The sequence below is a fragment of the Sphingomonas sp. genome (genome assembly GCF_048595155.1).
GTDB lineage: Bacteria > Pseudomonadota > Alphaproteobacteria > Sphingomonadales > Sphingomonadaceae > Sphingomonas_I.
Window position 1 is genome coordinate 1 of the sequence record NZ_JBMDXN010000105.1, and the last position, 57,671, is coordinate 57,671.

48 protein-coding genes (1 of these 48 running past the window's edge) are annotated in these 57,671 nt (G+C 65.6%); 21 read left to right on the forward strand and 27 right to left on the reverse strand.

From position 1 onward, the window contains the following. Positions 1-52 precede the first annotated feature (52 nt). The 5 genes from ACOJSI_RS16380 to ACOJSI_RS16400 form a co-directional block, all read right to left on the reverse strand. Entirely contained in the window at positions 53-829 is a 777-nt protein-coding gene (locus ACOJSI_RS16380; RefSeq protein ID WP_420139376.1) for an enoyl-CoA hydratase-related protein, read from the reverse strand. Between the two features lie 45 nt (positions 830-874). Continuing rightward, the gene (locus tag ACOJSI_RS16385) at positions 875-1,957 is read right to left on the reverse strand and encodes an enoyl-CoA hydratase/isomerase family protein (protein ID WP_420139377.1); all 1,083 of its coding nucleotides are present in this window, start codon (positions 1,955-1,957) and stop codon (positions 875-877) included. 79 nt (positions 1,958-2,036) lie between these two features. Continuing rightward, positions 2,037-3,179 (reverse strand): acyl-CoA dehydrogenase family protein, encoded by a 1,143-nt coding sequence (locus ACOJSI_RS16390; RefSeq protein WP_420139378.1) that lies wholly within the window; start codon positions 3,177-3,179, stop codon positions 2,037-2,039. Then, positions 3,179-4,114, reverse strand: coding sequence for a DMT family transporter (locus ACOJSI_RS16395; RefSeq protein WP_420139379.1), 936 nt, complete (start codon positions 4,112-4,114; stop codon positions 3,179-3,181). The genes ACOJSI_RS16390 and ACOJSI_RS16395 overlap by 1 nt, the downstream gene beginning before the upstream one ends. After that, complete coding sequence (locus tag ACOJSI_RS16400) at positions 4,111-5,112, reverse strand: threonine aldolase family protein (protein WP_420139380.1); 1,002 nt, start codon at positions 5,110-5,112, stop codon at positions 4,111-4,113. The genes ACOJSI_RS16395 and ACOJSI_RS16400 overlap by 4 nt, the downstream gene beginning before the upstream one ends. Before the next feature lie 69 nt (positions 5,113-5,181). Here ACOJSI_RS16400 and ACOJSI_RS16405 point away from each other — a divergent pair, with 69 nt between their 5' ends. Further along, complete coding sequence (locus tag ACOJSI_RS16405) at positions 5,182-6,924, forward strand: DUF885 domain-containing protein (protein WP_420139381.1); 1,743 nt, start codon at positions 5,182-5,184, stop codon at positions 6,922-6,924. A 153-nt stretch (positions 6,925-7,077) separates the two neighbouring features. Here the strand turns inward: ACOJSI_RS16405 and ACOJSI_RS16410 are convergent, their stop codons facing one another. Beyond that, the gene (locus tag ACOJSI_RS16410) at positions 7,078-9,957 is read right to left on the reverse strand and encodes a PAS domain S-box protein (protein ID WP_420139382.1); all 2,880 of its coding nucleotides are present in this window, start codon (positions 9,955-9,957) and stop codon (positions 7,078-7,080) included. A gap of 339 nt (positions 9,958-10,296) precedes the next feature. On the opposite strand from ACOJSI_RS16410, the gene ACOJSI_RS16415 reads away from it, so the two are divergent. Genes ACOJSI_RS16415 through ACOJSI_RS16425 form a run of 3 tightly spaced genes read left to right on the forward strand, consistent with a single transcriptional unit; the run spans position 10,297 to position 16,244 of the window. Beyond that, a complete protein-coding gene (locus tag ACOJSI_RS16415; protein ID WP_420139472.1) occupies positions 10,297-11,496 on the forward strand; it encodes an efflux RND transporter periplasmic adaptor subunit in 1,200 nt (399 codons plus the stop codon). A gap of 6 nt (positions 11,497-11,502) precedes the next feature. Next, positions 11,503-14,688 carry an efflux RND transporter permease subunit gene (locus ACOJSI_RS16420; protein WP_420139383.1) on the forward strand — a complete coding sequence of 1,062 codons (3,186 nt, stop codon included), beginning with the start codon at positions 11,503-11,505 and terminating at the stop codon, positions 14,686-14,688. Further along, positions 14,685-16,244, forward strand: coding sequence for an efflux transporter outer membrane subunit (locus ACOJSI_RS16425; protein ID WP_420139384.1), 1,560 nt, complete (start codon positions 14,685-14,687; stop codon positions 16,242-16,244). The genes ACOJSI_RS16420 and ACOJSI_RS16425 overlap by 4 nt, the downstream gene beginning before the upstream one ends. A 6-nt stretch (positions 16,245-16,250) precedes the next feature. Here the strand turns inward: ACOJSI_RS16425 and ppc are convergent, their stop codons facing one another. After that, on the reverse strand, positions 16,251-18,920 hold the full coding sequence (ppc, locus tag ACOJSI_RS16430) for a phosphoenolpyruvate carboxylase (RefSeq protein ID WP_420139385.1): 2,670 nt from the start codon (positions 18,918-18,920) through the stop codon (positions 16,251-16,253). A gap of 108 nt (positions 18,921-19,028) precedes the next feature. Here ppc and ACOJSI_RS16435 point away from each other — a divergent pair, with 108 nt between their 5' ends. Next, positions 19,029-19,475 (forward strand): type II 3-dehydroquinate dehydratase, encoded by a 447-nt coding sequence (locus ACOJSI_RS16435; RefSeq protein WP_420139386.1) that lies wholly within the window; start codon positions 19,029-19,031, stop codon positions 19,473-19,475. A 112-nt stretch (positions 19,476-19,587) separates the two neighbouring features. On the opposite strand, the gene ACOJSI_RS16440 is transcribed toward ACOJSI_RS16435, so the two are convergent. Continuing rightward, positions 19,588-22,560 carry a TonB-dependent receptor plug domain-containing protein gene (locus ACOJSI_RS16440; protein ID WP_420139387.1) on the reverse strand — a complete coding sequence of 991 codons (2,973 nt, stop codon included), beginning with the start codon at positions 22,558-22,560 and terminating at the stop codon, positions 19,588-19,590. 299 nt (positions 22,561-22,859) lie between these two features. Here ACOJSI_RS16440 and ACOJSI_RS16445 point away from each other — a divergent pair, with 299 nt between their 5' ends. Further along, on the forward strand, positions 22,860-23,426 hold the full coding sequence (locus tag ACOJSI_RS16445; RefSeq protein WP_420139388.1) for a gluconokinase: 567 nt from the start codon (positions 22,860-22,862) through the stop codon (positions 23,424-23,426). A gap of 178 nt (positions 23,427-23,604) precedes the next feature. Here ACOJSI_RS16445 and ACOJSI_RS16450 read toward each other — a convergent pair whose 3' ends face one another. Next, positions 23,605-24,300, reverse strand: a complete 696-nt coding sequence (locus ACOJSI_RS16450) for a FadR/GntR family transcriptional regulator (RefSeq protein ID WP_420139389.1) — start codon at positions 24,298-24,300, stop codon at positions 23,605-23,607. A 347-nt stretch (positions 24,301-24,647) separates the two neighbouring features. Here ACOJSI_RS16450 and ACOJSI_RS16455 point away from each other — a divergent pair, with 347 nt between their 5' ends. Next, on the forward strand, positions 24,648-24,914 hold the full coding sequence (locus tag ACOJSI_RS16455; protein WP_420139390.1) for a helix-turn-helix domain-containing protein: 267 nt from the start codon (positions 24,648-24,650) through the stop codon (positions 24,912-24,914). A 41-nt stretch (positions 24,915-24,955) separates the two neighbouring features. On the opposite strand, the gene ACOJSI_RS16460 is transcribed toward ACOJSI_RS16455, so the two are convergent. Continuing rightward, positions 24,956-27,994 (reverse strand): glycosyl hydrolase family 28-related protein, encoded by a 3,039-nt coding sequence (locus tag ACOJSI_RS16460; protein ID WP_420139391.1) that lies wholly within the window; start codon positions 27,992-27,994, stop codon positions 24,956-24,958. Between the two features lie 102 nt (positions 27,995-28,096). On the opposite strand from ACOJSI_RS16460, the gene ACOJSI_RS16465 reads away from it, so the two are divergent. The 4 genes from ACOJSI_RS16465 (at position 28,097) to ACOJSI_RS16480 (ending at position 30,797) form a co-directional block, all read left to right on the forward strand. After that, the gene (locus ACOJSI_RS16465; RefSeq protein ID WP_420139392.1) at positions 28,097-28,957 is read left to right on the forward strand and encodes an alpha/beta hydrolase; all 861 of its coding nucleotides are present in this window, start codon (positions 28,097-28,099) and stop codon (positions 28,955-28,957) included. A 49-nt stretch (positions 28,958-29,006) separates the two neighbouring features. After that, positions 29,007-29,993 carry an Mrp/NBP35 family ATP-binding protein gene (locus ACOJSI_RS16470; protein ID WP_420139393.1) on the forward strand — a complete coding sequence of 329 codons (987 nt, stop codon included), beginning with the start codon at positions 29,007-29,009 and terminating at the stop codon, positions 29,991-29,993. A 4-nt stretch (positions 29,994-29,997) separates the two neighbouring features. Continuing rightward, positions 29,998-30,432, forward strand: a complete 435-nt coding sequence (locus ACOJSI_RS16475) for a CoA-binding protein (protein WP_420139394.1) — start codon at positions 29,998-30,000, stop codon at positions 30,430-30,432. Positions 30,433-30,497: 65 nt separating this feature from the next. Further along, on the forward strand, positions 30,498-30,797 hold the full coding sequence (locus ACOJSI_RS16480) for a GFA family protein (protein ID WP_420139395.1): 300 nt from the start codon (positions 30,498-30,500) through the stop codon (positions 30,795-30,797). Between the two features lie 17 nt (positions 30,798-30,814). Here ACOJSI_RS16480 and ACOJSI_RS16485 read toward each other — a convergent pair whose 3' ends face one another. The 3 genes from ACOJSI_RS16485 to ACOJSI_RS16495 form a co-directional block, all read right to left on the reverse strand. Beyond that, entirely contained in the window at positions 30,815-31,339 is a 525-nt protein-coding gene (locus ACOJSI_RS16485) for a cupin domain-containing protein (RefSeq protein WP_420139396.1), read from the reverse strand. Between the two features lie 171 nt (positions 31,340-31,510). Beyond that, a complete protein-coding gene (locus ACOJSI_RS16490; RefSeq protein WP_420139397.1) occupies positions 31,511-33,817 on the reverse strand; it encodes a TonB-dependent receptor domain-containing protein in 2,307 nt (768 codons plus the stop codon). A gap of 32 nt (positions 33,818-33,849) precedes the next feature. Further along, a complete protein-coding gene (locus tag ACOJSI_RS16495) occupies positions 33,850-34,659 on the reverse strand; it encodes a helix-turn-helix domain-containing protein (protein ID WP_420139398.1) in 810 nt (269 codons plus the stop codon). A 169-nt stretch (positions 34,660-34,828) separates the two neighbouring features. Between ACOJSI_RS16495 and ACOJSI_RS16500 the strand changes: the two genes are divergently transcribed. After that, complete coding sequence (locus ACOJSI_RS16500) at positions 34,829-35,308, forward strand: nuclear transport factor 2 family protein (protein WP_420139399.1); 480 nt, start codon at positions 34,829-34,831, stop codon at positions 35,306-35,308. On the opposite strand, the gene ACOJSI_RS16505 is transcribed toward ACOJSI_RS16500, so the two are convergent. From ACOJSI_RS16505 to ACOJSI_RS16515, 3 genes are read right to left on the reverse strand one after another with little or no spacing between them, the layout of a single operon-like run. Then, complete coding sequence (locus ACOJSI_RS16505) at positions 35,305-36,090, reverse strand: 3'(2'),5'-bisphosphate nucleotidase CysQ (RefSeq protein ID WP_420139473.1); 786 nt, start codon at positions 36,088-36,090, stop codon at positions 35,305-35,307. The two genes, ACOJSI_RS16500 and ACOJSI_RS16505, sit on opposite strands and share 4 nt — an antisense overlap. Further along, a complete protein-coding gene (locus ACOJSI_RS16510) occupies positions 36,083-37,429 on the reverse strand; it encodes a TldD/PmbA family protein (RefSeq protein ID WP_420139400.1) in 1,347 nt (448 codons plus the stop codon). Before ACOJSI_RS16510 ends, ACOJSI_RS16505 begins: the two co-directional genes overlap by 8 nt. Positions 37,430-37,475: 46 nt before the next feature. After that, on the reverse strand, positions 37,476-37,901 hold the full coding sequence (locus tag ACOJSI_RS16515; RefSeq protein ID WP_420139401.1) for a winged helix-turn-helix transcriptional regulator: 426 nt from the start codon (positions 37,899-37,901) through the stop codon (positions 37,476-37,478). Positions 37,902-37,982: 81 nt separating this feature from the next. Here ACOJSI_RS16515 and ACOJSI_RS16520 point away from each other — a divergent pair, with 81 nt between their 5' ends. Further along, on the forward strand, positions 37,983-38,549 hold the full coding sequence (locus ACOJSI_RS16520; RefSeq protein WP_420139402.1) for an FMN-dependent NADH-azoreductase: 567 nt from the start codon (positions 37,983-37,985) through the stop codon (positions 38,547-38,549). Positions 38,550-38,562: 13 nt separating this feature from the next. Here the strand turns inward: ACOJSI_RS16520 and ubiA are convergent, their stop codons facing one another. Next, a complete protein-coding gene (ubiA, locus tag ACOJSI_RS16525) occupies positions 38,563-39,483 on the reverse strand; it encodes a 4-hydroxybenzoate octaprenyltransferase (RefSeq protein WP_420139403.1) in 921 nt (306 codons plus the stop codon). 97 nt (positions 39,484-39,580) lie between these two features. Between ubiA and ACOJSI_RS16530 the strand changes: the two genes are divergently transcribed. The 4 genes from ACOJSI_RS16530 (at position 39,581) to ACOJSI_RS16545 (ending at position 43,201) form a co-directional block, all read left to right on the forward strand. Beyond that, positions 39,581-40,000 (forward strand): EF-hand domain-containing protein, encoded by a 420-nt coding sequence (locus ACOJSI_RS16530; RefSeq protein WP_420139404.1) that lies wholly within the window; start codon positions 39,581-39,583, stop codon positions 39,998-40,000. A gap of 276 nt (positions 40,001-40,276) precedes the next feature. Beyond that, positions 40,277-41,017 carry a 16S rRNA (uracil(1498)-N(3))-methyltransferase gene (locus ACOJSI_RS16535; RefSeq protein ID WP_420139405.1) on the forward strand — a complete coding sequence of 247 codons (741 nt, stop codon included), beginning with the start codon at positions 40,277-40,279 and terminating at the stop codon, positions 41,015-41,017. A 158-nt stretch (positions 41,018-41,175) separates the two neighbouring features. Beyond that, positions 41,176-42,549, forward strand: coding sequence for a glutamate--cysteine ligase (locus ACOJSI_RS16540; RefSeq protein WP_420139406.1), 1,374 nt, complete (start codon positions 41,176-41,178; stop codon positions 42,547-42,549). Positions 42,550-42,562: 13 nt separating this feature from the next. After that, entirely contained in the window at positions 42,563-43,201 is a 639-nt protein-coding gene (locus ACOJSI_RS16545) for a dienelactone hydrolase family protein (protein WP_420139407.1), read from the forward strand. A gap of 504 nt (positions 43,202-43,705) precedes the next feature. Here the strand turns inward: ACOJSI_RS16545 and ACOJSI_RS16550 are convergent. Continuing rightward, complete coding sequence (locus ACOJSI_RS16550; RefSeq protein WP_420139408.1) at positions 43,706-44,446, reverse strand: Bax inhibitor-1/YccA family protein; 741 nt, start codon at positions 44,444-44,446, stop codon at positions 43,706-43,708. A gap of 113 nt (positions 44,447-44,559) precedes the next feature. On the opposite strand from ACOJSI_RS16550, the gene thpR reads away from it, so the two are divergent. Then, a complete protein-coding gene (gene thpR / locus ACOJSI_RS16555) occupies positions 44,560-45,093 on the forward strand; it encodes an RNA 2',3'-cyclic phosphodiesterase (protein WP_420139409.1) in 534 nt (177 codons plus the stop codon). A 616-nt stretch (positions 45,094-45,709) separates the two neighbouring features. Here the strand turns inward: thpR and ACOJSI_RS16560 are convergent. From ACOJSI_RS16560 to ACOJSI_RS16580, 5 genes are all read right to left on the reverse strand, one after another. Then, positions 45,710-46,828 carry an OmpA family protein gene (locus ACOJSI_RS16560; protein WP_420139410.1) on the reverse strand — a complete coding sequence of 373 codons (1,119 nt, stop codon included), beginning with the start codon at positions 46,826-46,828 and terminating at the stop codon, positions 45,710-45,712. A gap of 378 nt (positions 46,829-47,206) precedes the next feature. Then, complete coding sequence (locus ACOJSI_RS16565) at positions 47,207-47,983, reverse strand: TorF family putative porin (protein WP_420139411.1); 777 nt, start codon at positions 47,981-47,983, stop codon at positions 47,207-47,209. Positions 47,984-48,196: 213 nt separating this feature from the next. Then, a complete protein-coding gene (gene metC / locus ACOJSI_RS16570) occupies positions 48,197-49,384 on the reverse strand; it encodes a cystathionine beta-lyase (RefSeq protein WP_420139412.1) in 1,188 nt (395 codons plus the stop codon). A 9-nt stretch (positions 49,385-49,393) separates the two neighbouring features. Continuing rightward, a complete protein-coding gene (locus tag ACOJSI_RS16575; RefSeq protein ID WP_420139413.1) occupies positions 49,394-50,935 on the reverse strand; it encodes a cryptochrome/photolyase family protein in 1,542 nt (513 codons plus the stop codon). 32 nt (positions 50,936-50,967) lie between these two features. Next, positions 50,968-52,347 carry a methyltransferase domain-containing protein gene (locus ACOJSI_RS16580; protein ID WP_420139414.1) on the reverse strand — a complete coding sequence of 460 codons (1,380 nt, stop codon included), beginning with the start codon at positions 52,345-52,347 and terminating at the stop codon, positions 50,968-50,970. 98 nt (positions 52,348-52,445) lie between these two features. On the opposite strand from ACOJSI_RS16580, the gene queF reads away from it, so the two are divergent. Next, positions 52,446-52,892: a preQ(1) synthase gene (queF, locus tag ACOJSI_RS16585; RefSeq protein ID WP_420139415.1), complete on the forward strand. Its 447-nt coding sequence runs from the start codon at positions 52,446-52,448 to the stop codon at positions 52,890-52,892. A 20-nt stretch (positions 52,893-52,912) separates the two neighbouring features. Then, positions 52,913-53,281, forward strand: coding sequence for a hypothetical protein (locus ACOJSI_RS16590; protein WP_420139416.1), 369 nt, complete (start codon positions 52,913-52,915; stop codon positions 53,279-53,281). On the opposite strand, the gene ACOJSI_RS16595 is transcribed toward ACOJSI_RS16590, so the two are convergent. Together ACOJSI_RS16595 and ACOJSI_RS16600 are read right to left on the reverse strand one after the other, a co-directional pair. Beyond that, positions 53,256-53,705, reverse strand: a complete 450-nt coding sequence (locus ACOJSI_RS16595; RefSeq protein ID WP_420139417.1) for a hypothetical protein — start codon at positions 53,703-53,705, stop codon at positions 53,256-53,258. The genes ACOJSI_RS16590 and ACOJSI_RS16595 overlap by 26 nt on opposite strands. Next, positions 53,702-54,649: an isopenicillin N synthase family dioxygenase gene (locus ACOJSI_RS16600; RefSeq protein WP_420139418.1), complete on the reverse strand. Its 948-nt coding sequence runs from the start codon at positions 54,647-54,649 to the stop codon at positions 53,702-53,704. The genes ACOJSI_RS16595 and ACOJSI_RS16600 overlap by 4 nt, the downstream gene beginning before the upstream one ends. Positions 54,650-54,801: 152 nt before the next feature. Here ACOJSI_RS16600 and ACOJSI_RS16605 point away from each other — a divergent pair, with 152 nt between their 5' ends. Then, on the forward strand, positions 54,802-55,548 hold the full coding sequence (locus ACOJSI_RS16605; protein ID WP_420139419.1) for a hypothetical protein: 747 nt from the start codon (positions 54,802-54,804) through the stop codon (positions 55,546-55,548). Here the strand turns inward: ACOJSI_RS16605 and ACOJSI_RS16610 are convergent. Further along, positions 55,545-57,176 carry a helicase HerA-like domain-containing protein gene (locus ACOJSI_RS16610; protein WP_420139420.1) on the reverse strand — a complete coding sequence of 544 codons (1,632 nt, stop codon included), beginning with the start codon at positions 57,174-57,176 and terminating at the stop codon, positions 55,545-55,547. The two genes, ACOJSI_RS16605 and ACOJSI_RS16610, sit on opposite strands and share 4 nt — an antisense overlap. A 41-nt stretch (positions 57,177-57,217) precedes the next feature. Then, a protein-coding gene (locus tag ACOJSI_RS16615; protein ID WP_420139421.1) for a PQQ-dependent sugar dehydrogenase crosses the window boundary here: on the reverse strand, positions 57,218-57,671 show its 3' portion. It continues 767 nt past the right edge of the window; the window shows 454 of its 1,221 coding nt (coding positions 768-1,221); its start codon lies beyond the right edge, outside the window; its stop codon occupies positions 57,218-57,220.

Here is a 57,671-nt window from a genome sequence, read left to right on the forward strand (position 1 = left end):
GGGGCCGCGCACTGGCTGCGCGTGCGCTCCGCACTCACGGCGGGCGGATGATTTATCTCCCCGTCCACTTGCCCGCGCGCTTCTCGACAAAGGCGGCCATGCCTTCTTTCTGATCCTCGGACCCGAACAGGCCATGGAACAGGCGCCGTTCGAAATTGATCCCCTGGGCCAGTCCGCCTTCGAACGCGGCGTTGACCATTTCCTTGACCGCGATGGCGGCGAGCGGCGGCATGGCGGCAATCTCCGCACCCAGTTTCAGCGCTTCCTCGATCAACGACGCCGCCGGCACGATCCGCGAGACCAGGCCGCTGCGTTCCGCCTCCTCCGCGCCCATCATGCGGCCGGTCAGGCACATGTCCATTGCCTTGGCCTTGCCGACCGCGCGCGCCAGGCGCTGCGATCCGCCCATGCCGGGGCCGACCGCCAGCTTGATCTCCGGCTGGCCGAACTTGGCGCTATCCGCCGCCAGGATGAAATCGGCCATCATCGCCACCTCGCACCCACCGCCCAGCGCGAAGCCGGACACGGCGGCGAACCACGGCTTGCGCGTGCCGGTCACCTTTTCCCAGCCGGCGAAGAAGTTGCTGGCATACATGTCGGCAAAGCCCTGCGCCTGCATCTCCTTGATGTCGGCACCCGCCGCGAAGGCCTTGTCGCTGCCGGTCAGGATCAGGCAGCGCTGGCCCGGATCGGCATCGTAGGCGGCGAACACGGCGATCAGATCCGAGAGGACCTGGCTGTTCAGCGCGTTCAGCGCCTGCGGGCGGTTGAGCCGGACCAGCGTGACCGCGTCATGCCGTTCGATCAGCAGCGTTTCATAATCGGACATCGAATTTCCTCGTCATGCGGGTGCGTTCGCCGCGATCGGGACAGGCTAAAGCCGCAACGGCTCCCATGCCTCGCCCTCCGGCAGCGGCGCGAAGATCGTGTCGAGCACCGTATCGGTGACGCCTTCGGGCGTTGCCGGATCCCAGCGCGGAGCATTATCCTTGTCGATCAGCAGCGCACGCACGCCCTCGATGAAGTCGTGGCGCTGGCAGACATGCGCCGACAGGCCATATTCCGCGCGCATCTCGTCCGCGAAATCGGTCCGCACCGCCGCGTCGCGCAGCAGGCGCAGTGCGATCTTGCACGACAAGGGCGATTTGGTGCGCAGCCCGGCCAGCACATCGCGCGTCCAATCGCCGCCATCCGTCTCCAGCGCGGCAATAATATCTTCCAGCTCCGGCGCTGCGAACAGCCGGTCGATGTCGGCACGCTGGGCCAGGATCGGCGCCTCCGGCGGCGGCGTCGCGGCATCGCTGAGGATCGTCTCGATCGCCTGCGGGTCGGCGGCCAACGCGGCCTTTACCGCGTCCAGCCGGTCCGAGGGGATATAATGCGTGGCCAGGCCGACCGCGACGGCATCGGCTCCGTCCAGCCGCGCGGCCGTTAGCGCCAGATAAGCACCCAGCTGCCCCGGCAGGCGCGACAGATACCAGCCGCCGCCGACATCCGGATACAGGCCGATCGTTGCCTCCGGCATGGCGAACTTCGTCCGCTCGGTCGCGATACGATATCTGGCGGGGAGCGCGATGCCCACGCCGCCGCCCATCACGATCCCGTCCATAAAGCTCACGATCGGCTTGGCCGAGGTAAACAGTAGATGGTTGAGCTGATATTCGCGATGGAAGAAGGCGCGCGCCGCGACGCCATCGCCTTGGCCGCTCTCGGCCACCGCGCGCACGTCTCCGCCCGCGCAGAAGCCGCGCCCCTCGGCATGATCCAGCAGGATAAGCTCCACCGCGGGATCGGCACGCCAGGCAATAACGGCGTCAACCATCGCCGCGCACATCGGCTCGGTCAGCGCGTGAATGGCTTGGGGCCGGTTCAGCCGCAGCCGCCCGACCTTGCCTTCGACCAACGTGACGACGTCGTTGCTCACCATCCGTTCGCCCCAAGCGGCGTCGACGGGCATAGCCGAGCGCAGCCGAGGCTTTCTCGCTTCGCTCGAACAAGGGTCTCGACTTCGCTCGACCCGAACGGGCAAGAATTCGTCATTGGCGTAATAGCTCCCGCGCAATGATGACGCGCATGATCTCGTTCGTGCCTTCCAGAATGCGGTGGACGCGCAGATCGCGGAAGAAGCGTTCGACCGGATAATCCTGCAGATAGCCGTAGCCGCCGTGCAATTGCAGCGCACGATCGACCACCGCGCTACCTGTATCGGTCGCGAAGCGCTTGGCCATCGCAGCGAACTTGGTCTTGTCCGCCGCGCCGGCGGTGACCTTGGCGGCGGCGGTGTAGAGCAGGGTCCGCGCGGCCTGCAGCTCGGTCTCCATATCCGCCAGCGTGAACTGGGTCGCCTGGAAGTCCGCGACGCGCTGCCCGAACTGGCGCCGCTCGCGCGTATAACCGATCGCTTCGTCCAGGCAGCGCTGCGCCCCACCCAATGAGCAGGCGCCGATATTGAGCCGCCCGCCGTCGAGGCCTGACATGGCGATCTTGAAGCCTTCGCCCTCGACGCCGAGCACATTCTCGACCGGCACGCGCACATTGTCGAAATTGACCTGGCGGGTCGGCTGCGATCGCCAGCCGAGCTTCTTTTCATTCGCGCCGAAGCTGACGCCCGCCATGTCCTTTTCGATCACCAGGCAGGAAATGCCCTTGGGCCCCTCCTCCCCGGTGCGGACCATGGTGACGTAAATCTCATTCTCGCCCGCGCCCGAGATGAAGGCCTTGGATCCGGACACGACATAATGGTCGCCATCCCGCACCGCCTTGGTCTTCAGCGCCGCCGCGTCCGATCCGGAGCCGGGCTCGGTCAGGCAATAGGAACCCAACCGATCGCACGTCACCATATCGGGCAGATAGCGGGACTTGGTCGCGGCGGACCCATAGGTGTCCACCATCCACGCCGCCATGTTGTGGATCGAGATGAAAGCCGAAGTGGAAGGGCAGCCATAGGCCATTGCCTCCATGATCAGCGCCGCTTCCAGCCGACCCAGGCCGATGCCGCCGGATTCCTCCGACACATAGATGGCGCCGAAACCCAATTCCGCCGCGGCCTTCACCACATCGCGCGGAAAATGGTGGCGCTCGTCCCATCCCGCCGCGTACGGCGTGATCGCGTCGGCGGTGAAACGCCGCGCCATCTCCTGGATGGCCAACTGGTCTTCGGTCAGGTCGAACTGGGTCATCATCCTCGCCTCGGCGCGGTCGTGTCGCCGCGCGCCCGCATTGCCAGCACCAGCCCAAGCAGCACAAGGGCGCCCCCGAATGCCGCTTCCGCCGTCCAGCGATACTGTTCGAACACGGTCGAAAAGCCCATTGCGATCACCGGCACCAAGACGTTGACATAGCCACCCCGCGCCGCGCCGATGCGACGGATGAGATTGAAGTAGAGGGTGAACGCCACGGCCGAGGCGATGATCCCCAGATAGAGCAACCCGGCAATGTAGGACGGGCGGACGTCGAAGGTCGGTGGGCCCGAACTCACCCAGGCAAAGGCGGCATCCATCGCCGCACCCCAGGCCATAGCCCAGGCGAGCAACGTCATCATCGGCGTCGCCTTGGCGCGCGCGCTCCCCTGCAGGACATTGCCGGCCGAAGCAGTCATCACCGCCATGATTGTCAGGACCATGCCAAGCAACACGTCATGCGCATCGCCGGTGGTCGCACGCCATTCATGCGCAAACAGCAATGTCACGCCCAGCATCGCCACGCCCGAGCCGATCAGGAAGGGACGCGACAATTGTTGCTTGAGGAAGATCCGTGCCAGCACCGCATTGGTCGGCACCAGCAGCGAGAACAAGACTGCGACCAGGCCGGAGGTGATGTGCGTTTCGGCCGCATAGACCAAATTGTAATTGATCATGAAGGTCGCTGCACCGAGCACCAGCGCGGTCACGTGGCCGCTGGCATTCATGCCGAGCGGCGCTCGCGTCGCCAGCGCGACGACGAACATCGACGCGGCGCCGACGGCGAAGCGGTAGCAGACCGACCATTGGGTCGAGACCGCGCCGAACTGGCTGTGGATGGCGAGCCAGGTCGATCCCCAGATCAGCGTGACGATCGCGAAGGGCAGCGCATTGCGCGTCTGGCTGCGCGCACTGAGCGGGGCGGCCGTGCTCACAAGGCCTCGATCGCCCGCGCCAGCGCCTGCACCTCGTCCGCTGGGCTCGCCCAATGTGTGACCAGCCGGATCTCGCCCGCCGCCCAATCGTAAAAGTCGAAACCTTGTGCGCGCAGGCGGGCGGCTTCGTCCGGGGTCATATACAGGAAGAGCTCATTGGCCTCGACGGGGTTGATCAGCCGGCTAGCCGCCGCCTGCGCCAGCGTCTGGGCATGGCCGTTCGCCGCCCGGGCCGTCTCCAGCCACAGATCGCCATCCAGCATCGCGTGCAGCTGCGCCGCCAGATAGCGGCCCTTGGACAGAAGATGCCCGGCGCGCTTGCGGCGGCGCCGCGTGGCATCGGCCAGGCTCTCGTCGAAGAAGATCAGCACTTCCGCCGACAGCCCGCCATTCTTGACGAAGCCGAAGCTCAGTACATCCACCCCGCCCTCGCAGGTCAGCGCGGCCGGCGTGCAGCCGAGCGTCGCCACCGCATTGGCGAACCGCGCGCCGTCCATATGGAAGCGCCAACCGCGCGCCTTCGCCAGCGTGCCGAGCGCGGCGACTTCGGCCGGCGTGTAGACGCAGCCATATTCGGTGGCGTTGGTGATGGAGATGGCGTGCGGCTGGACGCGATGGACGTCGTTGGCGATCGCGTCCGCCGCAGCCGCCACCGCATCCGGCGTCAGCTTGGCGCCCGGACCATCCACCAGCATCAGTTTGGCGCCATGGGTATAGAATTCGGGCGCGCCGCATTCGTCATTCTGGATGTGCGAATCGCGGTGGCACAGGATGCCGCCATAAGGGGGGCAGAGCGCGGCCAGCGCCAACGCATTGGCAGCCGTGCCGGTGGGCACCCACAAGGCGGTCACGGCACGCCCAAACAGGTCGGAAAACCGCGCATCCAGCCCGCGGCTCAGGGCATCGCCGTCATAAGCCGTATCGACCGGATCGGCCGCGACCATCGCGGCGAAAACGGACGGATGGACCGGGGCGGCATTGTCGGAGAAGAAGCGCATGGCTTGCGCTTGGGGCCGCCAGCGGCTTCAAGTCAATCGGCCGCGGCGAGCGCGCGCCGGGAGATGTGAATGCGCCTGCTGCCTGCCCTGATCCTGTGCCTTGGCGCTGCCGCCCCCGCTTTGGCCGCGCCCGCCGACGATGCCCGTTTCCGCACGCTCACCGAGCGGGAATATGCCTGGGCGCAGAACGATAGCGGCGGCGGTGAGGATGATGAACGGATCGCGCCGCATCTGCAGGATGTCCGCCCCGCCGCGCAGGCGCGTCGGCTGGAGCATCTGCGCCAAGTGATGCGCGAACTGAACGCGATTCCGCCGGCCCGCCTCTCGCCGGACAGCGCGGTCGACTATGCGGTCTATCGCTTCGATCTGGAGACGCGCATCGCGGCACTCAGCTTCCGTGATTATGAAATGCCGGCCAATTCGGACAGCAGCTTCTGGAGCGATCTGGGCTACACCGCCCGCCGCCCGTTCAAGACCGAGACCGATTATCGCAACTGGATGGCCCAGCTGCACGAAATCCCCGCTTATTTCAGCGAGCAGATCGCCAATATGCGCGCAGGCGCCGCGCGCGGCTTCACCCCGCCGCGGGTGACGCTCGCCGGGCGCGACGAGGCGGTGGCGCAGGCGGCGCAGGCCAAGACGGCCGAACAAAGCTTCCTCTACGCGCCGTTCAAGGCGATGCCGGCCTCCATTCCCGCCGCTACGCAGGCGGCGCTCAAGGCGGAGGCGAAACGCGCAATCGAGGGCGAGGCGCTGCCCGCTTATCGCAGTCTCCTTACCTATTTGCGTGACGATTACCTGCCGCATACGCGCACCACGCTGGCGGCCGAGGCGCTGCCCAACGGCAAGGCTTATTATGCCGCCCAGATCAAGGCCTATGCCACGCTGGATCTGACGCCGGATCAGATCCACGCCATCGGCCTGGCCGAAGTCGCCAAGATCCACGCCGAGATGCTGGAGGTCATGAAGGAGGCGGATTTCGACGGCGATCTGCCTGCCTTCCTGACCTTCCTGCGCACCGATCCGCGCTTCTACGCCAAGACGCCGCAGGAGCTGCTGGACCGCGCCGCCTGGACATCGAAGGAGGTGGATCGCAAGATCGGCCTCTATGTCGGCCGCCTGCCGCGCCGGCGCTTCGGCATCGTGCCGGTGCCCGCGGATATTGCGCCTTTCTACACGGCCGGGCGCGGTGGGCCGGGCGAATATCTGGTCAACACCTATAATCTGCCGTCGCGCCCGCTCTACCAATTGCCCGCATTGACGCTGCACGAAAGCGCGCCCGGCCACGCCTTCCAGATCCCGCTCGCCGCGGAGAACAAGACCGCGCCGAAATTCCGCCAGACACTCTACATCTCCGCTTATGGCGAAGGCTGGGCTCTCTATTGCGAGCGGCTGGGCGACGAGATGGGCATCTACGAGACGCCGTTCGAGCGGTTCGGCATGCTGAGCTATCAGATGTGGCGCGCGGCCCGGCTGGTGGTCGATACCGGCATCCATCACAAGGGCTGGACGCGCGATCAGGCGCTCGCCTTCCTCCACGACAATACCGCTCTGTCCGATCATGAGATCGGAACCGAGGTGGATCGCTATATCTCTTGGCCGGGCCAGGCCTTGTCTTATTACCTCGGCGAAATGGCGATCCGCCAAGGGCGGGCCAAAGCCGAGGCGGCCTTGGGCCCGCGCTTCAACATCCGCGCCTTCCACGATGCCGTGCTGCAACTGGGATCGGTGCCGCTGCCCGTGCTGACCGCCCGCATCGATCGCTTCATCGCCGAAGGGGGCAAGGGCCCCTATCCCGACGAAGAGGAGTGATGAGCGCGATGGCGGGTTTCAGGCGGATCAAACACCGCCGTCATGCTGAACTTGTTTCAGCATCCAACGTCACGCTGAGCGACGTCGCCTGTTGCAAGATGTTTGCTTAAAAAAGTTCAGCATGACGAGGTGCTTGCCAGGCGCGCCGCCGACCTAAGCCGGCGGCAGGATCAGGCTAACCTTGCGCTGCAGCTCGCCGCTGCGGAACGGTTTTTGCACGATCCGGTCGAAGCTGACCGACGCGATCGCGCCCAGATCGGCATAGCCGGTCACGAACAAGACCGGCAGCTGGGGCCACCTCTTGTTGCACGTGGCGGCAAGGTCCGCCCCATTCATCCCCGGCATGGCAAAGTCGACGACCAGCAGATCGACGCCCTCGATATCGTCATCCAGCAGCTCCAGCGCCGCGCCGCCGCTGCCGGCCTCCAGCACCTCCGCCCCCATCGTGCGCAGCATCGTCGCGGTGATCTCGCGCACGGCGGGATCGTCGTCGACCACCAGGATACGGCGGCCGACAATCTCGCCGGGCTGTTCGTTGGTGATGGCGGGATCGCTCGCGCGCGGCTGGCGCCGCCGTTCCTGCGCGCGCGGCAGATAGACGCGCACCGACGTGCCCTTGCCGAGTTCGGTTTCAATCGAGACGCCGCCGCCCGACTGCTTGGCGAAGCCGTAAACCTGAGGCAGGCCCAGGCCAGACCCGCGCCCCACCGGCTTGGTGGTGAAAAAGGGCTCGAACGCGCGATCGCGCACGTCCGGAGTCATCCCGCTGCCAGTATCGGTGACGGCGATCACGACATAGTCGCCGGGCGGCGGCTCTTCCGGCATCACCGGATCGCCCAGCGTGATATTGTCGGTGGTCACGGTGAGCGAACCGCCCACCTCCATCGCATCGCGGGCATTGATCGCGAGGTTCAGGATGATCAGCTCGATCTGCGTCGGATCGACCAAGGCCGGCCACAGGTCACGGCGCAGACGCGTTTCGAACTGGACCGATCCGCCCATCGAGCTTTGCAGCAGGTCGCGCATGCCCGACACGGTACCATTCAGATCGATCGGCCGCGCCTCCAGCCGCTGGCGGCGCGAGAAAGCGAGCAATTGCGACGTTAGCGTCGCCCCGCGTTCGGCCGCGGTGCGCATATAGCCGATCCGCTGGCGCGTCTTCTCGTCGAGCTGGGCGTCGGCGGCGACCCGCGCGACCAGGTCGACATTGCCGAGGATCACGGTCAGCAGATTGTTGAAATCGTGCGCCACGCCGGAGGTAAGCTGGCCGACCGCCTCCAGCCGTTGCATCTGGCGCAGCGTCGCCTCGACCCGCTCGCGTTCCTCGATCTGGGTGGATAGCTGACGATTGGTGGCGGCCAGCTCCTTGGTGCGCTCGGCGATGCCCTTTTCCAGCATCTCGGACGCCAGATGGACCTCGGTGATGTCGACATCGCAGCCGACATAACCGACGAAGCGCCCGTCCACCTCGCGCGGGCGCGCTTCGCTGTGCAGCCAGCGGGTCACGCCGTGGCGATCGATCACACGCACGTCGCGGGTGAAGGGCGCGCGGCAGAAGAAAGCCTGATCGAAATCGTCGACGAAACCGGGCTGGTCGTCGGGGTGGAGGATGCGCTGCCAGCCGGAATCCATCAACTCCGATACGGGCAATCCGAATGTCTCTTCATGCCAGCGGTTGGCAAAGACCAGCGATCCATTTTCATCGCACATCCAGATCAGCGCGGGCGCGCTGTCGGCAAGCGTGCGGAACCGCGCCTCGCTTTCCTTAAGCTCCTGCTGCACCGCCTGGCGGCGCGAAATATCGAGCACGGTGCCGATCGCGCGGATGCAGCGCCCTTCCTCGTCGAACACGCCCCGGCCCTTCGCCGCGACCCAGCGCAGGACCCCATCTTCCTTGCCGATCGTGCGATATTCGACATCATAGGTGGCCCGTATCGCCGGATCGAGCGCGGCGGCAAAAGCGGCGACGGTCGCGTCGCGATCGTCCGGATGCAGCCCTTCGTAGAAATCGGCCATCGAGCAGGGCACGTCAGGCGAAATACCGAACATCGCCTTGGTGCGATCCGACCAGGCGACCGTGCCCGTCACCAGATCATGATCCCATGTGCCGATCTCCGCCATCTCGGTCGCCAGGCGCAACGTGCTTTCGCTCAGCTCCAATTGCTCTTCGGCGCGCACGCGGCCGGTGACGTCGCTGCCCTCGATGAAGATACCGGTAATCTCGCCGTCCTGATCCAGCACCGGTTGCAGGATCAGATCGAGCCGGCGCGGATCCTCTTCCCCCGCGGGCGACTGCAGCAGGACCGGGACGGCGCGCCCGGAATAAGCCTGCTTGGTATCCACCACGCGATCCAGGATGGCGATGAAACTCTGCGCGGTCGTGTCCGGCAGCGCGGGCACCGCCGCTTCGGACAGGGAGGTTTCTACCGATCGGCCGATCACCGCCCGATGGCTGACCAGATCCTGGTAGGCGCGATTGGCGAATTCGTAGACATGGCCGGGCTCGCGCAGCAGCGCCATGAAGCTCGGCGCCTGCTCGAACATCTGCGCCAGGCGTTCGCGTTCGGCGATGGCGGCGTCCACCGCCTGCTTTCGGTCGGTCGTCTCATAGACGATGCACAGCACGCCCGCGGGCCCGTCCGGCACGTTGGGCACCGCCGAATAGGAAATATCGAGCAGCGCCTCGCGCAGGACGCCGTTACGCCATGAGGGAAACATCGCGTCGCGCACCATCATCGGCCTGCCGGTGTCCCGCACGGCCTGCAGGATCGGGGCGACGCGATCCCACACATGGGCCCACTTCTCCGCCGCCGCGCCGCCGAGAGCGCCGGGATGGCGATCACCGATAGCGAGCGCATAGGCATCGTTGTAGATAGCGGTGAAATCCGGTCCCCAGAACAACACCATTGGCACTGGCGCGGCCAATAACAGCGCGGTCGCATCCCGCAGCGGCGCCGGCCAGTCACGCATTGGACCGAGCGGTGTCGCGTCCCAGGGATGCGCGGCGATCAACGCCGGCAAAGCCGCAACCATACCCCCATCCAGGGCATCGCCCTTCGCCGCCACCCCTTTAACCCCCCTGAAGCGCGTAGGTTTGAGCGTTTCGTTTGAAGGTCTTAACGATCCGCCTGCACGATAGAAAGGCCGGATCGTGACCAAAAAGGCGCGCTGATGCATCCATGTTCAAAAAGCGCCGCAAGATACTGAGAAAACCGCCCTTCATGCTGGCGAAGCGTCCCGGCATTCGCTAGGGCGACGGATATCGGCTTCTCAGCCTTCCGCCAGCTACTGCGCCAGCCAGGACCGCCTATTTCCGTGATCAGCCGCGCGCCCGCCATCCTTGTGCCCACGCCTGTAGACGCCACGCCGGTCGTGGCATGGCACCGCCTGCCGCATGGCGCGGCCGCGGCCACGCTGCTGCTGGCGGCGGCGATCGGTCTTGCGGGCTGTGGCAAGAAGAAGGAGGCCGCCGCGCCGCCGCCGCCGGAGGCCGGCTATGTCGCCGTGAAGACCCAGTCCGTGCCGCTGGTGGTCGAGCTGCCGGGCCGCACATCCGCCTACGAAATGTCCGAAGTCCGCCCGCAAGTCTCGGGCGTGATCCAGGCCCGCTTGTTCACCGAAGGCGCGATCGTCCACAAAGGGCAGACGCTCTATCGGATCGATCCCAGCCTCTATCGTGCCGCGGTCAGCCAGGCGCAGGCCAATCTGCGCTCGGCCGAGGCCAATCGCGAAGCCGCCGCCGCGCGTGCGGCCCGCTACAAGCCGCTGGCGGCGATCCAGGCGGTCGCGCAGCAGGATTATACCGACGCGGTCGCCACGGCGCGCCAGGCCGCCGCCGCGGTCGCGCAAAATGCCGCTGCGCTGGAAACCGCGCGCATCAACCTGCGCTTCACCAACGTACCCGCCCCGATCAGCGGGCGGATCGGCCGGTCGCTCTTCACCACCGGCGCGCTCGTGACGTCGGGCCAGGCCGATGCGCTCACCACGATCCAGCGGCTCGATCCGATCTTTGTCGATATCCAGCAATCCAGCGCTGATCTGATCGCCTTACGCCGCTCGCTGGCGCAAGGCGGAACGATCCCCTCCTCCGCAACCGTTCGCCTCAAGCTGGAGGACGGCAGCCCCTATGCCAGTACGGGCCGCGTCCAGTTTGCCGAGCAGATGGTCGATCCATCGACCGGCGCCGTCACCCTGCGCGCCCGCTTCCCCAACCCCGAAGGCCTGTTGCTGCCCGGCATGTATGTCCGCGCGACCTTCAGTCAGGCGACGACCACCCAGGGCATATTGGTGCCGCAAGCCGGCGTGACCCGCGATGCGCGTGGTCGGGCGTCGGTGATGCTGATCGGGCCGGACAACAAGCCGGTCAGCCGCAACATCGTCACGACCCAGACGGTCGGGCCCAACTGGCTGGTCACCTCCGGGCTGAAGCCGGGCGATCGGGTGATCGTCGAAGGATTGAGCAAGATCAAACCGGGCAAGCCGCTCCGCCCGGTGCCTGCCGGATCCAAGCCATCGCCCGCGCCGCGCAACGCGCAGAGCGACAAGAGCGATTCCGCAAGCAGCGGCGGCTGATCGGCAATGCTGAGCCGGATCTTCATCGATCGTCCGATCTTCGCATGGGTGGTGGCGATCATCATCATGCTGCTGGGTATCGGCGGCATTTTCGCGCTGCCGGTCGAACAATATCCCGATATCGCGCCGCCACAGGTGAATATCCGCGCCAATTATCCGGGCGCGTCCGCCGCGACGCTCGAATCCTCCGTCACCCAGGTGATCGAACAGCAGCTCACCGGCATCGATGGCATGCTGTATTTTCAGGCGACGTCCAACGCCGCCGGCCAGGTCACGGTCACCGTCACCTTCGGCAAGGGCGTCGATCCGGACATCGCCCAGGTGCAGGTTCAGAACAAGGTTCAGCAGGCGCTGCCCCGCCTGCCCCAGCAGGTGCAGCAGCAGGGCCTGGTCGTCACCAAGTCCAATGCCGACTTCCTGATGGTGATCTCCGTCTATGACGAGACCGACAAGTCCACCAATATCGACGTCAGCGATTATCTCGTCTCCAACCTGCAGGACGTCATCGGCCGGCTGCAGGGCGTAGGCGACGTCAACGTCTTCGGCACGCAATATGCGATGCGGATCTGGCTGGATCCCTACAAGCTTTCTAGCTTTCAACTGATGCCGAGCGACGTGATCGCCGCCCTTCAGGCGCAGAATACCCAAATCTCGTCAGGCCAGGTCGGGCAGCAGCCGATGCCAAGCGGGCAGATGCTGAACGCGATCGTCACCTCGCGCTCGCGCCTGACCAGCGTCGATCAGTTCCGCAAGATCGTGGTCAAGGCGCAGCCGAGCGGATCGAAGGTGCTGCTGGAAGACGTGGCGCGGATCGAACTGGGTGCGGAAAATTACAACAGCCTCAGCCGCCTCAACGGTCATCCCGGCGCCGGTATCGCCATCTCGCTCGGGCCGGGCGCGGATGCGCTCAAGACGTCGGAACTGGTGCGCAACCTGATCATCCAGCGCGCCAAGAGCTTCCCCGAAGGCTATACCTATGCCTTTCCGCTCGACAGCACCGACTTCATCAAATTGTCGGTCCACGATGTCATCAAGACGCTGATCGAGGCGATCGTGCTGGTCGTCATCGTCATGTTCCTGTTCCTGCAGAGCTGGCGCGCGACCCTGATCCCGGCGATCGCGGTGCCGGTGGTGCTGCTGGGCACGTTCGGCGTGCTCGCCGCCTTCGGCTTCTCGATCAACACGCTCACCCTGTTCGGCATGGTGCTGGCGATCGGCCTGCTCGTCGACGACGCCATCGTCGTGGTCGAGAATGTCGAGCGCGTGCTGGAGGAGGAGCCGGATATCTCGCCGCGCGACGCCACCATCAAATCGATGGGGGAAATCAACATCGCCCTGATCGCGATCGCGCTGGTGCTGTCCGCCGTCTTCCTGCCGATGGCCTTCTTCGGCGGATCGACCGGCGTCATCTATCGCCAATTCTCGATCACGATCGTCTCGTCGATGGTGCTGTCGGTGATCGTCGCGCTGATCCTGTCACCGGCTTTGGCGGCGACCCTGCTCAAGCGCCAGGACAAGGAAGGCCGCGCGAAGAGCAATGTGGTGGTGCGCAAGGCGCATGAATATGGCGATCGCTTCAATGCCTGGTTCGCACGCATGTCCGAACGCTATCGCGCCGCGGTCGCCTGGCTGATCGATCGCATGGCCGCCGCACTGGTCGGCTTCGCGCTGGTGCTGGTCCTGCTTGTCTTCCTGTTCGTGCGCATGCCGACCAGCTTCCTGCCGACCGAGGATCAGGGCTTTGCCCAGCTGCAATATACGCTGCCGCCGGGCGCCACCCAGGATCGCACGCTGCAGGTGGCCAAGGCAATCGAAGCTTACTTCAACGGCCCCGAAAAGGACGATACCGCGGCCATCTTTACGGTCATTGGCTCCAACCAGTCGGGCAATGGCCAGAATGTCGGTCGCGGCTTCCTGGCGCTGCGGCCATGGGACGATCGCAAGGGTCCCGAGCATAGCGCGCAGACGATCACGCAGCGCGCCACCCGCACGCTCGGCTCGCAACTGCGCGACGCCGAATTCTTCGCATTGAACCCCCCGCCGGTGCGCGGGCTTGGCCAGTCCACCGGCTTCACCATGGAATTGCTGAACACCGGCGGGCTCGATCGGCTGGAATTTCAGGATCGGCTCAACCAGCTGATGGCGCAGGCGCGCGCCGATCCGGCCCTGACCGCCGTTCGCATGAACAGCCTGCCCGACCAGCCGTCGCTGTCGATCGACATCGATTCCGAAAAAGTCGGCGCGCTCGGCATCAACCAGAGCGACGTGGATCAGACGCTGTCGACCGCGTGGGGCGGCAATTACGTCAACGACTTCGTCGATCGCGGCCGTGTGAAGCGCGTCTACGTCCAGGGGGACGCTCCGTTCCGCGCGCGACCCGAAGATATCGGCCAATGGTATGTCCGCAATTCGGCCGGGACGATGGCGCCCTTCTCCTCCTTCGCGCATGCCAGCTGGGGCACGACTCCCAACGTGCTGACGCGCTTCAACGGATCGCCCTCGTTCGAAATCCAGGGCCAGGCGGCGGCGGGTAAAAGCTCCGGCGACGCCATGGATCGCATCGCCGAACTGGCCGGAAAATTGCCCGGCGTTTCGGTTTCCTGGGCGGGCATTTCCTTCCAGGAGCGGCTGTCCGGCGGGCAAGCGCCCATTCTCTACGGCCTGTCACTCTTGGTCGTCTTCCTCTGTCTGGCCGCGCTGTATGAAAGCTGGTCGATCCCGTTCGCGGTGATGCTGGTGATGCCGCTCGGCCTGGTCGGCGCGGTGCTGGCGGTCACGCTACGCGGGCTGGAAAACGACATCTATTTCCAGGTGGGCCTGCTCACCACGATGGGCCTGTCCGCCAAGAACGCGATCCTGATCGTCGAGTTTGCCGAACAGGCGGAAAAGCAGGGGAAGAGCCCGCTGGAAGCGGCCTTGGAAGCTGCGCGCATCCGTCTCCGCCCGATCCTGATGACCAGCCTCGCCTTCATCTTCGGTGTGCTGCCGCTCGCCATCTCCACCGGCGCCGGCGCGCGCAGCCGGGTCGAGATCGGCACCGCCGTGATCGGCGGCATGCTGACCGCGACCGTGCTGGCGATCTTCTACATCCCGCTCTTCTTCGTGCTCGTCCGCCGCCTGTTCCGTGGACACCACAAGGAAGAGACGCCACGACCAGAAGGCGATGCCGCGCCTGAGGGGCGGCCGGCATGAAGCGGGTCGCGGCCCTGCTGGCGCTGACCGGGCTTTCCGCCTGCAGCATGGATCCGCATTATGTGCGGCCGACGCCGGCCGTGCCGCCGAGCTGGCCGGCGGGCGACGCCTATCCACAGCCAAGCGAGGCGAGGCTTCCCAGCGTTACCTACCGCGACATTTTCCGCGATCCGCGGCTGCAAACGCTGATCCAGCAGGCGTTGGCCAACAATCAGGATCTGCGCAGCGCGCTCGCCAATATCGAATCCGCGCGCGCACTCTACCGCGTGCAGCGGGCCGACATCTTTCCGTCCATCAACGCCAATGCCGGCGTCACCGCGCGCAAGGGCGCCGGCCAGAATTTCGGCAACAATAATGGTGTCGGCGGCGGCGTCCCCGGCACCGGTACAGGCGGCACACCGGGCGACGGCACCGGAACCGGCGGCAATGGAACCGGTGGCAACGGCAACAATGGCGGCAATGGCGTTGTCGCCAATGGCGGATCGGGCCGCGTCACCACCTATACGGTTCAGGCCGGCGCAAGCGCGTGGGAGATCGATCTGTTCGGGCGCCTGCGCAGCCTCGCCCGATCCGAATTCAACCAATATCTCGCCACTGACGCCGCCGCCCGCGCGACCCGGCTGACATTGGTCGCCGACACCGCCGATGCCTGGCTGACCTATGCGTCGGATCGCAGCCTGTTGCTGATCGCGGAAGATACCGCGAAAAGCGCACAGACGACGGTCCAGCTCACCCAGGCGCGGCTGAATGGCGGCGTCGCTCCGCGCACCGAATTGCGTCAGGCGCAGACCGTTCTCGCCACCGCTTTGGCCGATCAGGCCCGCCAGCGAACATTGGTCGCCCAGGATCGCAATGCATTGCAGCTGCTGGTCGGCGCGCCGGTCGCGGAGAACTTGCTGCCCAATGCGATCGAGGATGCCGATGGTCAGCTGGCCGAACTGCCCGCCGGCCTCGACAGCGGGGTCCTGCTGCGCCGGCCCGACGTGGTCGAGGCCGAATATCAGTTGCGCGCGGCCAACGCCCGCATCGGGGCCGCGCGCGCCGCTTTCTTTCCGCGTATTTCGCTGACCGCGGTGGCCGGTCTCGCCAGCACGGCCTTGTCCAGTCTGTTCTCGGGCGGCGCGTTCAGCTGGACGGTCGCGCCATCCGCCAGTCTTCCGATTTTCGACGGCGGCCGCAATGCCGGCAATCTCGCTTATGCCAAGGCGCAGCGCGACGTCTTCGTCGCCAATTATCAGCGCGCGATCCAGACCGCGTTCCGGGAGGCCGCCGATGCCCTTGCCCGGCGCGGCACCATCGTCGCCGAGGTGGAAGCCAACCAGCTCAACGTAACGGCGGCACAGGATACGCTGACGCTGGAAACCGCACGCTATCGTGAAGGGATCGATCCCTATCTCAACACGCTCGATGCCCAGCGCACGCTTTATGCCGCGCGCCAGCGCGTGGTGAATATCCGCCTCACCCGCGCGCAGAACCTGGTCAATCTCTACCAGACGCTGGGCGGCGACGAACTGGTCGAAGCACAGCCGATCGACGGAAGCGCGCCTCGCCCCTGATGGCGGTCAGCCGCTGTTGCGCAGGCCCGTCGCGATCGCGTTGATCGACAGCTGAATGCCCTCGCGTACGCGATCATCCTGCTCGCCGCCCCGCCACCGCCGGATCAGTTCGATCTGCAGCAGGTTGAGCGGCTCGATGTAAGGCAGGCGCAGGCGCACCGATGCATCCAGATGCGGCGTGCGCTGCAGCAGCCGCGACTGCCCGGTCACGGCCAGCAGCCCCTCGCAGGTCTGGGTCCAGCCGCTACGGATCCGGTCGAAAATCGCCGCCCCCGCCTCCTGATCCTCGACCAGGCTCAGATAGCGGCTGGCCAGGCCCATATCCGATTTGGCCAGCACCATCTCCAGATTGGCAAGCGTCGCCTGGAAGAAAGGCCAGCCCTGGGCCATTTCCTTCAGCAGGCCCTTATCCTCGAACGCCTCCAGCGCATGGCCGACACCATACCAGCCTGGCAGCATCACCCGCGACTGCGCCCAGCTGAACACCCAGGGGATGGCGCGCAGATCCTCGATCCGGTCGGATTTGGTGCGGCTGGCGGGACGCGAGCCTATCTTCAGCGTGGCGATCTCGGCAATCGGCGTGAACTGGCGGAAGAAGGTCCGGAACCCATCGGTGTCGTACACCAGCGCGCGATAATCGCGGAAGGCGGCCGCCGACAATTCGGACATCGCCGCGGCAAAGCGCGCCTGATCGGCCTCGGCGATCTCGCTCTGCTCCAGGCTGGCGAGCAGGGTCGCGGCGGTCATCGCCTCCAGATTGATCTGTGCGGCGTCGCGCGTGCCATATTTGGCCGCGATCACTTCACCTTGTTCGGTGATGCGGATGCGGCCATGGACGGTGCCCGCCGGCTGCGCCCGGATGGCGGCAAAGGCCGATCCGCCGCCACGGCCGACAGCGCCGCCGCGGCCATGGAATAATTGCATCGCGGCACCGGCCGTGTCGAACACCGGCTTCAATGCGCGGCTCGCCTGATGGAGCGACCAGACCGATGTCAGATAGCCGCCATCCTTGTTGCTGTCAGAATAGCCGACCATCACTTCCTGATAGCCGCGCGCCACCGTCAGCGCGGCAATCTCCGGCAGCGCGAAATAGTCGCGCATTACCTGCGGCCCGCGTTCCAGATCCTCGATCGTTTCGAACAGGGGCACGACCATGACGTCGCAGCCAGTCTCCGCCCCCGGCCGGTACAGGCCGGCCTCCTTCAGCAGCATCATCACCTCCAGCAGGTCGGAAACCGTCGCCGCCTTGGAGATGATGTAGCAGGTGATCGCCTGGCAGCCGTAGCGGCGATGCGCCTCGGCCGCAGCATGAACGATCGCCAGTTCGGACCGCGTCTCGTCGCTATAATCGGCAAAGGCGCTGGCCAGCGGCCGCATCGTCGCCAGCTCCGCGCGCAGCAGCGCAACACGATCGGCTTCGTCGCGGGCGAGATAGTCGCTTTCGACCCCGGCAACCTTGAGCAATTCCGCCACGACGCGCTCATGCACGTCCGCATTCTGGCGCAGGTCCAGCGTCGCGAGATGGAAGCCGAACGTCTCGACCGCGCGGATCAAGCGTCCAAGCGCGCCGCCGGTGGACAAGGCGCCGCCCCCGCCCTGCGCCAGCGCACGCGCCAGCACGCGGAGATCGCTGCGCAATTCGGCCGCATCGGCATAGGGTTCGGCCGTGACGCTGGCGGGGCGCGGTGGTAGGCGATGCGCGACCGCCTGATAGGTCGCGGCAACGCGGGCATAGATGCCGGTAATGGCGCGCCGATACGGCTCGTCGGACCGCGCCGGGCTGTCGTCATGGCCGACCGCGGCCAGCGCCTCGACCTCGGGCGTGGTCGCCATGAGCTCGGTCGAGATCGACAATTCGCCGCCGATCGCGTGGAGCAGGGTCAGATAATGGCCAAGCACGGTCTCGGCGTTGCGCCGCGTCGCCAGCTCCAGCGACTCCGCCGTCACGTTGGGGTTGCCGTCGCGATCGCCCCCGATCCACGATCCCGCCCGCAGGAAGCTCTTCGGCCGTTTGCCCAGCACCCGCTCCCACCGCGCATAGAGCGCGGGCATTACCGGCAGGAAGATGTCACGCAAATAGGACAAGGCCGTCTCGACCTCGTCCGCCACGTACAGCCGCTCGCGCCGCAGTGGGCGCGTCTGCCACAGCAACGCGATCTGGCGGTAGATCGCCTGGTCGATCAGATCGCCTTCCGCCGTCTCCTCCTGCCCCTGATCGCGCAGGTGCATCAGCTCCGCAATGCGGTTGCGGTGATCGATCATGCTCTTGCGCCGCACCTCGGTCGGATGCGCCGTCAGCACGGGGACGATCAGGCCGTTGTCGAGGAGCGCCGCGATGGTGGCATCATCTACGCCCTGCCCGCGCAATTTCTCGACCGCCGCCGCTAGATCGGCACCCGGCTCGGCGGTCACGCCCTGGCGATCTTCCGCCAGATTGGCCAACATCGAAAACAGCATGAAGCCGCGGGTGAAGGCCAGCATGTCCTCCAGGCTGAGCGCGTCCAGGCCGGGATCGACATCGCCACCGACACCGCGCGCGCGGTCGACCGAGGTCGATCGAATATATTCGATGCGCCGGTACAGCGCCTCCCCACCATAAGCACGGATCACGTCGCCCAGCAGGCGACCGAGGAAACGGATATCGGGGTCTTGCGCGACCGGCGGGACTTGGCTCATCGCGCTCTGTGCTGCACCGCAACGTCCGGAGCGTCAACCTTTCACACGGCGCATGCACCTTGCTTGGAGGGGCCAATACCCGCAAGGAAATGTCCAGAGGGAGATATCATGGCCAAGCCGCTGCTGTTCGTTCTGAACGGACCCAATCTGGAATATCTCGGCGAGCGCGAGCCGGCCATCTACGGCACCACCACGCTTGCCGATATCGAGGCAATGTGCCGTGCCGAGGCGGATGCGGCCGGCTTAGATCTGCGCTTCCACCAGACCAATGCCGAACATGAAATGGTCGGCTGGATCCACGAGGCGCGCAAAGCCGCCGCCGGCATCGTCATCAACCCCGCCGCCTTCAGCTATGCCGGCTATCCGATCCTGGATGCGCTCAAGATGTGCGATTGCCCCATCGTGGAGGTCCACATCTCCAACATCCATCGCCGCGACGAAGTGTGGCGCGCCAACTCGCTGATGTCGGCCGCCGTCACCGGCCTGATCACCGGCCTCGGCCCGCACGGCTATGTCCTGGCCATCCGCTACCTGATCGAAAAACACCGCCCTTAAAAAGAATGCCTCCCGGTGATGAACCGGAAGGCGAGGGAGAGATCCCCTGGAGGGGCGGGGAGGACCGGGGGTGACTCCGGTTACGCGAAGCCACCACCCGATTGGAGGTAGGTTAGAGGTTGAAGCGCAGACCGACGCGATAGGTCCGGCCGAGGATGTCATAGAGCGACGGGCTCGGGAAGCCGGGCAACAGCGGCGGCGACTGGTTGAACAGATTGTCGACCTTAAAGTAGGCGGTAACCTGCGGCAGGATGTTATAGCTGCCGCCGATATCGACGTAGAACGCACCCTTGATCCGGTTGTTGTTGATCGTCGGATGGTTGACGGTCGAGACCGGGCAGTTGCTCTCGCACTCAATATAATTGAGGTTGTATTTGCCGTTGGAGATCCAACGCTCTTGGACCAGGAACGACCATTTGTCGGTCTCATAGGTCTGGATCGCGAGCAACTTCCAGTTCGGCGTGCTGCCCGTATTGTTGCCGGCGGTGTCGGTCGGGATCGTGCCCGGCAGGCCGGTGTCCGTCACATATTTGATGATGTGCGTGGCCAGGCCGCGCACCGTCAGCGCGCCGCCCAGGCCCAACGGCCGCGCCCAGCGGTAGCTGGCTTCGATATCATAGCCTGTCGTCTTGATCTGCGCGAAGTTGAACGGCTGCACGTTGATGAAATTCGGCCCGTTCGGATTGTTCAGGTTGAACGAGTCGCACGTCGGCAGGACCTGACGGAAGCAATAGTTGACGATGTCGGCCGCACCTAGCGTGTTGATCACGTCCTTGATCTTGATACGGTAGTAATCGAACGACACGCTCAAGCCCGGCAGCCATTTCGGATTGGCGAGCACCGCACCGAACGAGGTGTTGCGCGCGATTTCCGGCGTCAGGTTCGGGTTGCCGATCGTGTTCTGGATCGCAAGCACGTTCACGTTGCGGAACGGATCCAGGAAGTTCGGCTGCGTGGTCGTCACTGGTGCTGCGAACAGTTCCGACAGATTGGGTGCACGCACGTCGCGCGACGTCACTGCGCGCAGGCGGAACCCGTCAAGCGGCGTATCCCACGTGCCGCCGACCTTCCACGTCCAGACTGTGCCGGAGGTGCTGTAGTCGGTGACGCGTGCCGCCGCGTTCAGATTAGCGCGACCGATGCCGTTCGGCGCATTGAACAGCGGGAGATCGGCCTCGAAGAAGGCTTCCTTCACATTATATTTGCCGCGGCCATTCTTGTAATTGCCGGCGAACCAGTTGTTGCCGGTGTCCAGCAGAACCGGATCGGCGGGATAGTCGGCGCTATAGGGCGTGCCGGGGATACCCGCCTGCTCGTTGATGCCGTTGCCATAAGGGTCGGCGGTCACGCGATATTGTTCCCGGCGCCATTCGCCACCGAACGCGATGGAGAGCGGGCCGGCCCACAGCTCGACCGGCGAACCGGAGAAGTTGAGGCTGACCACGTCCTGCCGCTGACGGCTATGCTGGTACGGGCCATTTTCCGGCTGAACATAGGCGAGGGCGGCGGCCGAAGGCGGCGTGGCGCCGAAGACGTTGATCGGCTGGCAGCCATTGGCCCGCGCGACCGGATCGGCGCAGACGATCACGCCGTTGATGCGGGTCGCGTTGATCGCCTGATCGAAACGGCGGTTGAGCATGATGTGGCTGACGTCGACGATCGTCTTGTTCAAGCCATATTGATAATAGGTATCATACGACCAGTCGGTCCCGAAGAGGTCGAACTTACCCTTCGCTCCGGCCACATAGCGATATTGGCGCCGGTCGGTGTCGACACGCGTGCTCGGCAGGATCGCGTTGCTGGTGCCGAAGCCGAACGACGTGATGCCGGCCGCGGCGCACTGCGCCTGGATTGCCGCCGGCAGGAAGGCGTTCGCGCACTGGATGGTCAGGCCGGGGCGCGCCATGCCATTGATCGGCTGGTTGTGCGTCTTCACCTGTGCAACGTTGACCGTCACATAGATTTCGTTGTTGTCGGCAAAATCATAACCGACGCGGCTATAGGCATCCCAGCGCTTCAGCGCGGACTGCAACGTACGGCCGGCATCGACGTTGCCCGACGTGTCGCCGCCGATACAAAAGCCCGGATAGCAGCCGTTGACGCTGCCGGTGGAGTTTTTGCTGGGGGTGCCATTGCTCCCGTATAAGAATGGGACAGGATTGCCCGCGGGATCGAAGGCGATGCCCTGGAGCGGCCCGCTGGTGATCAGACCATATTTGGCCTGATTATATGGCTGCGCATAATCCGCGACGACATATTGGGGCGCACCGTCGTTGAGGACGTTGCGGTTGATAACGGTGCGGCCGGTGAACCAGTCACGGCCCTTCGCCAGCCCGAAGCCGTAATCGCCGGGGCCGACGCCGCCTTCACGATCATATTCGCCGCTGACGATGACGTGCAGGCGATTGTCGAGCAGCGACGTACCGTAGGCCGCCTGAGCGAGCGCCGTCTTGTTGTCCCCATATTTGGTGATGGCGCCCTGGACGTTGCCCTTGAAGCCTTCGAAGCGGGTGTCGGTAATGAAGTTCACCACGCCGCCGACGGCGTCCGAGCCATAAGACGACGATGCGCCGCCGTTGACGACGTCGACGCGCTTGATCAGTAGCTGCGGGAACAGGCTGACGTCCGGCACGCCGGTGACGTTGGCGGGGACGACGCGCTGATTGTCGATCAGGGTCAGTGTGCGGATGGTACCAAGGCCACGCAGCGAGAAAGAGCTCAGCCCCTGCTGGCCGCTCGACGTGCTGAACGTATTCGTGGTGCTGCCGCTCGAACCTTGCAGCGACGGCAGCTGGGCGATGGTGGCGAAGACGTTGGGCTGCGCGTTCAGCTGCAGCTGCTCCGCCCCGATCACGGACGTGGGCGTCGGTGCCTGAAAGCCGCTGCTGGTGATGCGCGAGCCCGTGACGATCACGTCGCCGGTGCCATCATCGCCATTGGCTGCCGACGGTGCTGCGGGTGCTGACTGCACCGTCGGGGCAGCGGTCTGCGCGGCCGGAGCCGCATCCTGCGCGAACGCCGGCGTCGACATCGCGCATGCGGCGATCGCGCCCAGGCTGGCGGCCCACAGGAGGCGCCGATTCATGCGAAGCACCGTCTCTGACATTCCCCCTCCTTGCTCTTGGCGTGCGCGTTGCCCGCGCCCCGGCATCTGCCCGTCCATGTCCTCAAGCCCCATTTCATGATCCCCTTATTCTTGTTTCATTCGTCCGGCGGACCACAGCGACGCGCGCTGGAACCGTTTCCGGAGATATTCTGGTGTACCTGCGCGGGCGGCGGGGAACGACCTCGACCATGGTCGTAATAGGCAGTTTCGGCACGGTGCCGGATATGAGCCGGCGATACGGAGCCACGATCGGACGTCCGGCACATCCACGCTGGAGAATGGAAGAGATGCGGCGGCACGGCGGATCGTCACCGGCGGAAGCCATCATCGTGATGGGCGTCAGCGGCAGCGGCAAGTCGACGCTCGCAGCGCTGCTGGCGGAGCGATTCGGTTGCCCCTTCCTGGAAGGCGACAGCTTTCACTCAGAGGCCAATGTCGCGAAAATGCGCCGGGGTGAGCCACTGACGGACGACGATCGCTGGCCGTGGCTCGATCATCTCGGTGCCGCGACCGGCGCCGCAGCGCAGGCGAACCGCCGCGCGGTTGCGGCCTGTTCGGCGCTGAAGCGCGTCTATCGCGATCGGCTGCGCGCCGCGATCGGCCTGCCGACCCGTTTCATCCTGCTTCAGGCCAACCGTGAGGAGCTGACCCGCCGGCTCAACAACCGCCCCGGTCATTATATGCCGGCGAGCCTGCTCGACAGCCAACTCGCTCTCCTGGAACTGCCCGGCGCGGACGAACACGCGCTGCTCCTGGAAGGCACGATCCCTCCCGCCGCCATGCTGGACCGCGCCGCCGCCTGGCTCGACATCGATCAGCAACCCGAAGCGCGTCGCCTGGCCTGAGCCGCCCGACACGGTCCGCCAACAGTATAATCCTCGGGGTATGCGTCATGGGCCCAGCCTTCGCTCGGCTGACGGCGGGATTTGGAGGCACGATAATGCCTAAACCGTCATGCCCGCGCCGGCTCGCATCCGCCGACCCATCGCAACGTTCCTGCCCTTGAGGTGGCGCTCACGCCCCCTAGGGCATCAATCGCTTCCGCCCCTGCGTCAGGTGCCAGCGCATCGCCAGCGCCGCGCCATCGGCATCGCCCGTGCGGATCGCCTCGACGATGATCTCATGCTCGCGCATCATCGTCTGGATCGCTTCGGGAGGCCGCGATCGCGAGATATCGACGCCGGCCCGCAAGATCTGATCCACCTCGCCATGCAGCAGGTCGAACGAGGCCAGGAACGCCGGGTTGGCGGTGGCTTTCACGATCGCGCGATGCAGCGCCCAATCCTCGTCATGCGCCGGGTCGGATGACAATAAGGCCGTCCGCAAATCCGCCAGCGCCCGGTTGATCTCCGCCATCTGCTCCGGCGAGCGCCGCATTGCCGCCAGCCGCGCCGCTTCCGCCTCCAGCACGAACCGCACTTCGTAGGTGCCGAGCGTGGCGGACAGTTCCGACATGCTCATATGCGCACCCCACCGTGCGGACGGGCGGCTCTTCACATAGGAGCCCGCGCCGCGCCGCGCCTCGGTGATTCCGTCGGCAGCCAGGCGGACCAGCGCCTCGCGCACGATCGTGCGGGATATGCCGAAACTGTCTGCCAACCGCGATTCCGACGGCAGGCGGTCGCCCACCTGCAATTCGTTGCGGTTGATGATTTCGACGATGCCCGCATAGGCGCGATCCGCTAGCGAGCCTTCATAAGACGCTATTTTAGTTGCCACGTGTGGGCGCCTCTGCTGCAGGACGGGCATAACGCGGAACGCTTTTTGCTACCAGTGTGGCGCAACTGCCATGCGCTAAGGCGTGGGCGTCAAGATGCCGGCATGTTGAACCGCAATGGATCCAAGTTGTCCAACAGCTATAGCGGCAAGCATCGCCAATTCGGTCCGAGCCGGGATTGACGCGACTTTTTGTCGGACTTAAGGTACGAATCTGTCCAACTGATTTCGACAACTCCCTAGCAGGAGTATAGTCGCGACAGGGGGCGGAGCCAGGCTGCGCGAACTGCCAATGGCATGATCTCGCTCGGCCGCAGGGTGTACGCGCCTTGAACCGGTGAGGGGTTGCCATGGGTATCATTTCAAGGATCGAGCCGTCGGATTTCCGGTCTGCCGGATTTGCCGAGCTGACGCCAACGCAGATGAAGGTGCTGCAGGGGGTTCATTCGGGCCTGCTCAACAAGCAGATCGCCTATGATCTCGGCATTGCGGAAGCGACCGTCAAAGCGCACATGACCGCGCTGATGCGCAAGCTGAACGTCCGCAATCGTACGCAGGTCGCCATTGCGGCGCAGGCGGCGTTGTGGCCGCAGTCGGCGGACGCCGCCGCAGCCTGACGCCGGGAGGTCCGCCCGGCCATTCGGTGCCGGGCGACCGATCAGATCTGCACCGCATACAAGGCATGGTGCGCCAGGATGAACAGGGTGCGCTTGTCCTTGCCCCCGAACACCAGCTGCAACGGCCGTTCCGGCACGTCGATCTTGCCGACTTCCTGGCCCTGCGCGTCATAGACGAAGATCTGCCCGTTCGCGACATAAACACGGCCGTCCGGCCCGGTCGCCACGCTCTCGCCCCCGCGATTGGTGAAGGTCTTCAGGTCGGATAGGGCGCCGTCCGCCGACACCACGCCGCTATAGGTCTTCCCCTCCGTCGCATTGCTCACGAACACCCGCTCGCCCGGCGTGGCGGTCACGAAGCCATAGGTGTCGAGCGTGTCGGAAAAGCGCCAGCCCAGGAAGTTGCTCGGCCCCTGCTGATGGACGCGGAAGGCCGGCAGGACGAGGCTGCCGTCGGGCGAGACATATTCGTCCGTCTTGGCCTGGCCGGCGTCGCGCGCGAAAATCTCGCCCAGCGTCGTGAAGCGATAGCTGCGCACGTTCAGCTGATCGCGAAACTCACCATTGTTCCAGAAATTGGCCGGCACCGCGACGCGCACGTCGCGCCGCGCCTTCACCGGCGTCGGTGCGATCACCTTGATATCGTCGCCGGGCGCATTGGGGTCGAAGCTGTAGACGGTGGCCTTGGGCCCGTCCGATGACAGCACCATCACATGCCCCGACCGATCGACCGCGAGGTTGACCGGATCCAGCGTCTGATCCCGCACGATCGACAGGCCCTTGCCCTGTTCCCAGCCATAAATGGTCTGGAAGCGGCGATCTATGAAATAGAGTTTGCCGTTCGCATCCACTGCCGCGCCGGCGATCGAATAGAAGCCGTCTTCCAGTTTCTCGACCTTCGGCCCCGCCGGTGCGGCCGGCGGGGGCGCCCCCGGCAGATCGAGCACGGCAAATTCCCGTTCGCGCACATCCAGCTTGCGCGTCGCGTCGCGCACCGAATTTTCATACGGAAATTTGCTGACGCGCAAATAGGTGCCGCAGCCGCCATCGTCGCAGAAGCTGTAGCCGCTTTCCGCATTCACATGGACATTGCGCAGGCGGATATCGGACGAGTTGATCACGCGGATCGCCGCCACCGCCGGCTTGATCGACCGCGTGACGCGATAGCCGTGGAAATTGGCAAACAGGATGTCGCGCGACTTGCGCACGTCCAGCGCGATCGTGTCCTGGCTCTCGCCCACTTCCTCTTCGGTCTGCGGCGCCAGGAATTCCCAGTTGCGGACATTGTCGAGCACGATTTCCGAACGGACATGATGCTCGTTCGACAGCTCATAGACATAGCCGGGCGTGGTCGTGTCGGAGACCTTGAAGCCCGATTGGGCAAATGTGTTGGGTGACCAGAGGCCGCTGAAGGTGCCGCCGCCGCCGTCCGTCACCCAGAAGCTCGGATATTGCGCCTCCCACCGCTTCTGCGGATCGGCATCCGAGGAATGATTGGCATTATAGGGGTCGAAGCGGGTGCCGTCGGCCAGGCCGGTGCCATGGCCGCCCTGCGCCTTCACGTCATGCACCAGCGAATCCGCCCCCGCCTTCCATAACAAGGCGGTCGCGCGCGGGTTGATTCCGCCCGTGGCCAGGCCCAGGCCGGACACGATCGCCGCACCGCCCTTGGCGCTTTCTATCAGCGCCTTGGCCGATCCGACACCGGCATAAGCGGGCGTGCGATCGGGTATGACGATCTGCGTCAGATCCGGATGCAGCCCGATCAGCACGCTGCTCGGCCGCAGCTTCAGCGTGTCGGTGACGACATAAAAGCCGGCCGGGAAATAGACGACATCATGCGTATCGATCGCCCGCTGGATCGCCTGCGTATCGTCGGTCGCATTGTCACCCTTGGCGCCGCTCGCGCGCACGCTGTACCAGGCCGCGACCGGCGGCAGCAGCCGCACCGCGCGCTTGGCCGGCTTGGGCAGGGCGCGCAGCGGCGTCATGTCCATGTCGGTCGCATAATGGCCGGTCTGGCCAAGCCCGGGCACGACCAGGCCGTAGGTGAACCGGCTCAGCCGATAGGCGCTACCCGCGCCTGCCACCGTCCTGCCGCTGTCGCGGAAGCGGGCGAAGACCGGCGTGTTGCGCGCGACCGCATTGGCGAACCCGATCTGGGTGTAGACGTTATTCTCGTTGCTGATGATGATGCCCGCTTTCGAGACATTCTCGAACCGGACATTCTTGCCCCAGAACCAGTCGCCATAGCCTTCGTCGATATCGATGCCGACGGGCGTGTTGCGGATGGTCGTGTTGACCAGTGTCAGGCCGGCTTCATGCTCGCGGATGGCGGCGTCGCGCTGGCCGTCGAAGGTGGAATCGATTAGCGTATATTGCCAGGCGGGAGAGGTCTTTTCGGCAAGGATGCCATAGCGGCCGCCGTAGAAATGCAGGTCCTCGCCGACATTGCCGACCTGATAGACGCCCGCCAGGCCGGATCCGATGCGGAAATCCATATGGCTCAGATAGGCGTGTTGCGCGGTGTGGAAGCGGATGCCGACCGCGCCGGCATTGCCGTCGCCAATCTCGAAATCCACATTGCTCATCGCCGAATAGAATGTGCCCGAATTGGCGTCGGCGATCTTGTCGTTGAACGGCACGCTGCCGAGCGGCGGCACCGGCACGCGGAACGGCTGGCCGTTCGGCGTCGGCCGGCTGGGGTTGAAGCCGGCGAAGATCACCATCGTGCCCAGCCCCTCGCCAAAGCCCGGCGTATTGGGCCCAAGCACGATGACCGGGCGCGTCTTGCCGACCCCGAACAGGCGCACGCCGGGCCACATCGCCAGCGTCCGGCTGATGCGATAGCGGCCGGATGGCAGGAAGACGATGCCCTCGCCGATCTTGCTGGAGGCGGCGGTATCGATCGCCGCCTGGATCGCGGCGGTGTCGTCCGCCTGGCCATCGCCCACCGCCTTCACCATGATCGCGCTCGGCTCGGCCGGCGCGCTCAGGAAGACGGAGGAGGAGGCCGCGGCGGCACGGCCGGCAACGCCGCACAAGGCCGCCGATGCGAGCAGCAAGGATGGGATACGCATGGTCAAGTCCTACCCCCTCCCGCCCCCGCCGAAACCGCGACAAAGGTCGTAATGACGGCACGCTTGGCCGCAGCATAGGGAAGCATGAAGGGGAAAATGCCGATGCGCGCCCGTCTGACGACCCTGCTCTTCCTGCTGTTCGCGGCATCCTCCGCTTACGCCGCCGATCCGCAATCACTGCCGATCTGGCCGCACGGCGCGCCGGGCGCACAGGCCCATGCGCACGATCCCGAAATCGTCGAAAACACCTATGTCCGCAGCGTCCACAATCCCAGCCTGACCGTGTTCCCCGCCGATCCGGTCCACGCCAATGGCGCGGCCGTGATCGTCGTACCGGGGGGCGGCCACCGCATGATGGTGTTCGTCAACGAAGGCATGGTGCCCGCGCGCACGCTCAACCGCTTCGGGCTGACCGTGTTCGTGCTGAAGTATCGCCTCGCCCGCGAAGCCGGCTCCACCTATTCGATCGAAGGGGATGCCGCCGCCGATGCGCGTCGCGCGGTGCGCTGGGTCCGTGCCCATGCCAAGGACTATGGCGTCGATCCCCAACGGATCGGAATGATGGGCTTTTCGGCCGGGGGCGAGCTCGTCTCGCTCACCGCCGACAATCCCGAGCCCGCGCTCTCCTGGCCGCTGGACGCGGTCGATCGCCAGAGCGCGCGGCCCGATTTCCAGATCCTCGTCTATCCCGGCCCGCTGGGCATACCGGCGCGGCAGGTGGCAGGTGCCCCGCCCGCCTTCATCGCCGCCGGTACGCTCGATCCGTGCTGCGTCGTGCCCGCGATGACGCTGTACAATCAGTTGCGCGACGCCAAGGTGTCGGCCGAGCTGCATCTGTTTGCCGATACCGATCACGGCTTCAACATGGCGATGCATAACGAACGCGTGTCGATCCAGCACTGGCCCGACCGGTTGTTCGATTGGCTCAGCGACAGCGGCTGGTTGCTGCCCCGCAAGCAATAGAGCGCGCCAGCCGCTTTCGCCGCCGCCGATCCGGGCCTAGGGCCGGTATATGGCTTCGCAAAATCCCCTCGCCGCCGCGCTGGAACGCGTGATCGATCCCGTCTCCGGCTCCGGCCTCATCTCCTCCCGGCGCGCCGCGATTCCGCGCCAGACCGGCACCACGGTCGATGCGGTGATCGATGTCAGCGGGCTCGATGCGGCCGCGCGCGACGCGATCGAACAAAGCGCCCGCGCCGAACTGATGGCGCTGCCGGGGGTTGAAGCCGTGCGCGTGGCGCTGACCGCTGAACGCGCCGCCGGCCCGCGCCTGATCGCGGTCGCCAGCGGCAAGGGCGGCGTCGGCAAGTCCACCGTCGCCGCCAATTTGGCGATCGCGTTGCTGCACAAGGGCGTGAAGGTCGGTTTGGTCGACGCCGATATTTACGGCCCATCCCAGCCGCGGCTGCTCGATGCCGATGTGAAGCCCGAAGCCTATGATAACAAATTGGTGCCGGTGCAGACGCGATCGGGTGTGCCGATGCTCTCGCTCGGCCAATTGGTCGCCCCCGGGCAGGCGGTCGCGTGGCGCGGGCCGATGGCGGGCAAGGCGATCGATCAATTGGTCGATGCCCATTGGGGCAGCGCCGAAATCCTGATCGTCGACATGCCCCCCGGCACAGGCGACGTCCAATTGTCGATGATTCAGAAGCACAAGCCCGCCGCCGCCGTGATCGTCTCCACGCCGCAGGATCTGGCGCTGATCGACGCCGAACGCGCGATCGACCTTTTCGCCAAGGCGGGCGTGCCGATCATCGGCATCGTCGAGAATATGGCGGGCTATGCCTGCCCCAAATGCGGCGAGATCTCCGATCCGTTCGGGCAGGGCGGGGCGGAGGCGGAAGCCAAGCGGCTGGATCTGCCCTTTATCGGCCGCATCCCGCTGTCGATCGACATTCGCAAGGCGTCCGATGCCGGCACGCCCGATGCGGCGCAATTTGGCGGCGTCGCCGATGCGGTGCTGCGCTGGCTGAACCCATCGGCGGCTCCGTCGTTCTAGCCCTATGCCCCTGACCAACGACGCCGATATCGCACAGCTTCTGAAGGATACGCGCACGATCGCGCTGATCGGCGCCTCCGACCGGCCCGATCGGCCGAGCTACCGCGTCATGCGCGTGCTGCAGGATTGGGGGTATCGCGTGCTGCCGGTGAATCCACAGATCACCGGGGAACATGTCCATGGCGAATATGTCTGGCGTGAACTCAGCCAGATCGGCGAACCGATCGACATGGTCGACATCTTCCGCCGACCCCAGGCCGCAGGCGACGCGGTCGACGAAGCCATCGCCGCCGGCGCCAAATCGGTCTGGCTGCAGATCGGCGTGATCAATGAAGAGGCTGCTGCCCGCGCCGAAGCCGCCGGGCTGAAGGTCGTGATGGATCGCTGCCCCGCCATCGATCTCCCCCGCCTGAACGTTCCCAAGATCGCGGCCGAATAGCGCACATCCCAAAATCGCGGTACAAGGCCGCGATGGGCGTTCGGGGAAGCTGTCACTGCGGAAACGTGCAGATCACGCTGCCCCGGCAGCCGGATTGGGTGGCGGACTGCAATTGCTCGCTCTGCCGCCGCACCGCCTGGCGCACCGCCTATTTCCCGCCGGATCAGGTGCAGATTTCCGGCGAGACCAAGGCCTATATCTGGGGCGATCGCCTGATCGGCATCCACCATTGCCCCACCTGCGGCTGCGGCACCCACTGGCAGACGCTCGGCGAAGATTTCGGCAAGATGGGCATCAACGCCCGCCTGCTCGACGATTTCGACGAGACCAGCATCGAAGTGCGCAAGTTAGACAACGCCGATTAGGCCGCGCAGCTTTGCGTTCAGCGCGCCTCGGCCTGACTGGTCTGGCCGGTCCCTCTTGGCGAGAAAACCGAATATACGTCGTCATAAGGCGGCGGGCCGACGATACTCGAGCCCAACCGCTCATTTTCTTCGGCAATGACGGAAAGGTCCCCGTCGGTCACAGTTTCGATGAGCCGGAATATCTTCTCCTGATAGCCGGGTGCGAACATCACGAGCATCCGCGCAGGAACATCCGACAGGTTGGCCCAGGCATGGGGGGTGCCCCGCTTCACCGTCGCCGCCTCGCCGGCCGCTAACTCCACCCTCTCCTCGCCATTCGTGAGGTGGAGACGCCCCTCTAGAACGACAAAATGCTCTTCTTCGTTGGCGTGGATGTGCAGCGGCACAGCGTTGCGAGGATCGGCGACGATCTCCAGCGTCACGTAACGGCCGGCAGTTTCCGAAGCAGAGGTGCGTATCCTGAACCGCTCACCCGGCGTTATCTCGTGCCAACCTGCCTCGGCTTCGTGAGCTTCCGGCGTCTCATCGAATGAATCTTGCACGGGTTACTTTCCACAGCGTCACTCGGATTTGAGTGTGACTATCCGTGGTCGTAGACAGTGTTTCCACTACATCTTGATGATCAAAGCAGATCTTCGCGTTGCAGCGGTAGCAAACCATAGGCGGTCCTGCCTTGCGGTCCGGAACTCGCCATCAAAGCGATACAGCGTCCATCAGAAGTCCGCCCGCAGCCCCAGCGTAACGGAGCGGGGACGCTGCGGTGTGATCTGTCGCTCGCTCAGGAAAGTGAACGGATTACCGTAGCCGAACAGACTGGATTGGCTGTTCGCCAAATTGTCGACCGTCACCGTCGCCGAGTAGCGGCCCCGCGTCAGCCGCGCCGACAGGCTGGCATCCACGATCTCTCCCTGCCGGATCCGACGAAACTCATCGGTGCCGAGGCGCGCTTTGCCGCGATAGCTGATGCGCCCCTCAAGCCCCAGCTTGTAGCCGCCCCTCAGCCCGCGCGACCAGGCGACGTCGATGTTCCAGGCGACACGCGGCACGCTTGCAACCTCGTGCAGACCATAGTCGCTATGCACACCGGAAATGGCAGTGGTGGCGGAAAGGCCGCCCCCAATCGAGAGTGCGGTCCATGGCCGCCAACTGCCGGACACATCCACATTCACCAGATTGGAGCTGGGCAAGTTGATCGTGACGGGAAAACCCGCGCTGAAAAACTGATCCGCCTGGATCGCGCTCCAGTCCACCAGCGAAACCGCGGCGGTCAGTGTCAGGGGGCGGGCACCCTGTGTGCGGTAACTGCCGTCCACCTCCAGCACGCGGATCGAATCCGCCCCGTAAGGAATGGCCAGGGTGCCATTGGGATAGATTTCTGTCGGCAGGCGCAGGACGGTTACACCGTCGGACCGAAATCCCTGGCGGTAGCTGGCCGAAACCGTCAGCGCGTCGCTGCCGAACCAGGAAAGCTGCACCATCGGCGACACATGGGCGTCGCCCTGGTGCAGCAGATTGCGCTCGTCCGGACGCACCGGAATGTCGGTGGCGCCATGCAGGCGCGATCCTGTCACCCGCGCTCCGCCGGTCAGCAGGAAGCGGCCGAAGCGATGCGAAAGCTGCGCGAACAGTTCCAGGTCGATCCGCTTCGTATCGAACCGCATCGTGTAGATCGCGGCTTGCGGCGCATCCGCCAGTTGCCGTTGCGTTTCCCGCTGCCCCAGCGCAGCGAAGCCGACGATCCACCCCGAACCGTCCGGCGCGCTATGCGACAGCCGGCTCTCATGACTGAACGATTGAATGTCGCGTGCATTGACCAGCGCCGCCGCCTGCCCCGCCACCGCCGTCGCATCGAAGGTCGCTGAAATGTCATTTCGCAGCAGCGAGGTTGCGGATACCAGTTCGGCGCCCGCCAGCGCGCCGCGAACTTCGAGCGTCGCGAGATCGAACTGGTTGCGCGACGGTTGCGCCACGGCGGTCGCGCGCGTCAAACGGGGCAAGCCTTTCACCGCGTAATTGCCGTCCCGCGCATCGATATCCTGGTGCGCCCCAAGCAGGTCGACCGACCATGCCCCTGCTTTCAACCGCATCTGCGCGCGCGCGCCGGTCGTCTTCGTCCGGTTGACGTTGCGCAGGCCGCGTTGTGCATCGTCGATGTAGCCGCCGTCGATCCGACGATATGCCAGCAGGCGCAGGCCGAAGCGCTCGTCCGCAAGCGGCACGTTGATCATGCCGGCGAGCGCGCCGCCCCATGCACCCTGCCAGGTGCCAGTCAGCGCACTGTCCACGAAGCCGGACCAGTGGCTCAGGTTCGGGCGCTCGGGCTCGATCCGCAGTACGCCGCTCAGCGTACCGCCGCCATATAGGGTACCCTGCGGCCCTTTCAGCAGTTCGACGCTTCGAACATCGTAGAGCAGCAGACCAGGATCGGGGCCGTTGAAGTTGATCCGCGCCTCGCCAAGATATTCGCCCAGAGTCGCTTGCGTTCGGCCGGTGAAGCTCGTGTCGGCCACGCCACGCAGGAACAGCTTGTTCTGTCCTGGGCCCAAAGCGGTGGAGGAAAGCGACGGCACCCGCCCGGCCAGATCGCTTACATTGCCGCGGCCATCGCTCGCCCCGAGCGGTGTGGCGAAGGTAACGCGTTCGACATTGCCCTCCGTCAGAGCCAGCGGTTGCGCGCGCTTGCCGGCCGTGACGACGATATCCTGCTCCGTCACCGGCGCGACCGACACGGGCAACGCCACCCGGGATCGCGGCGCCGGATCAAGGCGATAGTGTCCGGCCCCCACTTTCACCGCGCGCAGCCCCGTGCCGATCAGCAACCGACGCAACGCCGTCTCCGCCGACATCCGCCCGGTCACCGCATGACTGCGGATCGCGGGGTCGATGCGGCTGCCACCGATCGTCAGGCCGGTGCGCGCGCTCAGCTCCTGCAAAGCATCGATCAGCGCCAGCGACGGCAAGTCGTAGCGCTCCACCACGCCGGCCGTCGCCGGACGGCACAGCCACAGCAGGGCAGCCACATGCAGACCGGCGGAAAAGAGGCGTGGCCGGATCAGGCCGTCCCCGCAAAATGCGCGAGATGATAAACTTCGGTCTCCGCATCCGCGGGAAACAGACATTCGACCCGCATCTCCTGCGCCAGCGCATCGATCGGACTGCCGACGGTCGTGAGCAGCGAGAAGTAACGCAGCCTCTGCCCCTCCAGCAGGAAGGTGAGCGGCAGGACGGGCAGTGTGTCGTCTTCCGGCGGTTCGCGCCCATCGGTCGGCACGTCCGGATAGGCGCGCAAAGCCGCGACCAGCCGGCCGGTCTGGTCATCGATCGCTCGCCCCACCGCCTCGCGATGCACCCGCGCGAGCAGCATTGCGGCGGTACGCGGCCAATCGCCGAGGAAGGGCCGCATGCCGGCCGGATCGAACATCAAATGCAGCAGATTGCGGGGCTGGGGTCGCGCGCCGAGATCGACGAAGCGGCCGAAGAAGCGCGACGCCGCCGCATTGGTCATCACGACATTCCAATAGCGGTCCATCACGATTGCCGGATACGGCTCGTGCTGCGCCAGCATCCGCCGCACCGCCGTCAACAGCCCGGCCAGCGCGGGATCGTCCCAGGATCGCTCCGGATAAGCAGGGGCATGGCCGCCCGCGACCAGCAACAGGTTGCGATCCCTCAAGGGAATATCGAGCGCATCGGCCAGCAGGTGCAGCATCTGCCGGCTGGCGCGGCTCCGCCCGCTTTCGACGAAGCTCAAGTGACGCTGCGACACGCCGGCCTCAAGGGCAAGATCAAGCTGACTGTGGCCGCGCCGCTGCCGCCACTGCCGCAACACTTCGCCTACCCCCAACCGCTTTGCTTCGCTCACGATTTGCCGACGATCCTCCGATTGATCTTGCCTTTCCTATCACGCAGGAGCGGGGACGCTGATTACCTCCCGCGTAATTGTCGCGATTATCTTTCGCCCCGATGATCCTGCCGGCTGATCGATGTGCCGCACCCGGGCGCCGCATCTGCCCAGCCCGGAGACACAGCTCATGACCGAATACGATCTTGAAGGCATAGGCATCACCGACGACAGGGCGGAATTGTTTAATGTTGCATCGTCCCCGCCGGAGCAGGCGGGCGAACAGCGCCTCTTCACACGCATGAGCCCACCGGGCTGGCTGCTGGCCTTCTGGCAGGAGATTGACGACAAGAGCTGGGGTGCCGGCTTCGATTGTCTCGCCGAAGATGCCGTGTGCAATCTGGGTGTCGCCGATTGGCATGGCCGCGAGGCGATCCGCGCCAATCTGCGGGCCTTCGTCGATACCGGCTTCACCGCGCACCATGATGTTCTGGAATATTGGGACAGCCCCCGTCTGAAGATCTTTCGCGGGCAGGTGCGCATGACACCGGATGCCGCCGGTCAGCCGGTCGTCACACCGACCATGACCCACTTTTTCTACATGGACGATGCCGATCCGACCAAGGTTTCGCGCTGGTATGGCGCGGTCGGCCCGGTCGCCTTCGGCTAGCGCGGCTGGATACTGGCCGCGCTCGCGCGTTCGGCCAGGCGGGCGACGGCGGCGGTGTGGATCGCCGCCGCGCTCGCGACCACGCCGAACGCTTCCGCCGCATCGCTATTATAGCGGATCTGCGTGCCCAGCGCGTCGGTAACGGTGGCGCCCGCTTCCTGCGCGATCAGGGCAGCGGCGGCGATATCCCACTCATTGCCCCAGCGCAGGCTGGCGCACAGATCGGCCTGGTCCGCCGCCACCATCGCGATGCGCAGCGCGATCGAATTGGCGCGCGGCACCGCGATCAGATCCTCGTCGATCCGCGGCAGCGTGTCGGCCGGCACGCGCGAGCCCGGCAGTTCCAGCCGCATCGACGCTCGCAGCGGCGTGCCGTTGCAAGTGGCGCCTTTTCCGGCCGCCGCGCGCCAGCTTTCCTGCCGCGCCGGTGCATCCAGCACCCCAATGATCGGCGCGCCATCCTCGACCAGCGCCACCGACACGCACCAGCCCGGCCGCCCGCGCAGATAATCGCGCGTGCCGTCGATCGGATCGACCACCCACAGCCGGCGGTTGCTCAGGCGCGCCTCATTGTCGGCCGTTTCTTCGGACAGCCAGCCGGCGTCGGCATCGATCGCCGCCAGCCGCACCTTCAGCAGTTCATCGACCGCCAGGTCGATCTCGCAGACAGGGCTGCCGGCGGCCTTTTCCCAGCGGCGAAAGTCGGTCTTCCAGCGATCCATCGCAAGTTGGCCGGCCTCGGCCGCCGCCGCCGCCACGGCGTCGATCAGCCCGTCAGGCACCGGCAATCGTCATCCCGTCGATCCGCACCGTCGGCACGTCCATCGCACGGCGGAACTCCAGATCGTCGGCCGGCGTCAGCGCCAGGAACATGTCGGTCAGATTGCCCGCGATGGTGATCTCCGCCACCGGTTCGGCCAATTGGCCATTGCGGATCGCATAGCCCGATGCGCCCCGGCTATAATCGCCGGTCACGCCATTGACGCCCTGGCCGATCAGCTCGGTCACGAACACGCCCAGCGCGATGTCGCCGATCAGCTCCGCCACGGAGACGGTTCCCGCTTCCAGGAACATATTGCTCGTGCCCGCGCCTGGCGCGCCGCTGCCGCCACGCGTGGCATGGCCGGTCGGCTGCTCGCCCAATTGGCGGGCGGAGGCACTGTCGAGCAGCCAGGTCTGGAGCACGCCGTCGGCAACGATATCGATCGGCGCCGTCGGCAGCCCCTCGGCATCGAAGGCGCGGCTGCGCAGCCCGCGCAAGCGGTGCGGATCGTCACGAATGGTGATGCCGGGCGCGAAGATGCGCTCGCCGCGTTTGCCTAGCAGGAAGCTGGTCTTGCGTGCGATCGCCGCGCCCGTGATCGCCCCGGCCAGATGGCCGATCAGGCTGGAACCGACACGGGGATCGAACACCACGGGCATCGGCCCGGAGGGAAGCTTGCCCGGGTTGAGCCGCTTGACCGCCCGTTCGCCCGCGCGACGCCCGATTGCGTCCGATGCTTCCAGGTCGCTCAGGTAGCGCGCCGAATGATAGGCGTAGTCGCGCTGCATGCCGGCACCTTCGCCCGCGATCACACTGGCCGAACAGCCATAGCCGGACGTCACGAACCCGCGCGCAAAGCCGGTCGAGGTGGCGAGCGCCATCAGCGTGCGCCCCGCGCTCGCGCCCGCGCCCTCGCTATTCGTCACGCCCGCAATCGCCCGCGCCGCCTCTTCCGCCGCCAGCGCTCGTTCCTTCAATTCGGCCGGTGCGGGATCGGCGCCATCGTCGCCGTCGATCGGCACCGCATCGCCGGTCAGCAACCGGTCGGCCGGCGCCAGCCCTGCAAATTCGTCTTCGGGTGCCTCGCGCGCCATTGCCACCGCGCGCTCGACCAGCGCGTTCAGCGCATCGCCGGACAGGTTGGAAGATGACACGCTCGCCGATCTTTTGCCCACGAACAGGCGCAGGCCGATCTCCTCGCCGTCGGACCGGCCGACATCCTCCAGCGTGCCGAGGCGGACCTGCACCTCGGTCGAGGCATTGCGATAATAAACGGCGTCGGCGGCATCGGCGCCCACGCGCTTGGCGGCGGCCACCAGATCGGCAACGCGGTTTTCGGCTTCGGAGACGGAATACATTAGGCGCACTTAGGGATGGGCGCGGCCAAACGGAAGCGTCCGCAACCTATTCCTCCGCCTTGGCGTCGAAAGCCGCGCGCGATTGGGTGATCGTATCATAATGGGTGTCGGCCCATTGCCCCAGCGCGATGATCGGCTGGCACAGCGATTTGCCGAGCGCGGTCAGCTCGTAATCCACCCGCGGAGGAATGGTCGGGAAGACGGTGCGGCTGACCAGCCCGTCGCGCTCCAGCCCGCGCAGGTTCAAGGTAAGCATGCGCTGCGAGATGCCGTCGATCATGCGCTTCAGCTCATTGAACCGGCGCGGCCCGCCCGCCAGCAACATCACGATCAGGATGCTCCATTTGTCGCCGACGCGCTGCAGGATCGGCGCGATACTGCGGCAGCGCGGCTGCTCCACCTCCGCCAACAGAGCGCGGGAGCGGGCGAACGCAGCGTCGTCGGCAGTCACATCCATGTGCTCGGGTAACAAAATTGTGCCTCCTTGCGGGCGCGTGGCATGCGGTCACATATCCCGCCCCGGTAACAAACTGATACCGGAAAGGCTTTCTATATGAAACTGCTCCACCTCGATTCAAGCATCACCGGCGACGGCTCGGTCAGCCGCCAGCTCACCGCCACGATCGTCGATCGCCTGCGCGCCGCCCATCCGGGGCTGGAAATCAGCTATCGCGATCTGGCCGCCGATCCGATCGCGCATCTCACGCTCGGCCTGATGCCGGCCTCCTCACCGGACAGCCGCGCCTTGCTCGATCAATTCCTCGCCAGCGACGTCGTCGTGATCGGCGCGCCCATGTATAATTTCACCCTGCCGAGCCAACTCAAGGCCTGGCTGGATCGCGTCCTGATTGCCGGGGAGACATTCAGCTATGGTCCCGAAGGCCCGCAGGGTCTGGCCGGCGGCAAGCGCGTGATCATCGCCTTGTCGCGCGGCGGCCTGTACAGCGCTGGTTCGCCCGCGGCCGCCTTCGAACATACCGAAACCTCTTTGCGCGCGGTGTTCGGCTTCATCGGCATCACGCCCGAATTCGTCGTCGCGGAAGGCGTGATGATGGGGCCGGAGGGCCGCGCGAGCGCGATTGACACCGCCTCTGCCGAGATCGATCGGCTCGCCGCCTAGGCGCGCGGCCTGGTTACGCCTGGCTGGTGGTGCCCACCACCAGGCAGGCGAGGAACAGCAGTAGCCCGGCGAAACGGTTGGAGCGGAAACGCATCAGCGCATCCGCCCCATCCTCGGGCTTCAGCCCTGCCACCTGCCACAGCAGATGCCCTGCAACCGGCGCCAGCGCGACCAGCGCCAGCGCTTCGGGCCGCACGCTCCAGATCGCCATGCCCCAGAGCGCAATCGCGATCAGGTAAAAGGCCGTCACACCCGCCCGGGCATGGCGGCCGAGCGCGCGGGCGGAGGATTTGACGCCAATCCGCATATCGTCCTCGATATCCTGCAGCGCATAGATCGTGTCATAGCCCAGCACCCAGAAGATCGCGCCGGCATAGAGCCAGCCCAGCGGCAGGCCGAGTGAGCCGGTCGCGGCCGGCCACCCGACCGGCGCCGCCCACGAAAAGACGATGCCCAGCCACGCCTGCGGCCACCAGGTGATCCGCTTCATGAAGGGATAGCAGGCCACCAGAGCGAGGCTGCACATCGCCACGATCTGCGCCAGCCGGTTCAGCTGCAGCAGCACGACCAGCCCCACCAGGCACAGGGCGACCAGCCACACCCATGCCACCGTCAGCGATACTCGCCCGCTCGCCACCGGCCGCTCGCGCGTGCGCGCCACCCGCACATCCAGGTCGCGGTCGGCAATATCGTTATAGACGCAGCCGGCGCCGCGCATCGCCACCGCCCCCAGCGCGAACCACGCGATCAGATCCCACCGGTCGAACGCATGCCCGGCCAGCGCGATCGCCCACGCGCCCGGCCAGAACAGCAGCCAGGCCCCGATCGGCCGGTCGAACCGCGCCAGCTGCACCAGATCGCGCGCGCGCTGCGGCAACAGGCCGAGCAGGCCGCGATGCTCGCTGTCGGGAACGATCGAAGTCGGCGGCGCCATGGCCGCCTCCTGCCCCAATCGCGCGACGGACGGAAGCCGTTCATCGACGGTTGGGCGCGGTAATGGCATGATCGGCGCAGCTTTTAGGGATTCGCCCATGCACCGCTTGCTCGTCGCCGCCTTGCCGCTGCTGATCGCCACGCCCGCGCTCGCGCAGGAAATTTCCACCGGCCAGGCCGCGCCGACCTGGCAGAATGCGCAGACCAAGGCGGATGCGCTGCAGCGCGCCGCGCTCATTTTCGGCCAGCTCGATCGCAACCAGGACGGCTTCATCACCCAGGATGAACTGGCCGCCTTCACCAAGACGATGGGCGACAATCCGCGCATGGTCGGCCGCGTCACCCGCATGTTCGCCAGCGCCGACGCCAATCATGACGGCAAGGTCTCCGCCGCCGAGGCGCAAGCCCAGGCCGCCGCCGCCTTCGATACGGTCGACGCCAATCACGACGGGATCCTCACCCCCGAAGAACGCCAGGCCGCCCGCGCCGCCGCCAGCGGCACCCAGCCCGCCCAATAGCCGTCATGCCAGCGCCGGCTGGCATCCACGGACCCGCCCCTGCGCCCCGCCGCCGGGGAAGGCGGATCCCGCCCCGACCCCACCGCCCGCGACACCTGCCATGGACCCCAGCCTTCGCTAGGGTGACGGGTAAAGATTCCTGCCCCCCGTCATGCCCGCGCAGGCTGGCATCCACGAACCTGTCCACCTTCCCTTCCGCCGGGGCAGGCCACATCCGGCAACCACCCGCACTCCGAGAGGGGTGACGAACCGCCCCCCTCTCCCTACAACCGCCTGATGCCCGCCACTCCCGCTTGGCCGCCTGCGAGCACGCCGCGCCTGTTCGTCGATCAGCCACTCCACGAAGCCGCCTCGCTCCAGCTCGATGGCGCCCAGGCCAATTATCTCGGCAACGTCATGCGGCTGAAGGCGGGCGATCCCGTTCGCCTGTTCGACGATCGCACCGGCGAATGGCTGGCGGAAGTGACCGAAACCGCCAAGCGCCACATCGGCCTGCGCCTCACCGGCCGGCTCCGCGCACGCGAGACCGTGCCCGATCTTTGGCTCCTGTTCGCGCCGATCAAGAAGGGGCCGATCGACTGGCTGGTGGAAAAAGCGACCGAGCTCGGCGCCGCCCGTCTCCAGCCGGTGATCACCCAGCGCACGATCGTCGATCGGCTCAACCTCGATCGCCTGCGCGCCAATATGATCGAGGCGAGCGAGCAATGCGATCGCACCGCGCTGCCCGAACTGGCCGAACCGGCCAAGCTCACCGCCATCCTGAAGGGCTGGGATCCCAACCGGATCCTGATCTTCGCCGACGAAACCGGCGGCCTGCCGCTGGCCGAGGTCGCGCGGCCCGGCCCCGCCGCCATCCTGATCGGCCCCGAAGGCGGCTTCACGCCCGACGAGCGCGGCGCGATCCGCGCGACGCCCGGCGCGGTCGGCGCCTCGCTCGGCCCCCGCATCCTGCGCGCGGAAACGGCCGCCGCCGCCGCCATCTCCGCCTGGATGACGCTTGCCGGCGATTGGCGCTAGCACCCCGGCATTATTACCGCGCGTCACGCCAGCGGGAACCACCCGCTTTCAAAGGCTTAGCCGCAGCTTGCCCGCCATCGGGGAACGCCGACCGCCCCGCTCGCCAGGCCCGTGAAACACCGCTAGTATCCATCGGCTACCATGCTACTGGGCCGCATATGACAACGCGCACGGCAGAGGCCGGTCCAGACCCATTGATCGAAAGCCGCGCCGATTTGATCGGCGTGTTCGCGAAGGGCGAAAAGCCCAAGGATCGGTGGCGGATCGGCACCGAACATGAAAAGTTCGTCTATGCCGTCGGCGATCATCACGCCCCCTCCTATGAGGAAAAGGGCGGTATCCACGCGCTGCTGATCGGCCTTACCAAATTCGGGTGGGAGCCGATCTACGAAGGCGGCAACATCATCGCGCTGTCCGGTCCGGACGGCGCCGTCAGCCTGGAGCCGGCCGGCCAGTTCGAACTGTCCGGCGCGCCGCTCGACAATCTTCACCAGACCTGCGCCGAAACCGGTCGCCACCTCGCCCAGGTGAAAGAGATTGGCGAGAAGCTTGGCATGGGCTTCCTCGGCCTCGGCTTCTGGCCCGACAAGACGCGCGCCGATCTGCCGATCATGCCCAAGGGCCGCTATGAGATCATGCTGCGCCACATGCCGCGCGTCGGCAATCTCGGGCTGGATATGATGCTGCGCACCTGCACCATTCAGACCAACCTCGATTATGGCAGCGAGGCGGATATGGTGAAGAAGTTCCGCGTCAGCCTGGCGTTGCAGCCGCTCGCCACCGCGCTGTTCGCCAACTCGCCCTTCACCGAAGGCAAGCCCAACGGCTTCCTCTCCTATCGCAGCCACATCTGGACGGACACCGATCCGCACCGCACCGGCATGCTGCCGTTCGTGTTCGAAGACGGCTTCGGCTATGAACGCTATGCCGATTACATGCTCGACGTGCCGATGTATTTCGTCTTCCGCGACGGCAAATATATCGATGCCGCTGGCCTTTCCTTCCGCGATTTCCTCGATGGCAATCTCTCGGTCCTGCCCGGCGAAAAGCCGCGCATCGCCGACTGGACCGATCATCTGTCGACTGCCTTCCCCGAAGTGCGGCTGAAGAGCTTCCTCGAGATGCGCGGCGCCGATGGCGGGCCGTGGAACACGATCTGCGCGCTCCCCGCCTTCTGGGTCGGCCTGCTCTATGACGACGATGCGCTCGACGCCGCCTGGCAGGAAGTGAAGCATTGGACGATCGAGGATCATCACCGCATCCGCGCCGAAGTGCCCAAGCTCGGCCTGGCCGCGCGCGGTCCGCGCGGTCGCACCTTCCAGCAGCTCGGTTCCGAGATATTGGCGATCGCCCACAAGGGGCTCGCCGCGCGCAAGCGGCTCAACGCGATGGGCGATGACGAAACCGGCTTCCTCGAGCCGCTGCGGGAGATCGTCGCTAGCGGCAAGGTGCCTGCGCAGCGCCTGCTCGATCGCTATCATGGCGATTGGAATGGCGACGTCAGCCGCGTCTATGATGAAATGAGCTTCTGACCGGAGCAGGCGGATGGCGGAGCGGGGCGATGATGGGCCGGATGGGGACGCGGGCGGTGCCGGCGCGACCTGGCGGCCCGGTCGCCGCACCCTGATCGCGGGCGCCGCCGCACTGGCTGCCCTCCCGGCTGTCGCCGCCAGGCACCCCAAGCCGCCCAAGGCGCCGCCCCCGCCCAAGACCGCCAATATCCGCTGGCCGGGGCCGGGCCACGATCTGCATGGCTATATGGCTATTCCTGCCAAGGCACATGGGCCGCAGCCAGCGGTGCTGGTCGTGCACGACGCCGGCGGTGCCGATCCGTTCACGCGCGGCCTGTGCGACCAGCTCGCCGCCGCCGGCTTCGTCGCCTGCGCGCCCATCAGGCTCGCCTCGCTGGAAGAAGCGGTGGCGACGGTCCACTGGCTGGCGAGCAATGCCTATGCGACCGGCAAGGTCGCCGGGCTCGGGCTTGGCTGGGGCGCGTCTCTGCTGGAACGCGTTGCCGCCTCCCCCCAGCCGCAATTAACCGCGATGGTGACCTTCAGCGCGGATCGGATCGCCGATCTGCCCGTGCCGGCGCTCCACCTCCAGGCCGTGGCCCAGCTTCAGGGCGAGGCCTACGCGCAGGCCTGGCAGCAGACCCTGGTATTCCTGAAAGACCACCTCGCCTGATCCATCGCTCCCGCCCAGGCGGGACCGTCTAACGTCCTCCCACCCCAACATCCGTCATGCCAGCGCAGGCTGGCATCCCCAGACCCATCCCACGCCCCGCCGCCGCGGAACGCAGGTTCCCGCCCCCCGATCCCACCGCCCGCGCCAAACGTCATGGACCCCAGCCTGCGCTGGGGTGACGGCCAGGAACCCATTCCATCCCGTCATGCCAGCGCAGGCTGGCATCCACAGACCCATCCCACGCCCCGCCGCCGCGGAACGCAGGTCCGCGCCCCCCGATCCCACCGCCCGCGCCAAACCTAATGGACCCCCAGCCTGCGCTGGGGTGACGGCCAGGGACCCATTCCATCCCCGTCATGCCAGCGCAGGCTGGCATCCACAGACCCATCCCACGCCCCGCCGCCGGGGAGGCAGGTCCGCGCCCCCCACACCGCCCTGCCGCCAGATATAAAAAAAGGCCCCGCCGAAGCGGGGCCTTCCATCTCTTGTCCTGTATCGCGGCTTTTAGCGGCGATCGCCGAACAGGCGCAGCAGGAACAGGAACATGTTGATGAAGTCGAGGTAGAGCGTCAGCGCGCCCATGATCACCGACTTGCCCATGAAGTCCGAACCCTGGACCGCATAATACATGCTCTTGATCTTCTGCGTGTCGTAAGCGGTCAGCCCGGCGAACAGCAGCACGCCCAGCACGCTGATGACCAACGTCATCTTCTCGGACTGGAAGAACAGGTTCAACAGGCTGGCGACCAGGATGCCGACCACGCCCATGATCAGGAACGTGCCGAAGCCCGACAGATCCTTCTTGGTCGTGTAGCCCCACAGGCTCAGGCCCGCGAAGGCGGCCGCGCTGGCGAAGAAGGTCTGCGCCACCGACGCGCCGGTATAGGCCAGCAGCACGGTGGAGAGCGACAGGCCCATCAGCACCGCATAGGCCCAGAACAGCGCCTTGGCCGTCGTCTCGCTGATGCGGTTGATGCCGAAGCTCAGTGCGAACACCAGGCCAAGCGGCGCCAGCATCACGATCAGGCCAAGACCCGAAGGCTTGCCCTGCGGCGAGAAGAGCAGGCCCATATAGGGGCTGCTGGCGAACAGCAGGGCGACGATGCCGGTCAGCAAGACGCCCGACGCCATATAATTGTAGACAGAAAGCATGTAGGACCGGAGACCCGCGTCATAGGCCGCGGGCCGCGTGCCGACCGATGCGGTCGCAGCGCCGTTCGTCCAGGGGTCGGACCAGTTTGCCATCTCGAAAGAGCTCCTTAAGCGCCACATTGGCGCATTCTCAATATTGTCGTGCTTCTAACGCTTTTCAAGCAAAAGCGGGTGCAGCCGCCTACGCATTCTCGTAAGGAGGGCCGATGCACCGGCTGTTCGTCGCGCTGCGGCCGCCGCGCCCGCTTCGTTTGCAACTGCTCGATCTGATGGGCGGCGTGCCCGGCGCCCGCTGGCAGAATGACGATCAGCTTCACCTGACCCTGCGCTTCATCGGCGAAGTCGACGCGCCCCAGGCAGAGGATATCGCCGCCGCGCTAAGCACCGTGGATCATCCGCGCCCGGACATCGCCCTCTCGGGCGTCGGCACCTTCGATCATAAAGGCCATGTCCACAGTCTGTGGGCCGGGATCGCCGCCGACGATCGGCTGAAGACGCTGCACAAACGCGTCGAGCGCGTCGTCACCGGTTGCGGCCTTCCGCCCGAACCCCGCGCCTTCACCCCCCACGTCACCATCGCCCGCCTGGGCCGCCGCGCCGGGTCCCTTGATCCCTTCCTTGCGCGCGCCGCCGGCCTGGCCAGCGATCCCGTCACCCTCGACGCGCTGTTCCTGTTCGAAAGCCACCTCGGCAGCGAAGGCCCCACCTACGACGCCATCGCCCGCTACCCGCTGCGCTGATTTCCCGGCCAGGCAGCGATAAGCCGGCGAGGCCCGTTCGCGAATGGGCGGATCGGGCGACAGCTATGCGAGACGCCCTCTGGCAAGCCCCGGCAGGTGCCAGCCCAGCCGCCGAGGACGCCCCGTCCCCCACCACCCGCCGTCACCCCAGCGCAGGCTGGGGTCCATTCCGCGGCTTGGCGACGTCCCTGCTGCGCTGAGCGACACAGCCCGCGACCCGATGGACCCCAGCCTGCGCCGGGGTGACGGAGTTTAGGCTGGTGCGCATCAAGGACCGAACGCTTGGCGCACCGCTCGGATCGCGGAAGCCGTGCATATGACGCGGGCCCCACCAGTCACGCGCCAGCCCGGCCAATCGAGGATAACCCGTCCCTCCCCGCACGCCGTCACCCCAGCGCAGGCTGGGGTCCATTTCGCGGCTGGGCAACGTCCCGCCTGACAGTCCTAAGAACGCTGCCAAAGCATGCGCCGCGCCCGCCCCGTCCGTCACCCAATGGCAGCAGCATTAAAGCCCACCTTCCGCAGGCCGGTCGCCCACACCGGGATCTCGCCAAGACAAAAGAAAAGGGCCGGCCATTGCTGGCCGACCCCAATCTTTGTCCCGAAGGAGCGTGCCTTACTGACCCGAGTTCGGGCCGAAGGTGATCTCCACACGGCGGTTCTGCGGCTCGCGCACACCGTCGGCGGTCTGGACGAGCAGGTGGGTCTCGCCGAACGCCTGGGTGGTCATCACGCCGTCAGGGATACCCTTGCCAGCGAGATAAGCCTTCACCGAGTCAGCGCGACGCTGCGACAGACCCTGGTTGTAGTTCGCCGAACCCGACGTGTCGGTGTAGCCGGCCAGCATGATCTGGGCATTGCCCGTCGTGCTGTAGGCCTGTGCCGCGTTGTCGAGGATCGAAGCTGCCTCAGGCGTGATATCCGACTTGTTCCAGTCGAAGAACACGATGAACGGCCCAGGCGTAGCAGCCGGCGGAGGCGGCGGCGGCGGCGGGGGCGGAGGCGGCGGCGGCGGCGGCGGCGGCGGCGGCGGCGGCGGCGGAGCTGCCGGTTCGCCGAAGTTGTACACTAGGCTCGCCAGCAGGCTGTTCGAGCGATAGCGCGCCGTGGAGTCGCCACCGGCAAGGGCATTGGCAGTGCTGCTGCGAATGCGAACGCCGAAGGTGTTGAACCAACGATACTTCACACCGACGTCGATGTGGTCGCTGACCGGATAAAGCAGACCGGCAATGGCCTGGAAGGCGAAGCGGGTGTCGCTGCCGTCGAGGAACCAGTTGCCGCCGTCGAGGCGATAGATGCCGTAGTGAACGCGGGCGACACCGGCACCACCGCCGACATAACCCTGAATGCTATCGTCATCGCCGAAGTTCAAGAGCGCGTTGCCCATGAAGCTGAGGACCGACGTGTTGCCACTACGCGAGCTGCGATATTCGCCAGCCGGCGAACCATTCAGCGTCGTGGTCGTCGTGTGCGACTTTACTTCGGTACGCTTGTAACCAACCTCGGCTTCGAGGCGGAGCATACCCAGGTCATAACCAACAATGCCATCGACATCGAACAGGCCGTTCTTGTGCTTGGCAGTATCAGCATTATCAACCGCACCAATATTGATGTGGGTCTTTTCGACAATGATGCCGCCGCCTTCAACACCAACATACCAAGCCTTGTCTTTGGACATGGCGGGCGATGCGAGTGCCGACGATGCCAATATGGCCATCATGGCTAGTTTACGCATTTGTATCCCCTTTTCCTTCATTAGGAGCGTGTCAGGTACTCAAAACCCCTAAACACTGCCCTGGTTCTACGCAACCGCGCAAAAATGTGGACTGTTGCCGAAATGTCTCGGATCAGAACTCTTGAGTAAACTGAACGCTCCAACCGCTCTGACGTGCGGCTTAACTCCAAACCTTGAATTCGGTTTCAACCGTCCGAAAATTTTTTGCACCGGCCCGGTGCGATCTGCCGCATTGCGGCACGGTGAACGTGGGAGTGAGGATGCTGCACCGCCATAGGATCACGCGCAAAAAGGGCCGGGTGCGGCACATTAGCCACACCCGGCCGACCGGATCATTCCGGTGCGAAAAGTTACGGGGAACGTGTCAGGGTTAGGGGATCAGAACGCGACCGCGATCGCGCCGACGACGCCGCTATGCACCTCGTTGCGGCCGTTCACCGAGAACTGGCCCTTTTTGAAGTCGGTATCGACATAAGCGACGCTGAAGGTCAGCGCCTTCCATGTGTAGGCCGCGGTCAGGCTCCAGTCGGTATAATTCTTCAGGCCGTTCGTCAGCAGCGATCGGCCCCAGCTCTCGCCCAGATGGCCCGTCAGCGTGACGCCCGTATTGGGGATACCGCCAGACAGCTCGCCATAGGTGTAGAGACTGTCTTCCCTGGACTTGTTGCCGCAGCGCGGATCGAAGGCGCAAGACTGAGCCTTCTGCTTCCATGCATAGTTCAGACCAGCCTTGGCGCTGACCGGCCCAAAGGTGTGCGAAACGTTGAAATAGGGTTCAAAAAAGTCCGTATTCGCGCCGTGCGAGCCAGGATAATAATAGTAAAGAAGGCCGCCATCGACGGTCGTACCGTTGATCGTCTTCTTATAGCCGCCATACAGATCGATTTCCTGATCGCTGCCGTTGGCGACATAGTCGTCGATCGAGCTGCCCCAGGTGCCGACATAGAAGCCCGACGAATGGGTCACGCCGATCGTACCCTGGATCGCGAAATGCTTGTCCGTCTGCGATATGCCACGGAAGCGATAGTCGGTGGTCAGCGCGGCGCCGCCTGTGATGGTGAAATCGCTGGCGGGTGCCGGAGCGTCCTGCGCCAGGGCAGGTGCGGCCAGCGCGACGGCGGCCAGAATGGAAAGCCCGGTGAGGGTGGTGCGCATGGAAAGTCCTTCTCGCAAATTGCGTCAAGTTCCACTGCGCGTCGGTGGCGCCCGCACCTCTGCCTCTTGTATGAGCGGGGGGGCTGCGAACCGACCTGGCCCTCCTGATCCAAAGTGTTGCAAAGCACAATCTCTAACCACAGGCCGCGGATCGTCTACGATCCACCTGTGGCGCGCGCGCAACAGCTTGCGCTTGCCTCGCTCCGCGTGCCGCTAACCTTTTTGCGCGGCAGCGTGGAGTGCCTGATTAAGATCGGAAATCAGATCAGCCGTGCTTTCCAGACCAATTTGAAGCCGGATCATTTTGCCCGGCGATTGCCAGGGAACCGCCGTGCGCATGGTCTCCGGATCGATTGGCAGCGCCAGGCTTTCGAAGCCGCCCCAGGAAAAACCGATGCCGAAATGCTGCAGCGCATCCACGAGTCGTACCCGTGCCGCATCGTCACCCTCGATCGCGAAGGCAAACAGGCCGGAAGCGCCCAGGAAATCGCGCTGGAACAGATCGTAGCCGGGCATTTCCGACAAGGCCGGGTGGAGCACCGTGGCGACGCCCGGCTGCTGCTGCAGCCAGCGGGCGATCTCCAGCGCCGACGCGCCATGCTGCCGCAGGCGCACGTCCATCGTGCGCAGGCCGCGGCTTGCCAGGAAGGCATCGTCGGGGCTGACGCACTGGCCCAGCGCCTGACTGGTCTTGCGCACCCGCTCGAACAGGCCGGGCCGGGCGGTCGCGGACCCCATCATGACGTCCGAATGGCCGACCACATATTTGGTGCAGGCCAGGATGGTGATGTCGACGCCGCGCGCGATCGCCGGGAATAGCAGCGGCGTCGCCCAGGTATTGTCGATCAGGCTGGTCACGCCGCGTGCCCGCGCCGCGGCGCAAAAGGCCGGCACGTCCTGCACCTCGAATGTCAGGCTGCCGGGGCTTTCCAGGAAGATCGCCCTGGTGGCCGGCGCGAAGAGCGCGTCGATATCGGCGCCGCGCAGCCGCGGATCATAATAACGGGTGGTGATACCCAGCCGCGTGAGCAGGCCGTCGCAAAAGGCGCGCGTTGGCTGATAGGCCGCGTCGGTCATCAGCAATTCGTCGCCAGGTTCCAGCACCGCCAGCAATGCCGTCGTGATCGCGGCCGTACCCGAAGCGTGCAGCGTCGTGCCCGCCGCCCCCGGTTCCAGCGCGGTCAAGGCGTCCGCCAGCGACCATTGGGTCGGGCTGCCGCGGCGACCATAATAAAGCCCCTCGTCGGGCCGGCGCGTGGCGTCGCGCAGTGCCGCGACATCGTCGAACAACATGGTCGATGCCCGCCAGACCGGCGGGCTGACGATGCCCTGGGTCCATGCCTTGCGCCGTCCCGCCTCGACCACCCGCGTTGCGGGCCCTTTTCCCTGCTCGTCGCTCATGCCCGCCGCCTAATAGGATGCAGGCGCGCCGTCGAGTTCCGTCAGAAAGCGCGCGGCCTGCTGGCGCAATGCCGCCTGGTCCTCCGGCGCGAACCGGTCCCAGTTGCGATAGGCCATGGCGAGCCGGCGATTGTCGCCGATCCGTTGGCGATGGCGCGCCAGGAAATCCCAATAGAGCGCGTTGAACGGGCACGCATCCTCCCCCACTCGCTTGGTCACGTCATAACGGCATTGCCCGCAATAATCGGACATGCGGTTGATATAGGCGCCGGACGAGACATAGGGCTTGCTGCCGAGCAGCCCGCCATCGCCATATTGGCTCATGCCCAGCGTGTTGGGCAGTTCCACCCATTCATAGGCATCCAGGTAGATCTCCAGATACCAGATATGCACCTGCGCCGGGTCCGCCCCGATCAGCAGCGCGAAATTGCCCGCCACCATCAGCCGCTGAATATGATGCGCGTGCGCTGTCGCCAGCGTCTGCCCGATGACCTCGCGCAGGCAGTGCATGTCGGTGTCGCCGGTCCAGTAGAAAGCCGGCAGCGGACGGTGATGTTCCAGGAAGTTCCGTTCGACGTAGGCGGGCCCTTCGCACCAATAGATGCCGCGCACATATTCGCGCCAGCCGATGATCTGGCGGATATAGCCCTCGACCGAATTGAGCGGCGCCCGCCCGGCGCGATATTCCGCCTCCGCCCGGCGGCACAGATCCAGCGGATCCAGCAGGCCACTATTGATGTAGGGCGACAGGATCGAATGCCACAAATGGCGTTCGCCCGTGACCATCGCATCCTCATACCGGCCGAAATCGTGGAGCGCCTCGCGAAAGAAGCGATCCGCCTGCCGCGCGGCATCCTGGGCGGTCACCGCATAATCGAACTGCGCCAGGCTGCCGGGATTATCCGGGAACATCCGCTCCACCAGCGCGATCACCTCCTGCGTGATCGCGTCGGGCGCGAACATTTCGGGCCGCGGCATCAGCATGTCGGCCTTGGCGGGCTGGCGATTCTCCTTGTCGAAGTTCCAGCGCCCGCCGGCGGGCTTGTCCCCATCCATCAACAGGCCGGTGCGCCGCCGCATCGCGCGATAGAAATCCTCCATCACCAACTGCTTGCGCTTATCCGCCCAGGCGGCAAACTCGGCATGGCTGACCAGGAAGCGTGTATCCGCGCGTATCTCGACCGGGACGCCGAACAGCGTCTCCCACGCCTCCAGCATTGCCGCCACCCGCCACTCGCCCGCCTCGGTGACGACGATCCGCTCGGGATCGTGCCGCGCGATCGCTCGCGCCATCTCGCCGGTGAAGCTGCCGCTATTGTCGGGATCGTCCAGCACGACATAGTCGACCGTCCACCCTGCCGCCCGCAACGCCGCGGCATGATGGCGCATCGCCGAAAAGATATAGGCGAGCTTCGCCTTGTGATGCCGCACATAGCCCGCCTCCTCCGCCACCTCGACCATAAGGAGGATGGTGGCGGCAGGATCGGCGTCGGCAACCGACGACAAAGCCAGGGAAAGCTGGTCGCCCAAGATAGGAACAAGAGTCCGCATGACGGATACTTGTTCCTAATTTGTTCGGCTGTCTAGCCGCGTCCCGCGTAGCGCAGCACCAGCCCCTTGAACTTGGGCTTGAGGGGCGATTCATTGGCGCCCGAAAAGATACGGAACTCGAATATCTCGCCATTGCGGGGGTTGGTGAACGGCACCTCGATCTTCCCGCTGCTCAGGTCCCGTTTTTCCCAGCGTAGCTCGACCACCGCGATCCGCTCGGCGAACATCGCCACGTCCATCACCAGGTCGGGCACGACGCCTTGGTCCCATTCGAAATGGAACTCGGCGACATAATCCGACGCGCCCAGCCCGATATAGGGGCCGAACACCAGGCATTCGTGCTTCCGCGTCAGGTCCAGCGTCAGTTCCCACGGATTGTCCTTCGAAAGCGACGTACGGAAGTCGCCGGCGGGATAGGCCCGCACCGATCCGTCGTCGGGATGCCAGAACGGCTTCTCGATCTTCTCGACGACCAGCTCGATCTCGTAGCAGCCGTCGGTGCCCTGATAGGGCATGATCGAATAATCGAAGCCCGCATCATTCTCGACGAGATGGCGGATGCGGTAGCTATTCTCCTCGAACGCCGCCTCGATCTCCGCCAGCAGGCTCATCGGCGTGTAGAAGCGCTTGTGATCGGGGTTGATCGGCGAGGGCAGATGGCGTTTGCGCTCGAACAGCAGCTGGTGCGGAACGACGATCACCAGGAAGCCGCCGACCTTCAGCAGCCGGTACCAGTCGCGCAGCACGCCCAGCCAGTCGCCGATATGTTCGAAGCAGTGGCTCGAATAAATGGCGTCGAAGCTGCCGTCCTCGAACGGGAAGGTCGCGCCTTCATAGCCCGGATAGCCGACATCGACGCCGATGGCCTGCGGCACGATCGGCACCGTCGCACCTTCATAGCCCTTATAGCCGATCTCCATCACGTTCGGCCCGGACATATATGTGTCGAAGAAGCCGCTGCGGATCTTCTCGGCATAGCTTTTGCGCGTTTCGAACCCGACCGGCCGGTCGGCGTGCAACTTCTCGGTCGGCATGATCCGATCCACGTCGATCTCGACGCCGACGATATCGGCATCGATCCGGCCGCGCGCGAACAGCCGCACTTCGCAATCGATCAGATATTCGGGGATGTCGGCGCTCAACTCCATCACCGGTCCGGCCGCGAGGTCGACCATGCGATCGGCCAAAACCTTGGTGCCCTTGGCCGCGGAGATTTCCATCTTCACCAGCCCCCGGCTGTCCGGCCCAAGCAGGATGCGCGCGGTGCAGCGGCCTGGGGGAAGTTCCAGATAGGGTCCATGCAGCACGCAGCCTGCCGTTCCGGCGATGTGCATGCTGCCGCCCTGCTTCTTCCCGCCCGCAGAGAGCACAGCCGCGCTTCCGCCCGAAAAGCGCCACTTCAATACCGACATGTTGCCCCCCAGCACAGATGTTCCGACGCCTTAGCCGAAAGGTTCGGCCTGTCACTCTCCGGTTGTACCGTAATGCACCAGATCCTAGATCGGCGGGCATGAGCATTACGCATCTCGGCCAGACCTCCGCTCTACCGGCATCGCCGGAGGACGCGACGCTGGATTATGTGCCGAACCCGCGGCCGGAACGCCTGTATCTGGTCCGCTTCACCGCCCCTGAATTCACCTCGCTCTGCCCGGTCACCGGCCAGCCCGATTTCGCCCATCTCGTGATCGATTATGCGCCGGGCGAGACGATCGTCGAATCCAAGTCGCTCAAATTGTTCCTGGGCTCCTTTCGCAACCATGCTGCCTTTCACGAGGATTGCACGGTCGGCATCGGTGAGCGGTTGGTGGCGGAAATGAAGCCGCGCTGGTTGCGCATCGGCGGCTATTGGTATCCGCGCGGAGGCATCCCGATCGACGTCTTCTGGCAGACGGGCGCACCGCCGGCGGACCTGTGGCTGCCCGATCAGGGCGTGCCGACCTATCGCGGCCGCGGCTGATGCTACGAGGAGAGAGAGATATGAAACGGCCTTTATTCGCTCTGCTCGGCCTTGCCGCAATTGCGGCGAGCCCGCTCCAGGCGGTCAAGATCGCCAATCCCGCCAGCGATCAGCTCATGAAGCTCAACGATCTGCAGCGCCGCGGCGCATTGCGGGGGGCCTTGCTGGATTCGGGCTATAGCTGCCCCCGCGTCGAACGCGCCGCGGTTCAGGGGCCGTGGAAGAATATGATCATGTGGCGCGCCTCATGCTCGCTCACCGATCCGCGCTTCGATTACGGGATTTTCGTCGGCCCCGACGCGTCGATCCAGGCGCGGCCGTGTCGCGAAATGGCCGAACTGAAGCTGCCGCTCTGCCGCCCGTTCAGTGCGAAGACACCATCGCGCTGATCGCGGACGTCCCGTTTTCCGAAATCTGGAGCCACGACCGGCCTGCCGGCAGGTCGAACGCCACGATCTTGGCGATGCCGGAACAGGCCGGGCCATGCATATGCGCGGTGGATTTCAACCGCTTGCCATGGTTGACCGCATCCACCCACGCCCGGTCCGACAGCGCGATCCGATAGCGGCCGGCCTTGGCGACCGTCAGCGGGAAATAGCCGCCATAGCTGTTGGGCTTGGGCTTGCGCGTCAGCGGCGGATCGAACCGGACATTGCCGGCCGGTTCCAGCTTCAATGCGGCCGCACGATCGACCGCCAGCGCCGTGCCGCCGGCCCGCCCCCACCCTTCGAAACCCGCGGCAGGCTGCATCCGCGCGCAATCGGGATTGGCGGCGGTGATCGCCGCGGCGGCGGCCAACAGCAATGCGATCATATCAGTTTGATCTCCCTCAGGCGCTGCATCAGATAATCGTGGGCCGTAATCGGCTCCGGATAGAGGTTTGGATGATCCTCCGACACGCATTGCGGCAGCGTTTCGATCAGGTAATCCGGCCGGAAATGCAGGAAGAAAGGCATCGAATAACGCGCGACGCCGCGCCGTTCGGGCGCCGGATTCATCACGCGATGCGTGGTCGAACGCAGCTGATTGTTGGTCAAACGCTGCAGCATATCGCCGACATTGACCGCCAATTCGCCCTCTTTGGGCTGGACCGGCAGCCAGTTTCCGTCCCGATCCAGCAGCTCCAGCCCCGCTTCCTCGGCCCCCAACAACAGCGTGATCGTGTTGATATCCTCATGCGCGCCCGCCCGGATCGAGGGCCCGTCCGCGCCCATTGGCGGATAATGGAGCAGCCGCAGCACGCTATTGCCGTCGCGCACCGTATCCTCGAAGAAGTCCGGCGCCAGCTCCAGATAGCGGGCGATCGCCCGCAATAGCCGCGCACCGGCGGCATCCAGCGCGTTGAACAAGGCCAGTTCGGCCTGCTTGAACGCCGCGATTTCGGCTGGCCAGACATTGGGCGCCATCACATCCGCGAACGGATGGCCCTCGGGCAATTCGCGCCCGACATGCCAGAATTCCTTCAGATCGTGCGCCTTGGCGTCCTTGGCGGTCTCGATTCCGAACGGCGTATAGCCGCGCGCCCCGCCCTTCCCGGTATGATACGCGCGCTTGACCTCCTCCGGCAGCGCGAAAAAGGCCTTCGCCTGCGCCTCCGCCTCCGCAATCACCTCCCGCGGAACCCCGTGATCGGAGACGATCGCGAACCCATAACGCTGGAACGACCCGCCCAACGCCTGCGCAAAGCCCTCTGGATCGGACGCCTCCTGCGCCAGCGAAACGGTGGGAACAGCGGGGCGGTCGAGAGTCGTAGCCATAAGCCGGTTCTAATCGGCCGCGCGCGCAAAATCACGGGGTGATTGCAGCCCCGATACAGCCGTAAGAGAAAGCCTCGCTGGGCAAGGATGCGATGGCTCCATCCTTGCAAAAATGCGTTAAGCGGCAGTCCAGATCCTGTGGAGGCGTGGTGATGCGCGGCCTTATTCGGTTCCTTGCGCTGGCCGCGACTCCGGCTGCAGCCCAGATGCAGCCGGATTTCACCCAGATCGGCGCGGCCGTGAACGCCATCGCCTTTCCCGTGACCATGAACATGTGCAATGCCGGCTTGTGCGGACCGCAACCGGGCGCGTCCGGCCCGCGCAAGAGTATCGGCGTACCGCCCGCGTTCATCCGCGGCGCCAAGCCGCTGCCGGCCAGTGCACCGGCCAGTGCCGGCATTTACCAGCCTACCCCGGCGTTGGGCCGTCAGGCGCTCGCCGGCTATGTCCAGCGGATCCGCCGCGCCAACCCGGGGCTCGCCGATCAGGTGGCACGCGAGTTCGGCAAGCATGATTATCAGGCGATCTACCGATCGATCGTCGCCGATGACGGCTTCGGGTCCAATTCGGTCTCCGATGCGATGGCGGCTTATCTGACGCTGACGTGGATGATCGCCAACAACGCGAACCGCGAACCTTCGGCCGCAGAAGTGCTCGGCGTGCGCCGCCAGATCGCGGCGCGCGTCGCCGGCAATCCCGCCCTACTTGCCAATCGCGCCCAGCTGGGCGAGGAACTGAAGCTGCTGCTGGTCACCACCCATGCGGGATTCCAGTCGTCGCGCAAGGAAGGCACGCAGCGGCGCTATGCCGACGGTGTCGCGGCAATGATCCGCAAGCACTATGATCTGGACCTGCGCGCGCTGCGGCTCACCCCCAACGGCTTCGCGCCCCGCGCCTAACGGCTCTTGAACAGCCCACCCAGCAGCCCGCGCAGCAGCTGGCCGCCGAGCTGGCCCGCGACCTGACGGCCGACCGAAGAGGCGACGGAGCGGGCGGCGGACTGGAGCATCTTGTCGGTCAGGCTGGGCTTGGCGGCCTCGCGCGCGGCGGCGGCGCGGGCCCGTTCCTCGGCGCGGGCTTGCGCTTCGGCGGCACGCGCGGCCTCGCGGTCGCGGCGGGCCTGTTCCTGGGCGTCCAGCTTGGCCTGGGCGGCGGCGGCCTTGGCCTGTTCGGCCTGGACCTTGGCGGCTTCGGCCTGCGCCTGCGCCTGGGCCGCGGCCGCCTTCGCATTGCCCGCTTTGGCAGCAAGCATTTCGGCGGCACTCTCGCGATTGACGGCCGTGTCATATTTGCCGGCGAGCGGCGAGGTGGAGACCAGGATCGCGCGTTCCTTGTCGGTGAGCGGCCCGACGCGCGAGAAGGGCGGGCGGATCAGCGTGCGCGCGACCGGGCTGGGCGCGCCGTCCGGCTGCAGCAGCGACACCAACGCCTCGCCCACCTTCAGCTCGGTGATGGCCGTCGCGACGTCCACGCCGGGGCTGGCGCGGAAGGTCTGCGCGGCGGATTGCACCGCTTTCTGCTCGCGCGGCGTGAAGGCGTTGAGCTTATGCTGGACGCGATTGCCGAGCTGGCCGGCGACATCGTCGGGCACGTCGATCGGGTTCTGGGTGATGAAATAGACGCCGACACCCTTGGAGCGGATCAGCCGCACGACCTGTTCGATCTTGTCGAGCAAGGCGGGCGCGGCATCGTCGAACAGCAGATGCGCCTCGTCGAAGAAGAAGACGAGCTTGGGTTTGTCGGGATCGCCCACTTCGGGCAGCGTCTCGAACAATTCGCTCAGCAGCCACAACAGGAAGGTGGCATACAGCTTGGGCGCGGCCATCAACTTGTCGGCGGCGAGCACGTTGATCGTGCCTTTGCCGTCTTCGCCGACGATCATCATGTCGTGGACGTCGAGGGCGGGTTCACCGAAGAAATGGTCGCCGCCCTGCGATTCCAGCTGGAGCAATTGGCGCTGGATCGTGCCGACGGTGGCGCGCGTGACATTGCCGTAGCGGGCGGAGAGATCGGCGGCATTTTCCGCCGCCCAAGCCAGCATCGCCTGCAGATCGGCCAAGTCGAGCAGCAGCATGCCCTGCTCGTCCGCCACCTTGAACACGACCTGGAGGACGCCTTCCTGCACATCATTGAGGTTCATCAGGCGCGCCAGCAGCAGCGGCCCCATCTCGCTGATCGTGGTGCGGACGGGGTGGCCCTGCTGGCCGAACAAATCCCAGAAGATCACCGGATTGTCGCCATAGACCCAGTCGGCCATGCCCACGTCGGCGGCCCGCTGGGCGAAAGCCGCGTGCGTCGGCGCCATCGCCGATCCGGCCATGGCAAGGCCGGCGAGATCGCCCTTCACGTCGGCCACGAAGACGGGGACGCCGGCGCGGCTGAAGCCTTCGGCAATCCCCTGCAACGTCACCGTCTTGCCGGTGCCGGTGGCGCCTGCGATCAGGCCGTGGCGGTTGGCCCGCTTCAGATTAAGGTCTTCGCGCTGGCCGTCCGCCGTCGCGCCGACAAAGATGGTGCCGTCCGCCACGATACTCTCCTTATTCCGACCTTATCTGGTCGCCCTCTTTTTTACGCCTTCGGGGTCAGGCGCAACAGCCGGCCGCCCGCACCGTCTTCCAGCAGCCACAGCGCACCGTCCGGACCGGCGACGACATCGCGGATGCGCTTGCCCATATCGAAGCGTTCGGCCTCCCGCGGCGTGCCATTCTGGAAGGAGACGCGGATCAGCGACTCGACCGCCATGCCGCCGATGAAGGCCGATCCTTTCCACTGCGGAAACAGGGACCCGTAGTAAAAGGTGAAACCCGCGGGCGCGATCACCGGCGTCCAATAGAGGGCAGGCTTCTGGAATTCGCCATGGCCGTCCGGGTTCGGGATCGGCTTGCCATTATAATTGATGCCATAGCTGACCAGCGGCCAACCATAATTCTTGCCCGGTTCGATCAGGTTCAGCTCATCCCCGCCCCTGGGACCCATTTCGGTTTCCCACAATTTGCCGGCGGCATCGAAGGCGAGGCCATAG

Bases quoted from the DNA above. Each gene is read 5' to 3' on its own strand.
- ACOJSI_RS16380 (WP_420139376.1), bottom strand. From the start codon at position 829: ATGTCCGATTATGAAACGCTGCTGATCGAACGGCATGACGCGGTCACG.
- ACOJSI_RS16385 (WP_420139377.1), bottom strand. From the start codon at position 1,957: ATGCCCGTCGACGCCGCTTGGGGCGAACGGATGGTGAGCAACGACGTC.
- ACOJSI_RS16390 (WP_420139378.1), bottom strand. From the start codon at position 3,179: ATGACCCAGTTCGACCTGACCGAAGACCAGTTGGCCATCCAGGAGATG.
- ACOJSI_RS16400 (WP_420139380.1), bottom strand. From the start codon at position 5,112: ATGCGCTTCTTCTCCGACAATGCCGCCCCGGTCCATCCGTCCGTTTTC.
- ACOJSI_RS16405 (WP_420139381.1), top strand. From the start codon at position 5,182: ATGCGCCTGCTGCCTGCCCTGATCCTGTGCCTTGGCGCTGCCGCCCCC.
- ACOJSI_RS16410 (WP_420139382.1), bottom strand. From the start codon at position 9,957: ATGGTTGCGGCTTTGCCGGCGTTGATCGCCGCGCATCCCTGGGACGCG.
- ACOJSI_RS16420 (WP_420139383.1), top strand. From the start codon at position 11,503: ATGCTGAGCCGGATCTTCATCGATCGTCCGATCTTCGCATGGGTGGTG.
- ACOJSI_RS16425 (WP_420139384.1), top strand. From the start codon at position 14,685: ATGAAGCGGGTCGCGGCCCTGCTGGCGCTGACCGGGCTTTCCGCCTGC.
- ppc (WP_420139385.1), bottom strand. From the start codon at position 18,920: ATGAGCCAAGTCCCGCCGGTCGCGCAAGACCCCGATATCCGTTTCCTC.
- ACOJSI_RS16435 (WP_420139386.1), top strand. From the start codon at position 19,029: ATGGCCAAGCCGCTGCTGTTCGTTCTGAACGGACCCAATCTGGAATAT.
- ACOJSI_RS16440 (WP_420139387.1), bottom strand. From the start codon at position 22,560: ATGAATCGGCGCCTCCTGTGGGCCGCCAGCCTGGGCGCGATCGCCGCA.
- ACOJSI_RS16445 (WP_420139388.1), top strand. From the start codon at position 22,860: ATGGAAGAGATGCGGCGGCACGGCGGATCGTCACCGGCGGAAGCCATC.
- ACOJSI_RS16455 (WP_420139390.1), top strand. From the start codon at position 24,648: ATGGGTATCATTTCAAGGATCGAGCCGTCGGATTTCCGGTCTGCCGGA.
- ACOJSI_RS16460 (WP_420139391.1), bottom strand. From the start codon at position 27,994: ATGCGTATCCCATCCTTGCTGCTCGCATCGGCGGCCTTGTGCGGCGTT.
- ACOJSI_RS16465 (WP_420139392.1), top strand. From the start codon at position 28,097: ATGCGCGCCCGTCTGACGACCCTGCTCTTCCTGCTGTTCGCGGCATCC.
- ACOJSI_RS16470 (WP_420139393.1), top strand. From the start codon at position 29,007: ATGGCTTCGCAAAATCCCCTCGCCGCCGCGCTGGAACGCGTGATCGAT.
- ACOJSI_RS16475 (WP_420139394.1), top strand. From the start codon at position 29,998: ATGCCCCTGACCAACGACGCCGATATCGCACAGCTTCTGAAGGATACG.
- ACOJSI_RS16500 (WP_420139399.1), top strand. From the start codon at position 34,829: ATGACCGAATACGATCTTGAAGGCATAGGCATCACCGACGACAGGGCG.
- ACOJSI_RS16510 (WP_420139400.1), bottom strand. From the start codon at position 37,429: ATGTATTCCGTCTCCGAAGCCGAAAACCGCGTTGCCGATCTGGTGGCC.
- ACOJSI_RS16520 (WP_420139402.1), top strand. From the start codon at position 37,983: ATGAAACTGCTCCACCTCGATTCAAGCATCACCGGCGACGGCTCGGTC.
- ubiA (WP_420139403.1), bottom strand. From the start codon at position 39,483: ATGGCGCCGCCGACTTCGATCGTTCCCGACAGCGAGCATCGCGGCCTG.
- ACOJSI_RS16530 (WP_420139404.1), top strand. From the start codon at position 39,581: ATGCACCGCTTGCTCGTCGCCGCCTTGCCGCTGCTGATCGCCACGCCC.
- ACOJSI_RS16535 (WP_420139405.1), top strand. From the start codon at position 40,277: ATGCCCGCCACTCCCGCTTGGCCGCCTGCGAGCACGCCGCGCCTGTTC.
- ACOJSI_RS16540 (WP_420139406.1), top strand. From the start codon at position 41,176: ATGACAACGCGCACGGCAGAGGCCGGTCCAGACCCATTGATCGAAAGC.
- ACOJSI_RS16545 (WP_420139407.1), top strand. From the start codon at position 42,563: ATGGCGGAGCGGGGCGATGATGGGCCGGATGGGGACGCGGGCGGTGCC.
- ACOJSI_RS16550 (WP_420139408.1), bottom strand. From the start codon at position 44,446: ATGGCAAACTGGTCCGACCCCTGGACGAACGGCGCTGCGACCGCATCG.
- thpR (WP_420139409.1), top strand. From the start codon at position 44,560: ATGCACCGGCTGTTCGTCGCGCTGCGGCCGCCGCGCCCGCTTCGTTTG.
- ACOJSI_RS16560 (WP_420139410.1), bottom strand. From the start codon at position 46,828: ATGCGTAAACTAGCCATGATGGCCATATTGGCATCGTCGGCACTCGCA.
- ACOJSI_RS16565 (WP_420139411.1), bottom strand. From the start codon at position 47,983: ATGCGCACCACCCTCACCGGGCTTTCCATTCTGGCCGCCGTCGCGCTG.
- metC (WP_420139412.1), bottom strand. From the start codon at position 49,384: ATGAGCGACGAGCAGGGAAAAGGGCCCGCAACGCGGGTGGTCGAGGCG.
- ACOJSI_RS16575 (WP_420139413.1), bottom strand. From the start codon at position 50,935: ATGCGGACTCTTGTTCCTATCTTGGGCGACCAGCTTTCCCTGGCTTTG.
- ACOJSI_RS16580 (WP_420139414.1), bottom strand. From the start codon at position 52,347: ATGTCGGTATTGAAGTGGCGCTTTTCGGGCGGAAGCGCGGCTGTGCTC.
- queF (WP_420139415.1), top strand. From the start codon at position 52,446: ATGAGCATTACGCATCTCGGCCAGACCTCCGCTCTACCGGCATCGCCG.
- ACOJSI_RS16590 (WP_420139416.1), top strand. From the start codon at position 52,913: ATGAAACGGCCTTTATTCGCTCTGCTCGGCCTTGCCGCAATTGCGGCG.
- ACOJSI_RS16595 (WP_420139417.1), bottom strand. From the start codon at position 53,705: ATGATCGCATTGCTGTTGGCCGCCGCCGCGGCGATCACCGCCGCCAAT.
- ACOJSI_RS16600 (WP_420139418.1), bottom strand. From the start codon at position 54,649: ATGGCTACGACTCTCGACCGCCCCGCTGTTCCCACCGTTTCGCTGGCG.
- ACOJSI_RS16605 (WP_420139419.1), top strand. From the start codon at position 54,802: ATGCGCGGCCTTATTCGGTTCCTTGCGCTGGCCGCGACTCCGGCTGCA.